Raw genomic sequence first — 57671 nt, forward strand, 5'->3', positions numbered from 1 at the left:
CTTGTTCCGGTGAATGTTGCTTCCCGCTTCGTCTTCATCGCCTTCCTGCCAGAAGGGGTCTTCGGGTGCGATAACGGAAACGCCGAGATTTTCCGGTATTTCGAAAATTCCATTGTCCGCGTCCCTCCCCCGGATAACGACGGAGAACGGCCTGCAGAGTTCATTGGTGTTCGGTATCCAGCGGTCGGGGATGCCGTACATATCCTGCTGAAACACGATGTCGCAGCTTATTCCGGCCACTTCCGGGGATAATTCCGAACCGAGTGTCGTCGCGGCCGCTTCCGCGCTTTCAGGTGAATCGCCAAGCTCGTTGAAGGAGCGGACGGTATAGGTGTATGAGGTCTCCGGCAGCAATGCATACGAATCCTGATACGTCGTCACGTTCGCTTCATTAATAACGATGTCTTCTTCGAGATCGTTCCGCTTTATTTTGAAACCATTTTCATTGTGTGAATTGTCGTTCCAGGCGAGACGTATCCGTTTGTGGGAAACGGCGGCCGCGCTTAAATCAGAAGGAGGAGCCGGGATTGTCTGGGGTGTTTTTATACTTTGGACAGATGTGGCGACGGCGCCTGCGCAATTGACGGAAAGGACCCTGTATGAATACTCCGTATTCGAAAGAATATTGGTGTCGGTAAAACGCCTTGTACTCACGCCGATTTCATCCGCTATTGTTGTAAAATCTTCATCGCCGGTCTTTCTTTCAATCCTGAAGTGGGTGATTTTGTCTTCACTCGAATATTCCCAATCAATGATGATATTGAAAACATCCGTTTCGGGCTCCGTCACTTCAAGGACGAGACCTGACGGACGCGGGGGAGGAACAATACCTTTAACGGTAAACAAAACCTTGTTGACGATATGTGCATATGTTTTCAGATCGTGATAGTAATTGCTTACCGGTAATTCGACAGATGCCCATCCCTGTACTCCGCAGACATGATCGAAAGAAAAAATGTATGCATTCGCGTTAAAATCATCGATAAATTTATTGACAACACGGTTGTTTTCATTCGTATCCGAAAGTCCATCTATTTTCAAGCAATGATCGGTGAGGGGAAAATAAATATTTTCATCATCCTTCATGAAAAGATATGTATTTTCAAGCTGTTCAATGGCGGGCTGATCATATGCTTCAAGACCGTATGCCCCCTGGACAAACAGCAGTTTTTCGTCTTCATTCGCATCAATGGTGAAAAGGTTTAGTAATTTTGAAATCGTCAGGTCGAGTTTGTATATTGGGGGATCGAACGGACTTATATTATCATCAATCAAACAGCTGTCTTTTGTAAATTTGCCGGGATCACAGAGGTATTCATACGGCAAAACGTAAGGTCCTTCCGTAATATTGTGATTGCCGTCAACTTTTGCGACGATTGTATTACGGTCTGCGGGAGGCCAGAAATGAACGGTACTGCCGATAAACGCCCAGTCAGCGTTAGCGGCAGGAGCGGAATCAGGGGTTAACGTCATTTCAAGTACGTAAGTTCCCGGGTTTCCTGAAAAGTTGTATACCAATACCCACCATGTACCGCTTGACGGAAAAGTAATATTTACCTTGTCGTCACCAGTATTTTTCCCATATGCACAATAATCAGTAACAACGCCGTTATTAATTACGGGTAAGGATTCATATTGAATATAAATATCGAAGTCAGTTACTCCTCCCGGACAAGTAACCGTTATTTCCAAATCATCGTAGATTTCATTATCGGGAACGACAATTTTATAAGGAATACTATCATGTCCATTTAATGATCCAGATATTTTTTGTACAATTTTTTGATTTATTTCAGGCAAATTTTCTTTATGCGGTATAAGGAAAAAGAAAAAGGAATAAATCTCTTTCTCGAGCTTTTCATTGTGTATTATGTCATCGTCATTGGTATCTCCAAACAATTTATAAATATGGTATTTGAAGTTGCCGTCATCTTTTTTAATATCATAGATTATTTGATTGTCTGACATGACATTGAAACCTGATTCATTTAAATTAATAAACTTTATATATTCTCCTCCGGTAGGATCAAGATCATTAAGCCGTATCACGTCTTTACCGCTGATGAATATCTTTGCAGTATAAATATCTTCGGGAAAAGTTTTTTTTCTTTCTAATAGTACTTTTATGGCAACCATACGTTCCAGATCGAGTTCCGAATTGTTAAATTCGATCATATAACGTGAATAATTCTCCTCACAATGATTTGTATAAAAATAATCAAGATAAGGTGAATAAAGAATATGGTTATGTAGTCCCGTACACTTTATAGGCCATATTATATCATTATCATAGATGGAAGAAAAAACGACGGTGTCATAACTTAAATAATCCCATAATGAATCATTGCTTGCATTGGGAAGCCCGAAACGTTTGAGTACATCGGAATCCAGCCTGAAATAAGGGTCTCTTCCGCCCTCTCCCTCGAAATATTTTAGAATATCCGTACTATATTCACATTCTTTTCCTGTGAGAAAATAGTATAATCCTTTTACCAATTCCTGTAATGTATATCCCGGATTCTCTTTCTTTCCGAATAATTCCACTATTTTACCTAAATTAATTATACTTTCATTCGGTAAATTCGATTGTTCGTAGCCCTGTTTATAATCCCTGTCATAATAATTCCCGTTATCAAGCAATTCATATAAAAGGCTTTCAGCGTCACATTTATTATTAAGACTAGAGATATATAATTTTAATTCATTGTTTTGCGAAAAACCAAGATTTATTCTTTGCGTATCAGAATAATACGAACTGCCATTTTCATTATAATTTTCATCCAGTAAAGCCTTGCAGAAATTTTCAAGGTAATCATTGATATTGAATCCGATGGTACCAAGTGTCAACACTTTGTTACCGGTAATTGTATAGATATCAAAATCGGCTTCGGTATAATCATAATTGCCTATTAACGGAATATCGACGCTTTTTATAAAATTACCGGGATAACAGGCATCAAGCGGATATGGGTCTTCCGTGTTTATGATGCCATCCCCGTCAAAATCATCCATCACATATTCACCGTTATTTTTTATAAAACCTATATGCCTCGTCCTTCGCTTTTCAGGGAAAATTTGCCTGTAATACATGTCAACATCATTTAATGTTGGTCCAAAAGGCTTTGTCCTTTCTGCCCGTGTAGTTATTCCTAGAAAGTAACAGGAGAAGAGAGAAACAAACAGCATGAAAACAGCAATTTGCTTAATAAATAAAGATTTTTTATTTTTCAATAATATTATTCCTTATAGAATTATAAAATTTGTCCTTCTTTATAGACGGAATTCTTCTATATTAGTAAAACGTACTACAAAATCGACACTCTCTTTTCTTTATTATAAAAATATATATATTCTTTCTGTCTTTTCTTATTCCGGCTTTTCAATGTTTACTATATTAACGCCATTTTTATAAAAATTAGTGTTAGTTTATCATATTTTATAATAAGCTGTCAATATAAAAATATATTTTTCTCTAAATATTTTTATTTGGATACTTGACTTTAATATATTATTATGATATGATCGCCCTTGTGCAAACATAGTTAAATGTATCTAAATGAGTCAAAATAAAAGATAACGATAATCGAAAAAGGTGATAATAAATAATTTATGAATTTGATATATTTATCTGCCTCTTAATACGTCTTTATAATCTTTGCTGAAAAAAAATTATAAAGGTCATAATGTTGTTAATGCAGATAAATAGTTGTCTTGTTTATAATTATAAATAGATATTCAAGAAAGCGGCAGAAAGTAATGAAAAAACACATATTATTTTTTTTATATATATTATCGGGCTATTTCCTGCATGGACAGCAAACAATTGATACATCTCTTTTCCAATATGAAAGAAAAATAGACAACCAGCATATAAAGGATGAATATAATGTAACATATGACTTTATAAACAGCGTATATGCGATAGATATAAACGAGTATGACAACAGCTATTATTATGCTTCCATAATCGATGACGGTTATAATGTGGGCTTTTATCTCGACGATACAGGACACGCGGATTGTTATGCATATAATTCTTCAAATGAAGAACGGTTTCTCGATTTTGCAGGAAAAGTCGCTTTGACCAAATCGGGAAGAATTTACGTTGTCGACAATATTAGTAACGAAATCTATTTCTGGAACAAAAACAGCCTTGGTTTCGAACCGGAGGGTAAAATAGATTTTGAGTTTTCATATATTCAAGACATTTGTTGCGGTGAAGACGATTGCCTGTATATTCTGGATATAAATGAAAAAAAAATATATAAATATTCAACCGCAATTGATACTTTCATAAATTTCCCGGATACAAAATTCTGTTATACGTCATATTATAATAAAAGCTCTTCAACATGGGGATATGCGTCCGGCATGGCTGTCAGTGACGGTTATATTTATATGATTTTCAATCATGCGGCAATTATAAAACTGGACGAAACAGGCAATCTTATCGACTATTTCGTTATCGACAGTACATCGCTCGGTTTATCTTCATATTCGACGAAGTTCGCGTCCGACACATGGCTTGAAAATATAAATATAGGGCCATATAAAAATATATATGTATTGGACACAGCAAATCAAAAAATCCATATATTCAATCCCGAACTTGAATATATTTGTTCCTGGCACGATCCTGAACATCCTGTCGGCACAGACGCAACCGATTTGTGTTTTGCGCCGGGGAGTTATAGCATGTATATTTCACATACATGGGGGGCATATGAATTTGTTTTACGGCCAGGGTTATGCGGCTTCAGTACTCAGGATTCATTTCTCTATCCGGATTGCGTGAACGAAAATTATAAGGGCTTGGCTATCGATATAAGTTTTTTGGGAGAAGGAAATGCGAAAATTAATATTACAGGTAATGACATAGCGATTACATTACTAAACAAATACTCATCCTTCTCAAATAAAGCTTCACATTTCAGGAGTTATTGGGACGGCAAGGATAATGATGGGAATATCGTGCCGTATGGAGCATATGAGATAGAGTTTATATTTAATGATTCATTAATATCGAGTGTATCTGTCGATGTTCTCAACTTTCAAGGTGTCGAGATACTTAATGATGAGTACACTGAAATAAGCAACTCGGAAACAATCGATTATAATTATAGAATTATTGAAAATGGATTTCTCACTATTTCTATTGTAAAACCAGGAGATTTTAATGATATTGAGTGGGAAAATGTTGTCAATAAAATTAAAATTATTCAAGGCGATTATACTGAAACGATAACAGATACAGACTTACCTGATGGTTATTACTGTGTCGCGTTTAAAATAGTGCCTCCTGCTTTAATTCTAAGAAATGCAAAGCCTGTGACGTCAGCCGCATATTTCAGTATAAATGATAACGATTTGGAGCTTAGTGATATAACGCTTCTCTCAGGCGGATTTAGCCCCCATAGTGTCACGGCAAACAAGATCAAATCTCAATTTAATCTCAGTGAAACATCCATGATAAGTGCTTATATATATGACGAGAAGAACAATCATATAATAACACTCATCGATAATGTTATCTTCTCCGATGGAACAAATGAAATCGAGTGGGACGGATATAATTCTCAAAACCAAATGGTGCCTGACGGCAATTATTGTTTCATGGTTCAGGCTGCATCAATCGGGATGCCTGGTTCTCCTGCACAAAAACAAAGTTCTTATTTTATTCTTGATGCATCACCTGTTGAAATTGAAATTACCGGTGAACAATCAATTTATTACATATCACCCGACGAACCGTCAAGTATTGGCGTGCAGGATTCATTGGATCTCACAATAAATTTTAATAAAGATGTAAATGTTTCAGCACGAATAGTAGACAAAAAAGAAAGAGAAATAAATGCAATAATTTCCGGCCTTAATGTTACATGCGGAAATGAATTGCAGCTGCAATGGGATGGAATGGATTATGAATACAATTATGCAGAAGACGGTAGATATGCCATTATCATCGAAGCAATAGATATATACGGAAGCTTTGGTGAATGCAAAATTCCGGTCATTGTTGACAACAACAAATCAGTAGATGAAATAAATAACGAAGGAATAACAGGTTATAATGAATATCAGGTTGATGATGATACGGATACTTTTATCGAAGATTTGAAAACAGTAAAAATCGATGGCGGCCATGTCATCGCATGGAATGATCTTGATAACGAAATTCATAACGTAATAATATATAACGATTCAGGTGTTCCAAAAAGCAAGCAAATAAGCATAATTCCGGATTCATATGGCTTCTCGCGTGAATATTTTATTTCAAAAACGCCGGATGGATTTGTCATTATATGGCTTGAGACTGATGTAAATTTCAACTTCGATATTTTAAAAGCACAACAATTTGATGATTCCGGTAAAGAAATAGGAGAAAAACTGGAATTAATAAGAATCGCAGACTCAAGTTATAAAGTTAAGGGTATAGCATGTACAGAAACAGATGACGGTTACGCATTATTATGGACGCATCAAGATGGAAATACACTTTTTGTGCAATTTTTTGATAAATATTTCAAAGCAATAAATAATCCGCATATAATTACAGAAAATACGACAGGATTTGTATCAGCCGAAACAACTGGAAGCGGAATTATGGCTTTATGGCAATCCGAGCAGGAAAATAACCCTGGTTACTACAAGACATATGTAAAAAAAATAGAACAAGACGATCCTCTATCCGAAAATTTGATTGAGATATATACCGGCGATAAAATAAAATCGAAATTGATAAAATCGAACGCGGGTTTTATTGTGGTGGGACCATTTACAGGTTCTTATATTACGGCGGTACAATTGGATAATGACGGGCATAAAACAGGAAAAGAAATTATTATAAACGATCAATTTTATAATCATAGCTACGATGAAAGCGGACCTGATGCCATAAAAATCGATGACGGTTTTATTGTCGCATGGTATACGTTAAACTGGCGTATTGCGGCAAGACGTATCGATGAAAGCTTTGCGCCTGTGGGTCGGGAAATAATTCTAAATACATCAACTATGGACACGTATAATCCTGTGTTATGTCCATCTGCGGATGGTTTTATTGCTGCATGGTTGCTTTCGAAAAAACCCGATCCGGATGGTAATAGATATTTTAGAGCTGTTTTTTCACGGCAATTCGATGTTTCTCATCCGGTTACAGGAGGAAATCTTTATGCAGAAATCCAGTATCCATTACATGACAGCCTCCCCACAGATGAAATTTTATATATACGGGGCATAATCGACGACGCGAATATAGACCGTTTCACTTTATCTTTGATAGATCAGGATAATATCGGTAAATATCTTATCACTCAATTTGACAGAAACATCGATGGAAATATATATTGTCTTGATACATGTTATTTAGTAAAAGGACATCGACATACACTGAGGCTTGAAGCATGGGACAAGGCCGGTAATTATAAAAATCACATGGTTGATTTCTATCCTCAACAAAGCAGCAACCATTATCTTCTTTCATATGATATACCTGATCCTTTTTGTTCAAAAACGAAACATCTTTACGTAAATTTCTCACTATTGCAACCTGCATTCGTTGAATTCACTATGATTAATTGCAGAAATGAAATAGTCGATACAGTTGACCTTGGTCTACTACCTGTTGATGATAATGAAGCATCTTTTTATACAGCAGATTTGGAAGAAGGGGCTTATCAACTATTAATTACTTTGAAAGCTTCCGATGATACATGGGTACAGGAAAGAATAAACGACTTCACCATCGACAACAGCATCCCTGAAATATTCCTGAATGATTTTACAGCCATATTGTCAAATCAAAACAATGTAGATATACAATTAAATATCCATGAACAAAATCTGGAGATGATGTCAATAGAATTAATTGATTCTGATTATAATACCATAAAGAAAGATGAATCAGAAAATATAATTGAATTATTTTCATTCAATCCTTCCGTTTTATCCGAAGGCAGGTATGACCTGATAATCTCTGCAATCGACAAGTCCGGCAACAATAATCAGCTCATTGAAAATATATATATTGACAGAACGCCGCCTCAAATCAATATCATGAGTCCAAATCACGCCGATATATTGTCAGGGGAAATCCATATAGAAGCAGATATCATCGAAGAAACAGAATTTCATGAGTATAATATTTATTATTCAATAGATTCCGGTGAGGAGAATTTACTTCTATCAGGGAATGAATCTTATATTAATACGGAATGGAATTCGGGAACGGTAATAAACGATACATTTGAACTTGAATTAAGATTTCTAGCGGCAGATAGTGCGGGCAATTATAATGAAGAAACGAGAAATGTAATTGTATGCAACCGCAAACCAAAAGTGAATATCGAATTCAATTGTATTAACTATACCGAAAGCATGCAATACTTCGTTAATAACGAAAACAGTATTGTTTTGAGTGCATCGACGGAATCCGAATATTCATCGATTACAAACATATATTTTTCCCATTCCAGTCCATATAATGATATGCAAGTATATATTGAACCGGTAACACTGCCGGCCGGTGTTCATGAATTTCACTATTATGCGGAAGACTCATTGGGTAATATAAGCGAAGAATCGATAGCAATCATTAACGTTGACACAGCACCGCCGGAATTGTCCCATACGATTATCAAAACACACTATGTAGCGGAAACAACGACCTTCATATCCTCTGAAAATATTATTATAGTCTATTGTAATGAGTCGGGATTTCCAAAATCAGGGATAGCACGTCTTGAATATAAAATAAATGATGATGAATGGATTTCACAGGAAGAACTATATAAGAATCAGTATCTATATATACAAGTCGAAGATGAAGGATTTGCTGAGATTACAATAATTTCGGAAGACAACGTTAATAATCAAACAGAAAAAAATCTCGGCACATTCTATATCGACAATACGGCGCCGGAAACACAAATGGATACAAATATTCAATTAACCGGCGGCCCGGAGATTTTCTCGGCACAAACAGGCTTGACATGTGAATGGTCGGCAAGCGATTCATCAAGCGGCGTTTATGAGACTGTCGTGACGATAAATGAGGAAGCTGTTTCAAACGGTGACTTGTCTTATACGTTTACCGCGGAAGGAATGTACACAATAGCATATTACAGTACCGATAATGCAGGCAACATAGAAGCAACAAATAATATTGTCATCGAAATAGAACAGGCTGAAATGGTATTGGGAGATGTAAATGGCGATGGTGCAATAAACATTATCGATGCCCTAAAGACGGCGCAGTACTATGTCGGTCTGGATCCTTCAAACTTCAATCCCGTTGCGGCTGATACCGATTGTAACGGCACTATAAATATAGTCGACGCCCTCATCATCGCCCGGTATTATGTCGGGAGTATATCAGTATTTTGCGATTAAAAAAAACCCCGCCCGGCGCTATCCGTTCAGTACACATGAACGCCCCTCGCTTCGCGCTTAGTAATATACAGTTGTGCCGCCGGCTTCCAGTGACCGAATAACACCTTCCGCGTTTGCGTCTAACGTATTATTGAGAAGATAAAGCTCGAGTAACCTTGTCAGTCCGGCCAGTGAAGAAATATCGCTGATAGTATTATCGGAAAGCCATAATCGTTCCAATGAGGGCAGCTTTGCAGTCGCGAACGCGGATACATCACTGATATTGTTGTTTGAAAGATGAAGGCTTTCCAGTCGAACCAGAGAGGCGGCGGCCAAAGGGGATAAATCGCTGATAGTATTACCCGACAAATCCAGTATATATAAGACAGCAAGGCCGGGAATGATTGAGATGTCGCTGATGTCGTTGTTCGAAAGAACCAGAGATTTTAATACCGTAAGACCGGAAAGGGGCGAAATATCGGTAATTTGATTATCTGCAAGCTCGAGAAATTCCATGGATGTAAAATGGGCAAGGGAAGCGACATCACTGACGGCATTATTGTTAAGGTATAACTCGGACATGGAAGCGATGGTTGAAAGAGACGAGATGTCGCTGATCCGGTTATTGCCGAGATGGAGGCTGCCGATTGAATCCCTGTTTCCTATCGGTGAAATATCACTTATCAGGTTGTTGTCCAAATGAAGAGCATATATACGACTTGAATTCCGGAAAGGCGGAAGATTGATTATGTTATTATTATCAAGATATATATAGACTAATGACGGCAGGCCCTCAAGAGGAGACAGATCGCTGATCCGGTTATTAAGTGCCTTGAATGTTTCCAATGAAATACAGTCTGCAAGAGCGGACAGGTCACTTACCCGGTTATCATCGATATAGATATCTGTCAATACACGCTTGCCCGCAAGAGCGGACAGGTCACTTATACGGTTATTCTTGATGCTAATAATCTCCAATGAATCGAGGTCGGCCAGAGCGGATAGATCACTGATCTGGTTGTTATTAAACCCAATCCTTGTTAATGCAGCCAATTCTGCTATTGGAGCAAGATCACTTATCAGATTATCGCTAAAAGATATATGAAGTAACGTGGTACAATCAGCCAGGGGGGACAGGTCGCTTATCCGGTTGTTATTAAAGCCTATATATTCTATTGCAGGAAGACCGGCCAGTGGAGACAGGTCGCTTACCTGGTTATCGTCAAGAAAAATATATGTCAGTGATGTCAGGTTTGCCAGGGCAGAGATATCACTGACCCGGCAATTCTGGATAAATATTTTTGTTAATGAGCGGCAGGCAGCCAGGGGCGAAATATCACTTACAGGATTATTGGTAATCCAGAGATCGGTTAATGAAGTCAAGCTTGCCAGGGGCGAGATATCGCTTATCTGGTGCCTGGTAAGCTCCAGATATGTTAATGAAGTAAAATGCTCCAGTCCCGTTAAATCATATATTTCACCGGTGCCGCCGATTGTGAGTCTTGTCAAATCCTTCACATCACTTGCGCGGATGTCTCCGTACGGCCTGCTTAAAACACTCCTGATCCGTTTTTCCAGATTCGGGTCATTGAATACAATTATCGGATCCTGGCTGGGGAATCGATCAATAAGACCGACATAAAATCGGGCAACCAGAAGCGCATCGATTATATTGATTGCCCCATCGTCGTTGACATCCGCCCAGTCGACGACAAAATTCTCAGGAATAAATCCCACATAGTATCGGGCTATTAAAAGGGCATCGATAATATTAACCGAGCCGTCATAATTGACATCACCTGAAAGCACTGTTGAATTAACAGCTTGAACTTGTATAACACTTGTGACACTGCTTTCTATATCTAAAATAGTAACAAATCCCGTTAATGTCTCCGCTGATGAAAAATAACTCCAGTCCACGGTGAGCGTGATTGCTTCTCCCTCTATTCCCGATGCAGGAGAAACCGATAACCAGTCGGAAGAGCCATGAAGCTCCCATCCTCCTGTTGAACAATCCAGAACCGTTGCAGTCGCAGCGGATTGCGGGTGTTCGATAACAAAATTGGTTTTGGATAGAACGACTCCGGTTGGTGCGGGTGTCTGAGATAAAAGATATACCGAACAAAGAATAAGAAGTACAATAAAAGAATATTTTTTCATAATTATTTACTCCTTTTTTATAGGATATCATAACATTAATAAATCCTGTTGTAAATCAAAAATTTATGCCGGGGCCTTTGATTTTTTTGATCATGGAATAATGATTATTGAAGTAATCAGACACGGATTGAATAGACATCGGTGTTAATCCGTGTGAATCCGTGTCTTTTTTTATACATGACCGGGGGAAGAGAATGACGGGCAAGGGAAATCGAAAAAGCGGCTGTTCGTTTTTGTTGTCGAGGTGACTGTATGAAGTAAAAAACGCGGGGCGATCTGTAGTTTATCAAAAAATATTATAACGGCAGCGGTGGCATCCGTCATCGTCCCGGATACAAGGCTTGTCAAAGAAGGCTGTTTCCCGGCAAACCTTTTGCATACTTGTATGAGAAAAGGGAATCTCTCATAAAGCGCACCAAAGGACACGGAGGAAAAAAAATTAAATTCTTTCTCTGTGATCTCCGCGGACTCTGTGAGAAATTTTCTTAATGCTAATCATACAGAAATCTTATAAAGTTTAAAAAAAGCCTGACGGCGCTTCCGCCCCGTCAGGCTTTCCGTTATAAGGTAGTTACCGTTACTTCGTCGCGTAATGCATCAGCCAGCAGTCGTCTTCATCCGCTTCATTATGAAGGTAGAGAACATGCACCTGACCGGGGTACTTGCTCGCACTTCCCCTGTCGAAATAGGTGATCCCTTCGAGTTCGCTGTCTCTTTTCCACCCGTCCCCGTAGTCGGGATCGTATTTGATATTGGCACGCCATTTGGCCGTCCCTTTTCTTCCCGTTATTTTGAAGATATAGAATCCCGTGTACGCGCTGTCTTCATCGCTTTTGTGGTCCAGGACATAGTAGAACAGTCCGTCGGGTCCGAACTCGCCGCCCTGGTTCCAGACACCGTTCCACCAGGACCCGTCGCTGTGCCCCAGACTTCCGAAGTCGAGACTGACGGAAAACAGATACGTAAGCGTTGCGCCCGCGTAGGGGATGCTGCTGTCATACACCTTGAGTACCTTATAGTCGTCGGTGGAATAAATCAGGCCGTTTACCGGATTGATCGCGACCCAGGCCGCCTTTGCCTGAATGTTTGTGGGAAAATACGCATAGGTTTGATACCGAAGCAGATAATCGTATACCACCACCACGGAGGCTTTACTCGAATCCTTTTTATAATGCGGGACGTAAAGACGTCCGTCATAATAGGCGAGATCCCCGAAATGGTTGTAGTCGTCGATTGCGGACGGGAGACTGCCCGCGCTGGTACTTCCATGAACATAGGTGATGTCGTTTTGATTGCACCGGTATATCCTCGTCCTGTTGCAGATATACCAGTAGGAACCATTGTTGGCTATCCCCTGTACTTCATTCACATTCACATCGCCGCCGAACTCGGAATCTTTCGGTTCGGATTTGATATAGTCCAGTTTCGACGGAATGGTGATTTTCTTCCGCACTTCCATTGAACTGACCCTGTTGTCCCAGTTCATGTCCCCGCTCATTGTTATGTTTTTCAGGTTCCAGAAATGGGACGGCGATGAGTTTTCCGTCAACAGCCTGTAATCCCCCTTGTAGTCGGCATAACGGTAAATGATCGCTTCCCTGTTCTCGGGCACATGGATACTCGATATGGAATCCGTGATCCGGGTGCCGTCGCTCCACGTCTCGTGCATCGTCTGCGCGGAATAATAATAGTACTCGACGGGGGTCCCCATCCCCGTGTTTTTGTACGCCTTTACGGGAACCAGGTTCAGCCGCGAGTCTTTTACATATTCCGTCGCGCCCTGCCCCCCTTCATCGACGGACTCGCCCGGCTTTGCGGGTATTCGGGCGCCCGTATCGTTCCGGGCAACATCCATATCGCAGCCCGAAATAAAAACAACGAGTGCCGTAATTGAAACAGTTAAAATAATCGATGCCTTTCTCATTGCTTCTTCCTCCTTTAAAAAAAGTAACCCTTCCGGTTATTTGTTGAGAATGAACTTGACCGCGTATCCGATGATCCGGATGGTATCCGCGCAATCGGCGATCGCATAATGGTCGATGATATGCCGGTAGTAATACCCCGCGTCGGTGAACATGTATCCCCGCGGCCAGTGGCTGCGCTGGAAAATATTGTAGAACTCCAGTCTTCCGTTGATAATCATATCGTTCCATGCCGACTGCCAGGCCAGGTCGTAATTACCGTTCCAGTCGGAACTGTGGCATCTGAACTTGACGTAGTCGTACCAGTAATTACACCGTCCCTCGTCACCCGGCGCGCCGGGTTCATGGGGATCGACGAGGACCACGGCGACCCGCGCGAAATCGTCGAAAAAGGGTTCGTTCTTCGCGATCATCCTGTAGGTTTTCGCGCCGCCCAGGCTTTTCCCGATCAAAAGACAGATAAGCTGCGATTTGGACACCCCGTAAGCGTTCACCATATCGTTCACCCTGTTCTTCGCGTCCCCGATGTCGTATCCGCCTGACAGCCAGTACTTCCGCCAGGCACTCCAGCCCGATACATTGTCCATGGCCGCGTAAAACGCCCGGTCGATTCTCTTTTCATTCGCCGCCCCGTCCCATACGAGGGCGACTATTTTCGTGGGGGTCGAGCCCCTTGTTCCGGAAACGATTTGGCTTTGTCCGCTGTCTTCCTCCGCAATTGAAGGCCCCTCGGTTTCGACCGCGGTATCCTTTTTTGCCGGACTGTCTTCCGTGACATCACAGCCGGCCGCCGCAAAAAACAGAACCAGCAGGGCACATAAAAAAGGACTCACCGTTTTGAACATCGTCACTTTCATCCTTGTTTCTCCTTCTATTGATAAAATTAAAAATACATACATAAAAACTATGACATAGTTTTATAGACCGATGTAAAACGTAACACACATTTATATCGTTCCGCCATATCTGGAAATGCGACAAATGATGCGACGGGGATCAGGACAATGCTTCGAAAAGCTGGGCCGTCGAATTGATATCGAGTTTTTTGTGGATTCTGCGAACGTATGTCCGCACGGAGTTGATCGAGACGTGCAGGTTCGCCGCGATCTCTTTATAAAGGAGTCCCTGTTTCAGCATGGCAATGACCCGTATTTCCTGGTCGGAAATGCCGAGACGGGTATAGACATGCCCTTTGACCGTCTGAAAGGATTCGTCGACCTGCTTTTGCAGCCTGTCTTTAATATGCCGGTCCACCCTTTTTTTCACTTCTTCCAGGTTCTTTTCACTCAATGCCCTGCGCATCCTGATAAGCGAGGCGATTTTGTATCGCAATTCATCGACGGAAAACGGCTTGATGATGTAATCCACCGCGCCGTCGGCGAGGCATTGGAGTTTGGTCTGGTGCGACGACTGGGCCGTCAGGAAAATAAAGGGGACGGAGCAATATGCGGTATTCTCGTTTATTTTTGTCCGGAAGGTCTGCCCGTCCATTTCGTCCATCATGATGTCCGAAATGATGATATCAGGGGGGCTTTCCATCCGGCCGATTTCCTCCAATCCCTCTTTCCCGTTTCGCGCGCAGGCGACATTGTATTCATTGTTCAGTTTTTGCACAAGAAACGAAAGCAGGTCTTCATTATCCTCGACAAGCAATACCGTTGGCCGCTCGCCGTTTGACCGGGAATCCCCGGTCACCGGTCTGTCTTCCGGCGCCCCCGCATCGCTGCCGGTTATCGCGCCGGTCGAAACCGTATCGGTTTCCTTTTTTTCATACGGCCGGAAACCGATGGCGATGCGTGTTCCCTCGTTCTCTTTACTTTCCAGTGAAATACCGGCGCCGATATCATCGCATATCTCCTTGACGATCGCCAGCCCCATGCCCAGTCCCTGAATATTACGTTTCTTGTGGGATATCTGGTAATAAGGCCTGAAGACATGTTCGATGACTTCGGCTGGAATACCGAGCCCGGTATCGGATACCTCGAGCACAATGGCACGAGATGTCCGGGAGAGGGAAATGGAAACCCTTCCCCCGGGGTTATTGTATTTTATCGAATTCTCGATGAGATTGTTAGCTATCCTGTCGAATGCAAACGGATCGATTTTCGTATAAAGGGCTTCAGGGGCCGCCGTAACCTCGAGACGAATACCCTTGCTGCCGGCGGAACGGCTGAAAAGGGAAACAGACTGTTTCAGCATGCCGGAGACATCGACAATCTGTTCGTGATTATAAAAAAATCTTCCGGATTCCAGTTTGTGGAGGTCCAGAAAATTGACGATATCCCTTTTCATTTTCTCGAGGCCCGTCCTGATAAGGGAAATCTCTTCCGGTCTTTCATATGATTTGTAAAACTCGGAAAAAACGTTCGAGACAATGGTGAGCGGGGTCTTAATTTCATGGGCGATATTGATAAAAAAGGTTTCCTTCTGTTCCTTCGCCTCCTTGAGCTGGCGCGTCCGTTCCTGGACTTTCTGTTCGAGTGAGTTTTTGAGTACCAGAAGCTCCCTGTGCTCTTTATTGAAATTGTTCGTCAGGCTCCAGGAAAAAGAGAATGTCATGACAATGAAAAACATCCGGATAATCATGGAAGGGACCATCTCGAGAGAGACGGCGAGTATCAGTGTATGGAACAAGAGCAGACCGGAAAGCAGAATATAACCGATCAGAATGATCAGTTCATTCCTGTCCCTGATATTTTTTTTGAGAACGAGTGAATGGAGGATGATGCCGATGTAGATCAGCATCGCCGCGGAAAGCATCGAGTAAAGCCCGCGGAGAAAACCGACATGCTTGATTATCCCGAAAAGCAGAATGAACGCGGTTCCTAAAACAAAAAGTACGGAAGAAAGAATAATCGATTTCTTCCCGGTTTTCTTCAGATCGAAAATGGTATGCGGAAGATAGATAAAAATCATCGCAAAAACAATACAGGTGCCTGAATAGACCAGATGAAAAAGGGAAAACCGGTAATACGGGGTATATTGATAGATGGAGTTCCAGTAGAGAAAGAAACTGTAACACAGGCAAAACAACGCGAACAACAAATTGCTCAAATCACGCCTCCTGCCGGAAAATATGAGGAGGTGGTATATTGCAAGTGCGATATAGATGCCGATAAAAAATAATGCCATATTCATACAAAAACCTGTTCCGTTTTAGTGTAAAAATATTAAAAAAATTATTATGCCATTGTAGTATGTGCCTGTAAAATACTTATTTTTTATTTAATTTACCTGTTTTTAATCAATAAAAACAAATGGTTGTCGGTACACCAATGAATGTATACAATGGTATAGCATACATTATTATCAATGAAAAGCAGGATAACCGGTTTTATCGCACCCGTTCAAGAACAGTCTTCGGGGTTATCTGATGAACCTTCCCGTTTCCCGATACGGCCTTTTTTGTCCAAACGGCATAGACGATATCCTTTTTGTTATCGCCTGCCAGATACCGTGCCTTTTGTTCAAGGGATGTCTCAATTGAGGCAATATCCGGCGAATCCGCCCATTTCACTTCTCCGATCAACAGACTTTTATTATCCAATGATTCCGCAACAATATCTATCTCGATCGGATTTTTATCGGGGGCCTTGCCCCACCACCGCGCCGCGACGTTCCATTCAATCCCTCCGATGTCGAGGCGGGGCACCGAGTCCCTGGCAATATCCTCCCAGACACCCCCGATATGATGGTTTATATCCTTTTGTATTTTCGAAAAAACCGGTTCGATCATATCCATTTCAAGCATTGATTTATACGGCTGTATATACTTGAAATAAAAGCGAAGAAAGGGGTCTGAGAGTTTGTAAAGCGTTTTTTTTGTGCTTTTTATGTTCTCTCCGAAAGGAAGCTCCCTTTTTATATAACCGAGATCGATAAGGTACGAAAGCGTCCGCGAGAGATGGCCTGCCGGTTTCATAAGCCGTCCCGCTATTTCCGAAAGGCGGTGACAGCCGTTTCCGATCAGGTATAACAGGGAATACGGCTGTGTCGTACTCCTCATATCGTCCAGCAAAAGCCTGACGGGCTCATTGTGGAGGATACCGTTTTTATCGAGTATCAACTCTTTTATTGCGGTATCCGTATCCTCATAATTTTTTGCCAGTTCCCAGTAACGGGGCACACCCCCGAAGACGGCGTATGTACCGACCGATTCTTCGGGATTTTTTCCCAGTGCTTCCGATATCCAGCCCGCTTTCAGGGGTTCGATATGGATGATCTGTTGCGCGCGGCCGTAAAGCGGTGATGTCGCCTTTAATGCAAATCCGTACATCATCCGCTGGGATGATCCGCAGAGGACGATATCGATTCTGTTTATTTTCGGCAGATCGAGAAAACGCTGAAGAATACTCGGAAGCTCCGGGCTGTTTTGCACCAAATAGGGAAACTCGTCGATAAAAAGGGTAACCCTTTCGCCGGCGAACCTGTCCAGGTTATCGAAAAGGGATCTCCAGTCGGGATATTCCACGGATGAAAAACCATGCACTACCTTACCGATCTCTCCGCTCAACGCCTTAATCTGTAAACGTTTATCGGACTGATCGGCAAGGAAATAAATATCACGCTCTTTGAGAATATGACGGATAAGCCTTGATTTGCCGCAGCGTCTTCTCCCGTACAAAATAACGCATTGTGCTTCCGGTGAAGCAAGCGCTTTCCCTATTCGTTTCAATTCTTTCTGTCTGTCGAGAAACGGAAGTTTCATTCGATTCCTTTCCTTATACAATGCATGTCAAACATTATGTTTCTCATACATAATGTTTGACATGCATAATAGTATATTATTGAAACATTATCAAGGGGAAATACCTTATTTTTCTTTTCCTTATATTACAATGAGTGCCTCCTACCACCCGAGATCGGTCCTGATCTGCGCGGCAAGCTGGTTTGCCATGAGTTCGTGCGTTTTTACCGAGGGGTGCCAGTCTTCCCCGTAACCGTTTGCGGCGTCCTGAACGGGAAACTCGATGAAGTGGATGCGCGAATCGCCGCCGGACGTGAGTGTATTGACGACCGAGCCGATATAATCCCTCGCACTCGCGAGTTTGTCGTCGGAAAGCATGGGACCGACCGCGCAGTAGATATGGGTCTGCGGATACTGCGTCCTGATTTTCCGCACGAAGTTCGTGTATGCGGTCGTGAACTGTGTCCTGTCGGGAATCCCGACGCTGTAATCGTTCGTACAAAGATTGACGACCGTCGCATGAGGTATCCATTCGCCGGGGTTCCAGAGGTTCGTCGTATCGTAGGGGAGAATCCGGTCATAAAGGGCCGGCATGACTTCGTCCGTGTCGCCTCCGTAATTGCGAATCACTCCCTTACCGGACCAGGCGACCGTGATCTGATCGGCGCCGAGAAGCCGCGCCGTCACAGAACCGTATGCGAGGTACGCGTTTTCGTTTTTCGTCGTGAAACTCTGGTACCGGTCAGTGCCCTCGTTCCCGTACCCGCAGGTGATCGAGTCGCCGATAAACTCGATTCGCCTTGATGATGCTTCAGGCGGCGGGAGAGGGGTTCCCGATCCGAACGAGAAACCCAGAAACTGCATGTCGCCGACCCAGGCTTCGGTCCTGCGGACGATCTCGACGGTATGCCGGCCCGATGAAAGCCCCGATGCAAGGAGTATCGGAGCCGACCCGTCCGTACCCGACGGAACATTAATCGGCGTGCGGACAATCCCGTCGATAATCACATTGATCCAGTTGTCTCCGGTCGATGCCAGTCCGACACTCGCCTCGGTCCCCTGAAAGCCGGCCTTTACGGTCGTCGCACTCCAGCCGAACTTCGGGCCGGAGGGATCGCCCGTGTTGAATCTGCCGATGAGAAGGGCGCCTGAATCCGGCGCCGCGGCCGGCACGGGTGTCGCCGGACATGGAAACTCCGAAATAAGACCGACGTAGTACTGTGCGACGAGCAGTGCATCCACGATATCGATGCCGCCGGAGCAATTGACATCCGCGTTCGCCGCTGAAAATCCCGACGGATCGAGCCCCACATAATGCCGGGCGACAAGCAGCGCATCGACGATATCGATGCTTCCGCTTGCATTGACGTCGCCTGAGGCCTGCGCATGTATGGAAAGCCCCGAAATGCAAAACAGGGTGCAAAGAAAAATTCGAAATAATACGGTATTCACTTTTTTATCTCCTTTTATCATTTTGTTTGATATCGTCGAACCGTGTGATTCAAACTCACATCATTGATAATAATTAACAGGATTGTGTAAAAATATCTTTGCATTTTTGCAGAAATAACGGGATTTTTGTCAATGTAGGGTATAATCGGCCGTTTTTCCGTCAACTGCCGCGGTATTGACGGGGAGTCATTCCTTCCGCCTGTTTGAAACACCTGTTGAACGTGGAGATGTCATTAAATCCGACCTCCAGCGCTATCTCCGTTATCCGGCGGTCGGTCTCTTTTAATAGACGTTTCGCTTCGGTGATTCTTATCCGGTTGATAATCTGCTTGCAGGAACGGCCGTACCGGTTTCTCATGAGTTCAGTAATATGTACTCTCGGAATGCCGGTTTCCCCGGAAATCATGCTGCCGGAAATCCGTGGGTCCGCATAATGTTCTTCGAGATATGCCAGGACACGGGCAAGTTCCTCATCGGCATAATTTCCGAGTGCCAGCTTTCTGTACGGTATTTCTTTCAGCGGAGGAGCAATATGTTTGTTTTTTGCGCTGATAATCCCCTTCTTTATTACGATTCCCGCAACCAGTGCCATGCCGTAAAGCATTGTTATGACGTTGAGAATGATATACGTAACAGGGTAGGATTTACGGAATTGAATTCTTTTTACCTCGAACACCTCCTTTCTTTCCGCCGGAGGATCGGTCCCCCTTTGAATGAACTGAAAATCCAATGCCGCCACTTTTCTGTACGTTTCCTTGAAACGTTTTCCCCCGGGGACATTCATCAGATCGAACCACCAATCCGGTGTAAAAAAATCGTCCCGATGTATTCGATACACGGATACATCGGGAGTAAACGAAAGCGTATATTCGTTGTGGCGCAGGTCGAGACCGCCGGATTTCTCCGGCTTCGAGACGCCTTGTTCGAAGGTTTTTATAAAAACGACAACATTACCCGCAGTCACGTTTTCCGTCTCAAGCAGCAGGTAATCGAAACCGGAGAGATCAAGGCAGGTGTTATCCCTTTTCAAGCGGATGAGAAGGCTGACATATGGATAAGGCTCATCATCCGGTTTTTCCCTTATGATAAAAGAAAGCGCAAGTCTTTCCGGTCCGATATGAAAATCTTCCACGGTGCTGTTCGGGCTTGTATAGGTTTCGGTGAGATTCCGGTACCTTGTATTCGGAAAAAGGATCAGCGTATTGTCAAAGATATACAGTATGGAAGGGGTCAAGAGAACGAGAGGTAATAATAGAAAAAACAGCCGCAAAATTACTGTTACCCGCACCGCGTCTTTTTTTTACTCCCTGAAATTTCAGCATCGCTTTTTCTTGAATAATATTAGAATTCCTTCTCCCATGCAAGTGCGTTTGCGATTGAACCTGATTCCGGTCGCCGCCAGAACATGGTGAAGGCAGCTTCCTTCATGTTCACCCTGCTGTGATGAACAAACCGGTTATTTAAGCACAAAACCCATGGTAATGGTAACGGTCGCGATATAGTTCGCCGTATAATCACCCACACTCTCCGACCAGAGCCGGTCGTCATTTTCCGATGTCCCTTTCGCACTCCCCCCGAAAAAGCGGAGGTTGAGAAAGGATTCAATACCGGCGGCAAGCGGGAATCCGGCGCGAAGGGACGCGTCGAGTATCGATCCCTCGAATTCGAAGTCGGCGCCGTTTATGATCGCCGATGAAGCGTATAGACCGGTCACATCGGCGGCAAGATAAAAACCTCCGGGGAAGATATACGTTCCGGTCAGGACCACTGCCGGTACCGGACCCAGATTCTGACTAACCGAAAGCCCCGTCCCGTCCCGGTCTTCGAAGATGATGGATGCATTCCTCATCTGGAGGGCCAGTCCCGCGCCGAGTGAAAAGGAGTCCGTTATCCGGAAGTCGTAGATATAACTCACCCGGTAAAAAGGAAATCCGTAAACGAGATCGAGATTCGTTCCGGCGGGGAACGTCACGTCATCGATGGTAATATCCTCGTACACCCGCGTTTTCGTCTCTATCCTGAACGGTTGATAGAGAAACCTGAACGTATGATGATCGAAGAGTGTCACGGATGCGGTAAATCGCTGAAAAGGGAAGAGAATTTCCTGACCGCCCCGGCTTATATAATCGAACTCGGTGGTTCCTTCGCCTATCTGAAGTGTGTGGTGAAAGAGTTTGATGAAACCCAGTTCATACTCGAGGCTGAACATATACCACGAATCGGTATTATTGAGAATGGTCTGGGCGCCTGCCGAAAAGGAGAATAGTACCAGAATACTCATAACCAATAAAGCTTTCATCATAATTCCTCCTTTTTGTTATCACATTCACTATAAGGTAATTAATTATTACCCTTAAGAACAGACGAAAAATAAAAAAAAAGATAATTGACTTAATGGACCGGCGCATATCATGCGGGAGGTAAGGGTCGGGGTTTATCGAAATTTACTGCTTTTTCTCTTTGATATCAAAAACAAGCCCTTCCCCGGGGGGGGCATCGATCACGACATGCCCTCCGTTCTCGAGTTTTCCGAAAAGAATCTCGTCGACGAGAGGGGTTTTGATCCTGTCCTGGATAACCTTTGCCATGGGACGCGCGCCGTAAGCCGGATCGTATCCCTCTTTTGCAAGATAGACTTCGGCATTATCGGTCAGCTCCAGGCTGATTTTCTTCGGTTCGAGCTGCGCCCTCAATTCATCGATGAACTTCCATACGATCTTTTTAATGGTGGCGGTATCGAGGTGCGAGAAGATGATGATATCGTCGAGACGGTTCCTGAACTCGGGCGCAAAATGATTTTCAATCGCCTGTTTCGGGCTCGACTTGAAAAAATCCTCCTCGCCGCCGGAAAATCCGATACTCTGCCTGCTCATCTCACGCGAACCGATGTTGGATGTCATGACGAGAAGGACATTCCTGAAATCCGCCTTTCTTCCCGTATTGTCGGTGAGGGTCGCGTGATCCATGATTTGAAGCAGGACATTGTAGATGTCCATATGCGCCTTTTCTATCTCATCGAGAAGAAGAACGCTGTTCGGGTGCCGCCGTATCGCATTGGTAAGGAGTCCCCCCTGTTCGAATCCAACATATCCGGCGGGAGAACCGATAAGACGGGACACCGTATGCTTTTCCATGTACTCACTCATGTCAAACCGTATCAGTTCGATGCCGAGAATACCGGCGATCTGTTTGCAGAGTTCGGTCTTTCCGACCCCGGTCGGCCCGCTGAAAAGAAAACAGCCGACCGGCTTTTCGGGATTTCCCAAACCGGCCCGGTTTCGTTTGATCGATGTCGAAAGCTTCCGCACGGCCTCTTCCTGACTGAATATCACGGCATTGAGTTTTGCCTCAAGGTCTTTCAGATGATCCTTTTCGGCAAGGGCGACGCTTTTGATCGGAACACGCGCTATCTTTGCCACCGTCTTCTCGATATCCAGATTGGTGATATGGGTGCGTTCGGGGTAATAGAGTGAAACATGGGCGCCGGACTCATCGATGACATCGATCGCCTTGTCCGGCAGATATTTCTCGTTGATATATTTCGCAGAAAGCTCCGCGGCTGCGGTCAGCGCGTTCCTTTTATACACGACATTATGAAAAACCTCATAACTCTTCTTCAATCCTTCCAGGATTTTCACCGTCTCTTCGATGGACGGCTCTGCAATCTCGATCTTCTGAAAGCGTCTGCTCAATGCCCTGTCCTTCTCGAAGTAGCTTTTATATTCTTCGAATGTCGTGGAGCCGATGCACTTGAGTCCGCCCATCGTTATCGCCGGCTTCAGAATATTCGACGCGTCGAGGCTTCCTCCGCTGACGGCGCCCGCGCCGACAATCGTGTGGATCTCGTCGATATACAGAATCACCTTCTCCTTTGACTGAAGGGCCTTTATCACTTCCTTGAGACGCTCTTCGAAATCCCCCCGGAACCGCGTTCCCGCTATCATGCCTCCCAGATCGAGTGCGTATATCTCGTACCCCTTGAGTTTATCCGGCACTTTATCTTCGACAATCGACTGTGCGAGTCCCTGTGTGATGGCCGTTTTGCCCACGCCGGCGTCCCCGACATGGACGGGATTGTTCTTTGTCCGTCTGCAAAGGATTTCGATCGTTCGTTCGAGTTCCTGTTTTCGGCCGACAAGAACATCGAATTTCCCGGCCCGTGCCATTTCAGTCCAGTTCTGCGCATAAAGCTCGAGGTAATCCTTCCCCTTTTTTCTTCCCGATTCATTTCCGAACCGCGGGGCGGCCCCCTGTTTTTCTTCTCCCCCTGCGTATTCTCCGTTTTCGAATCCGGGTTTTGAAATTCCATGGGAAATATACTTCAATATATCGAGACGGGAAATTCCCTGATTTTTAAGAAGTGAAAGAGCATGAGTATCCTCCTCCTCAAAAAGAGAAATAAGCACATCCCCGATCTCGACCTCTTTCTTTTCCGCCGATTTTGCATGAATGAATGCCCGGTGAAGGGTCCGCTGAAACGCGATTGTCTGAATCGGTTCATTTCCCTGTGTCTCGACCTTTTCCAATGTCATGAAGTACTCGTTGATTTTTCCGTCCAGTTCTTCAATATCGCCGCCGCTGCTTCTGATAATCGCCGTTCCTTCCTTGCTCGAAAGAATCGCCTTGAGAAGGTGCTCGATGCAGAGATACATATGCCCCTGTTTTTTGGCAAGTTCATAGGCGCGTTTGATCACATTTTCGAGATCCTGACTGATCATTCTTCCTCCATAACACACCGAAGCGGATAACCGGCACTCTCACTCATATCGTGAACAGTCGCGACTTTGGTTTCTGCTATTTCTTTCGTATAGATGCCGCAGATCCCGTATCCCCGTTTATGAACATCCATGGTAATCTGAATCGCTTCGGGTTCCGGTTTTCTGAACACCTCAACCAGCACACGGATGACGAAATCAAAGGTCGTATAATCATCATTAAGGAGAATCACCTTGAATTTGGGAGGTTCGGCCGTGCGTTCCTCATATTGAACCTCTTCTTTGTATTCGTGATCACTCAATGGTTATTTCATCCTCCGGTATCGATAAACCGTCGTCCCGCGATGATACGTTCCCGTTCTTCACGATATCGTATCCCATGAGGCGATCATCATTATTCTTCACCCCGGACAACTTCTTTGCTTGTGTTCATCTAAATTTTAACAACAAAATTTTATTAAATCAAGAGGGAAAACCACCCGGCTTTCTCCGCCGCCGTTTTATGTCCTCATATTTTCATGCCTGTACCGCTACGGTCTCTCCTACAGAGAGAAGGGACGACATCGCGTTGAAACCTTACGGAACATGAACCTGTCTCAGTTTTGTAATTTGTCCCTGCCGTCAATGAGTATCTCATTGCACGATTGACCGATCTCGAGGGTACAGGTAAGAATCCTTTCTTTTTGCAGTACCTTTTTACCCGCGATCAACGCAAAAAGCATCTCAAAAGCCGCACGTGCGAGTTCTTCGATAGGCTGCCGGATTGCCGTGATCCTGGGGGAGAGGTAGTTGAAAAAACTAAGAAAATCAAAACTTGCAAATCCTATCTGATCCGGAATGTCGAGGTTCAGTTCGCGCAATGCCATGATCGTGCAGAGAACAAGATCGCCCGCCCCGGCAATAATCGCTTCGGGCATATATCCGCTTCCGATCTGTTCGACAAGTATCGATTTGACGGAAGGTTTTTCATACGGTGTATGGATGACCTTGCACCGGTCGATGCCGGCCTTTGAAACCGCTTTCTGAAATCCTTCAATTCTTTCGATGACGTTTGTATATTTTTTCGGACCGCCCAGAAACAGAATCTTCCTGTAACCGCATCCGATCATGTGTTCGGTAAGCCTGAATGCCGCCTGGCTGTTATCGATATCCACATAATAATCGGGGATATACGGACTTTTTCCAACCATGACAAAGGGTATTTCCATCTGATAAAGATCGGAAAGCTGCTTTTCACCCAGCATTTCCGAGCCCGCGATGATTCCGTCGATACGCTTACCATTGAGCATCAATTCATAGGCCGATTCGATGTCGCCCTCGACCTTGGAAGTCGACAACAGGACGGTATAACCGACGGTCGCGGCCGCCTTTGTGATGACGGAGAGAAGCATCGGCCAGTAACCATTTGAAAGATAGAAACCCGCTTCGTGGGGAATGATCACCCCGATATTTCCCGTCCGCTTCGAGGCAAGGCTCTGGGCAATCGCATTCGGTTGATAATTGAGCTTTTTGATAAGCTGCTTTATCCGCTCTCTGGTTTTTTTACCGACACCGGGCAGATCATTGATAACCCTCGATACCGTCCCTTTGGATACATTTGCCCGATGGGCGATATCCTTTATGGTAAGTTTTTTCTGTTTGCTTGAATTCATTATTGCCGTTTACCGCCTCTTACCGGGAGTCAATACACACCCGTTGGTTCGAATAATTCGCATTAATAGTATCACATTCCCGTTTTTTGTCAAGATTGTTTCATTGCCGGTCATGTGCCCTGTATAAGCGGGCGGCTTTCTCCGAAAAACAAAAAACACCTCGTAATCGACGGGCGAATGCCGCCAGATGATCTCACAATACAAGCAGCTCGGGTTTTGCTATTTCATAACCCTGGGCATAGTCCACGCCGATCTGTTTCAATCGCTTGAGTGTTTCCTCATCCTCGACATATTCCGCAATCGTCTTCAGTCCCATGACATGCCCGATATCATTCATCGTTCTTACCAGCACCAGATCGAGGGAATTCTTTGAAATTTCCTTGACGAACGCGCCCTCGATCTTGAGAAAATCGACGGGAAGAAGTTTCAGGTAGTTAAAGGATGAAAACCCGCTTCCAAAATCGTCAAGCGAGAAAAAACAACCGATTTTCTTCAGTTCCTTGATGAATCGTTTGACCTGCGCGAAGTTTGAAATAGCGTACGTTTCCGTGATTTCAAAACATATCATATAGGGGGGAATATCGTATTCTATCAGTTTGTCCATAACGAAATCGAGAAACTTCGTATCGTTCAACGTTGTTCCGTTGAGATTTATATTATATTTCGCATATGCTTTATCAGGCGTTTCATAATAATCGATGATGTATGATGAAAACAGTTTTTCGATGACCCATCGATCGATATCGGGCATAAGATTGTATCTTTCCGCGATTGCGATAAAAATCGAGGGGGGAATAATCCTTCCTTCCTCATCGATCATGCGTATGAATATTTCAAAATGATCGTTTTCCGGAAGGCCGTAACCGATCGGGCGTATCACCTGTTTATAAAGGCAGAACCTGTTTTCCTTCAGGGCTCGTGTAATATGGGGAAGGAAATAGATCTCGCTGTGGTACTTGATGAACTCCTCGTCCTCGGTATGATAGACATGCACCTGGTTTTTCCCTTTCTTTTTTGCCAGGTGGCACGCGATATTCGCCGCCGTCAATATCTTCGAGATATCATGCGTGAATGAATCAAAATGGACAAATCCGATACCCAGACTTATCTTGAAATGTTCGCCCTTCCACTCGAAAGAAAAATCCGCCACTTTTTTCAAAATCGTATCGACGATCTCCCGGGCGCGGTGAAAGGGGCATAACGGAAGCAGCAGTCCGAACTGGTCCCCGCCGAGCCGCGAGAGGATATCGGTCTGCCGCACGATTCCCTTTAAAAGGGCACCGATATCGCGTAAAAGCTCGTCTCCCGCAACCGACCCGCAAGAATCGTTGATCACCCTGAAGTTGTCGATATCCAGAAAACATATAACATTCTCTTTTTTCTCATGTTTCAGCGAATCCATCACCTCGGCCAGAAAATCTTCGAACTTTATGCGGTTATAAAGGCCGGTAAGCATATCGTGTGTACTCTGATACGATATCTGCCGCGACATCCGCTGCGTCTCGCTTACATTGTGTATAACAATGACGACGCCGATAATTCTGCCGTCAAAATCGCGAATGGGAGAAATCGATTCGGTGATTTCATATTCCTGCATGTCGCGGCTTTTGAGGAGAATCAAACCCGAAAGCTTGAATCCTCGATCCCTTCCCATGACTATCTCCACCGGATCGGAAATCCGACACTCACTCAGCCGATACACGACATTGAACACCTTCTTCAGCGGCATTCCGATCGCTTCTTTCTGGGGCCATCCGGTCAAATCTTCCGCCACGGGGTTAATGTAGGTGATGATTCCCTTCGTATTGGTCGTGATGACACCGTCGCCGATTGATTCAAGGGTCACAAGGGCCTGCCCCTTTTCAACGATAAGGGCGTCTTCGGTTTTTTTTCTCTTCTCTATTTCATCCTTGAGCTTTTTGTTCGTCTTCTTGAGATCGTCGGTACGTTTATCGACGGTCACCGCCAACTCCCTGGCGTGTTTTTCCACCTGAGCGACCAGCATCGCCCCCTTGAGCGAACCGGCGAATTGATTGGAAAAATTCTCGTAGATCACGGGATTGTCGGGGCCGTATTCGAAAACGATGAATCCGAGATTCTCTTCCCTGAAACAAAGCGCCAGCACAATGAACGTGGCTTTTTCTTTCTGTTTCCTTAACGTTCCGGGAACAAGCAGGCGTGAAGGAAAAGAAGCTTTTTTACCGGAGAACACGACTTCCTTGCCGTCGCGATACGACATTATCACTTTCGAGAACGCTCGGCCGCTGTTATGCGATTTATCGTAGAGCGCGATCGAACACATGTCGATGCCGAGATAGGAAAGCCAATCCATAACTATTTTTTTCAGATTATCGAGGTCGAAATAGGCGATCATTTCCTCGTTGATTCTGTACATATCGACCAGTTCTTCACCGAGTTTGTTTTTCTCCGCCTCCTCGACACGGAAAGCGACGCGCCCTATAACCTCGAAAGCGAACGCATGAAGCCGGCGTAAAAACCGTTTTTCCTCTTCAGCACGTGTTAAAAAAAACTCCGCCCACTCGCAGAGTGTTCCGACGATCCGGTACCACCCCTGAACGGGCCGGCCGCGGACGGCGGCTTCGAGGATTATCTTTTCCAGTCCCGGCAGAAACAGGTCATACTTTTTTTCCCCGACATCATGAGTCAGTGCCGTGCAAAGTACATCGGCCCATTCCGCAAAAAGCCCGGTATCGCCGGCTGAGAGAAACCGATTCTTCATCGCTTCGACCAGCCGTTCGGTGCATTGAGACCTGCCGCTCAGGCGCCGTTTTCTCCCGGCTTTTTTGCCCGCCGAATGCTCCCGCAAATCGGCATACTCCTCCCTCTGTAAAAAACATCCGCAGGATTGCCGAATGACGAGTTCGGTCGAAAGGAGCGTCACCGGCGGCGCGTCCCCGCCTCGCATAACTTCAACAAGGCGTTCGACCGCCAGCTCCCCCATCCTCGCAAGCGGCTGGCGGACGGTAGTCAAAGGCGGATCCATATTACGGGCTTTCACGATATCGTCGAATCCTGCGAGTATAACGTCATCGGGAATTCTCATTCCCCTTCGCTTGAGTTCCTCGGCCGCGCAGATGATCATGCTGTCATTCGCGCCGATAAGCGCGTCGAATTTCACCTTTCGTTTATCGACAAGCAGTTTCGCCGCCTCCGCCCCCGAATGGCCCAAAAAATCACCCGGCACCACAAGATCGGGTTCATAGGGGATATTGTACGCTTCAAGCGTCTCCCTGTAGATGCCGAATCTCAGGACCGCTTCGGGATTGTTTTTCGTGCCGCGGATATATGCGATACGGCGGGCTCCGTGCGTTTCGATGACGTGTTTCATGAGATCGCGCATCCCGTTCTCGTTGTCCACGATGATTGACGGCACACCTTCAATGGCGACGCCGACACTTGTCATGGGGAGAGGTGCGAATTTCGAATAGAATGCGAGAAGTTCAGCGGGCGAGACGTGGTTGCCGAGCGAACCGGAAATGCCGATAATCCCGTCGACATTCTCGGGACCGACGAGTTCATATATGACATTCCTCTGCTTCCTGTAGAAATGCGGCGAATCGAGACTGTTCCCCACGAAGCAAACGAGGCGGACTCCGGCCATTTCTACATAACGGCGGACTCCGGTAAAAATAGCGTACTGGTAATCATCGAAAAAACTGACCAGCAGCAGGGCAATCGTCTTACCCGAACGAGACGTATCGGCATGTATGCTCTTTTTTCGAGTCATAAATCGTTTTTTCCATCCTAATCCAATACAAGGAGTTTGGGTTTTGCTATACCGTAACCCTGGGCGTAATTGACGCCGATTTCCCTTATCTTTTCCAAAACGATATCGTTCTCGACGTATTCGGCGACGGTCTGCAGACCCATCATGTGACCGAGATTATTGATGGTCTTGACCAGAACAAAATCCCTTGGATCGTTCGCGATTTCTTTCACGAAAGAACCGTCTATTTTGAGATAATCGACCGGAAAATGTTTCAAATAACTGAACGAAGTCCAGCCGCTTCCGAAATCATCCAGCGAGAACGAACACCCCATTTCTTTCAATTCTTTCATGAATTCAGTCACTTTCGCAAGATTGAGAATCGCCGCGTTTTCGGTAATCTCGAAACAAATGCAAAAAGGGGGAACTTTATATTTTTCGAATTGCTCGATGACGAAACCGAGAAACTTGTCGTCGTTCAATGTCAGCCCCGAGAGATTGATACTGTATTTCATCATCGAATCCTTTAGATCCGACCAGTGCTTTAATTTGTAGGAAGAAAAAAGCTTTGTGATAACCCAACGGTCGATCTGGGGCATGATGTTGTACCGTTCGGCCGAGGGGATGAACCGCTGCGGGAAGATGATATTTCCGTTTTCATCCTTCATGCGGATCAAAATCTCCGAATGATGCCGGTCTCCGTTGAGTTTTTTTCCGATCGGGAGAATCTGCTGATGATATAAACAAAACCGCCCCTCTTCGAGCGCCCTCGAAATCTGCGGTAAAAAAAACAATTCGCTGTGATATCTGACAAGATCCTCGTCTTCATAACTATAGACATGGATCCTGTTCCCTCCGTTCTTTTTTGCAAGACAGCAGGCGACATTCGCCGAACTCATAATATCGGCAACGTCGTCGCTTGACATATTGATCGTGACAATCCCGATGCTGACCGTAATTTTAAAGGTTTCTCCCTTCCATATAAACGAAAAATCCTTGATGTTCCTTCTCAACGCGTCCGTAATGAGTTTAGCCCGGTGCAGCGGACATGAGTCCAGAATCAACCCGAATTGATCGCCGCCGAGTCTGGCAAGAATGTCCGAATGACGGATACCCTGTTTGAAAATAGCCGTTATCCGGCGCAACAATTCATCGCCGGCGATGTCGCCGAGTGAATCATTGATAATCCTGAAACTGTCGATATCAAGAAAACAAAAAATATGTTCGTTCTTCTTTTTTCTGGCATGCTCGAGCAATTCGGCCATCACTTCATTGAACTTGACGCGGTTATAGAGACCGGTCAGCCTGTCATGAGTCGTATGATAATCGATAAGGCGGGACATCTTGTGCGCTTCACTCACATTATGTATGACGATCACCACCCCGTAATTGCTGTTGTCCGTTCGTATCGGGGCGATCGATTCCTTAATGGTAAACTCCCTCCCGTCCTTGCTTTTGAGCAGAATGGAACCCGATAGCTTCAACCCCCTGTCCTCGCTCAACACAATTTCCACTTTGTCCTTTAAAAAGTCATCCGACATGTTATACGTCACGTTAAGTACCTTTTTCAGCGGATTCCCCAATGCGTCTTCATGCTTCCATCCGGTAAGGACTTCAGCGATCGGATTCATGTAGGTGATGATCCCCTCGGTATTGGTGGTGATGACGCCGTCGGCGATCGACGCCAGGGTGACGAGCGCCAGTTCTTTCTGCTTACTTAACGCCTCCTCTGTTTTTAGCCGTTCCTTCATCTCTATCTTGAGTTTTTTATTCGCGTCCCGCAGGGTTACCGTTTTTTCCTTGACCTTTGTTTCCAGTATATCGGCCTCCATACGGGCGGCTTTAAGCAACGCCGATCCCTTGAGCGTACTTCCGATTTCACTCGCCAGTGTTTCATAGATAATTCCGTCAATCGGTCCGGGTTCGAAGAGGACAAACCCGAGTTGTTCTTCCCGGAAATAAAGAGGCAATACAACGGCGGTATATCTCGTCCGGGCGTTTCTCATACCCCCCGGCACAAGGTGAACGGAAGAAAACTTCCGCAGCCCCCTCTCGAAGACAATAGACGATTCATGCTGATAAGAAAACAAAAGTCTCGAAAAACCGCCGGGATTCGAATTGTTTTGATATACCGAAAGGAAACAGCTTCGAATCCCCAGATTGGGAAGCTGGGCTTCGAGATTTTCTTTCAGGTGGTCTTCATCGAATGTCGTTATCAATTCCCTGTTGAGCTGATGGATGACCCTGTTCGCTTCATCGTTTTTCACCCGAAGGAAAACCTGATGGTTCTCCGACAAAAGGCCGAGAAAAACCAGTGTTTTCCTCCAGAGGGCTTCGAGAATGCATTCACGATCCCGTCCGTTCACACCTTTTTTAAATCGTGTAAAAAGCATTGAAAATACCGGATGCCAGGCCTGCACCCGGATGCCCCTCGCCGTCGAATCCGCGATTATTTTTTCGATTTCATCAAGGAAAGACTCTCCCGCGAACCCTTCCTTTTCACAGATTAAAGCGTCATATATGCGTTCCGCCCATTCCCTCAGTACATTTTTTTCCTTCATACCGTTTAACGAGTTTTGCATTATATCGGCAAGCTCCATGATAAGTCTGCGGGGAGCGGCGTCCTCCATACTTTCATCATTGCCGGAAGGAAGGGTATAATATTTTTTTTCCAGGCTTCTGTAAATACGGCATCCACACGAAGGGCGAATCACAAGCCTGGTCGGGAACACAATACGATCGGGCACATCCCTGCCGGACAGTTTCTGGAGAATGATCGCCACCGCCTGCCTTCCCAATTCGTCATAAGGTTGCCGCACGGTCGTCAACGCCGGGACGACGCCGCACGCTTCATCGATATCGTCGAAACCCGCGACGGCAACATCATCCGGAATTTTTATATTCCTCTCCCCGAGTGCCTTCATGGCACTCAGGGCCATATAATCATTCGCCGCAACAAGCGCATCGAAAGCCGCCTTTCGTTCGTCCAGAAGACGCACCACCGCCTTTCGTCCCGCCGCACGGTCAAAATCCCCCTCGACCACAATATCGGGATCAAAAGGAATCCGGTACTCTTTCAGTACCTGTTTATAAAGCTGGAAACGCAGATCTGCATCGGAGTTGCCTCGCGGACCGGAAATAAACGCGATCCGCTTTCTCCCGTGAACCTCTATGATATGCGACAACAACTCTCGCATCCCTTTGGCATTGTCGACCAGAATGGAGGGAATATCGCGAAGGGGAACACCGATACTCACGATGGGTATATCGGGTAGCCCTTTATAGAAACTCCGGAGTTCCTCCAAACCGATATAATTGCCGATCGATCCGGAAATTGCGATAAATCCGTCCACATTATCTTCGTTTACCAGATCATAGAGAATATTGCGTTGCGTATGAAACAATTCAGGGGAGTTGAGCGAACCGCCGGGAAAACAAATCAGATTCACGCCTTCTTCTTCACAGGCTTTTACCACCGCCGTCCAGATGTTTTCCTCATAATCCTCGAACAGATTATCAAGAAGCATGCCAATGACGGGGGACCCCGGCACATCCCCTCGTTTTACTCCGGATACACCCATATCACCCCCGGCTCCTCTTTTTTTATATTTCGATTCTCCTTAACTATAATCCACCACGATGTCTCTTTGCAAATTTATATCCCCACGGATGATGAATGTTTTCGGTGAAACGGCATCGACCGGCTCCACACCTCATCATATACCGGCCAACTCCGTCGAAAAAGATATCATCCCGGTGACAAGAGACGGGAATAACGAAACATCATGAAAAATACGGCTGAACAATACGTACGTTTTAATCGGCCGTATAACAATTCGAATGCCGGACAGGCAAAGGTCGCGATATTGCCCTGCTATTACCGGTATACCGCCGTTAACGGCATTTCTCAACGGTTTAATTTCACAGCCTGTGCTGTCTGAACGGTTCCGGCTTTGATATAAAATAACCCTGAGCGTAATTGACGCCGATTTCCAGCAATTTCTCGAGTATATACTTGGTTTCGACATACTCGGCGATCGTCTCCAACCCCATAACATGGCCTATATGGTTAATCGTTTTCACGAGCTCATAATCGAGGGGGTTTTTATCGATTCCCTTGACGAAAGACCCGTCGATTTTCAGAAAATCCAGGGGAAGTTGTTTCAAATAGTTGAACGATGTCCAGCCCGCCCCGAAATCGTCAAGCGAGAAACAACAGCCGATTCGTTTCATTTTCTTCATGAAATTTATTACGCGCGAAAGATTATAGATCGCCTGTCGTTCCGTAATTTCAAAACAGATCATAAAGGGAGGAATGTCGTATAAATCGAACTGCTGAAAAACAAAATCGAGGAAACTCTCGTCATTGAGGGTCGCCCCGGATAAATTAATCGTATACTTCCCCCTTGTATGATACACCGTTGCATTATAATCTATTTTATAGGAAGAAAAGAGTTTTCGGATTGCCCACCGGTCTATGATCGGCATGACATTGTATCGTTCGGCGGTCGAGATAAAGGTTTCGGGCGCGAGAATCTGACCGTTTTCGTCTATCATCCTTATGAGTACTTCGTAATGCTCTCCGTAGGTGATTGTCTTCCCGATCGGTTTTATTGTCTGCGTATAAAGGCAGAACCTGTCGTCCTCGAGCGCCTTTGTTATATGGGAAAGATAATAGATTTCACTCCTGTATTGAATCAGTTCCTTGTCCTCGGGTGTGTGAACATGTATCCTGTTGCCTCCTTTTTTCTTTGCCAGAGAACACGAGACATTCGCCTGGCTGAAGAGATTCGTCGTGCTGTCGCTGTATCTGACAATGGGGACGAGTCCGACGCTTATCGTCACCGCGTAATCCCTCTCCTGCCAGGTAAACTTCTCTTTGCTCACCATTTTGCAGAGATCCTTCGCAATCCCTTCCGCGGTGGCGACGGGACAACAGGAGAATAATACGCCGAACTGATCCGCGCCGAGCCGGGCAAGGGCATCGGAACTGCGGATTCCTTTTTTGAGAATATTGCTGACATGGCGCAGGAGTTCGTCTCCCGCGACCGAGCCGCACGTTTCATTGACTATCTTGAAATTATCAATATCGATGAAACAGAAAATATGTTCCGTTTCTTCCTTTTTTGACAGCATAATATGCTCGTTAAGCAATTCCTCGAATTTTGATCTGTTATAAAATCCGGTAAGCGCGTCATGCGTGCTTTGATAGACGATCTGCTGCGACATCAACTGTATTTCACTGACATTATGGATGGTGATGACGACACCGATGGTTTTATTTTCGCTATTCCGTATCGGTGATATGGTTTCCCGGATTGAAAACACCCTTCCGTCTTTACTCGTGAGAATGATCGAACCTGAGAGTTTGATACTCCGGTTTTCATTGAAAACGACCTCGGTCGGATCATTGATAATACCGTCGCCGAGATTGTACGTGACATTCAACACCTTTTGAAGGGAAAGCCCCACGGCCTGACTGATTTCCCAGCCCGTCAGTTTTTCAGCCACAGGATTCAGATAGGTAATGATCCCCTGATTGTCCGTGGTAATAACGCCATCCCCTATCGATTCAAGGGTGACAATGGCCCTCTCTTTTTCCAGACAAAGCTCCTGTTGCACCTTTACCTTTTCAGCGATCTCCTCTTTGAGCTGCCGGTTGGCATCATCGAGATCGTATATCCTGTTTTCGATCTCTTCCATCAGTTTCCCCGCCTGATTCTCCACCTTCTCGAACAGATGCGCCCCCTCGAGTGTCCCCGATATTTGCATGGACAGGCTTTGATACAGCATCCCGTTCATGGGGCCTATCGTAAAAAGAACAAACCCAAGATGAGTATTCTTGAAATAAAGCGGCAGTAAAATGAAATTGTTGTTTCCGTCGAACAGATCGATTGAATCAGGCGCCAGTTGATTCGAAACGAACCTGCCGCTTCCGTTCTCCTTGGAATCGAGCAATCTCTCTTGATTATATGCAAAAAACAGTTTTGCATAATGTGTATCGGTATGCTGCCTGTCATAGAGGGACAGGCAGCAACGCTCGATTCCCAGACCGGGAAGACACTGGTACAGGACACTTTTAAGGGTTTCAAAGCAAAAGGCCGTGGCAAGCTCCTGGTTTATATGCTGAAGTTCCACGGCTTCCTTTTCGCTGCACAATCTTAAGAAAGCATGACTCCTTCCGCCGAGTTCTCCGATAAGAACAAGCGATTCTTTCCAGAGTCGTTCAATATAGTGCCTGTTTTTTTCCGGAAAAGAGAATGAAGATGCTTTCTGAAAGAAAGAGATGACAACCGGATACCAGAAAAGGGTATCGATTCCCATCTCCGATGATTCCAGGACGCTCGATTCGAGCATATGTAAAAATATCTTTTCACTTTGACCGTTCAGTTCCTTGAGAAGCGATGCGGAGAGTTGTTTCGCCCACTCGAAACCCTTGATCGCGTCCTGAAAACCGGTGAAATTTTTCTCCATTTCATCGACCAGAAGAGAAAGAAGTTCACCGTTTTCCACCACATATTTCTCGCTCAACCCGATCGATACAGGGGTAAAATCCGATAAAGAGGAAACCGATTTTGCGTTCCCGACACAATTGCACGAACGACGGACGACAAGTCTGGTCGTGAGTTCAGCTTTGACGGGCACATTCTCTCCCCTGAGAATTGAAATCATCATTTTCACCGCCTTGCACCCGAGGTTGAAAAGGGGCTGATGTACCGTAGTCAGGGGAGGATTATTGAACCGGCCTTCTTCGATATCATCGAATCCCATGACCACGATATCCTGGGGAACGCGAATTCCCCTGTTTTTCATTTCTTTTATCGAACCGATCGCCATATAATCATTTGCCGCGATAAGGGCGTCAAACTCGACCTTTTTATCGTCGAGAAGCTCCGATACGGCCCGCTGTCCCGAATATTTCTTGAAATCGCCGCAAGCGACGAGACGGGGATCAAAGGCAATCCCGAGATCCGTCAGTATTCTCTTGAACGCGCGGAAGCGCTCCTCGGCTTCAGGATTCTTGACTGGCCCCCGTATAAAGGCGATCCGCTTCCTGCCGTGCACCTTGACCAGGTGAGTGACACCTTCAAGCATTCCCGTAACATTATCGACCAGAATGCTCGTACACCCGTCGACAAGCATACCGATACTCACAATCGGAAGCGTATTATATTTCCTGTAAAAGCTGCTTACGCCTTCCGTCCCGACGTAGTTCCCCAGAGAACCCGAAATGCCGATAATTCCATGAAGACGTTCCGGACTTACCAGATCATAGATACTGTTTCGCTGGGACATGAAGCCGTTCGGATCACCCAATGTACCGCCTGCATAACAGATTAATTGTATGTGTTCCTCTTTTGCGGCAGCAACGGCTCCGGTCCATACACCTTCCTCATATCTGCCCCAAAAATGTCCAAGAAATAGGCCTATTTTATAACTACCGCCGCCACTCACATTCATCCTGTTTTCCTATCCTTACATACCATTCCACACCACGTACGATTACCCCACACCCGCCGTAAAAAGATTTTTTACACACTGTCATGGATTATTTTTTATTAATCGTCATCTGACATATTGAAAACGTGGAATCACCCATAGATCAACCATTTCTTTTATGTAATATAAATATAATAAAAGGATACCCATAACTCAAATTTATTTCCATGATTTTATAAAAAAAGACGATTAAACTCTATATATCATTACCCTGACCGAATATTTTTTCATAGATGATTATCTGATTTCTTCCGTTCTGTTTGGCATAATACATCGCCCTGTCCGCCCGAAAGATTATCGCTTCATTGTCTTTATCTGTCGGATGATATTCCGATACCCCGATCGAGAGGGTGACTTTGAATGCCCGTCCGTCATCCGTTTTGAACTCTATTTTATTCAATTCCTGCGCAAGCCTGATAGCCGGTCCAAGGGCATTATATGCGTTCGTGTTCGGCAAAATGACGATAAACTCCTCGCCGCCGAACCTGCCGGGAATATCGTGATCGCGGAGGATACCCTTTCTTTGCAGCAAATCCCCTACCGTCTTCAGCACCCTGTCCCCGACAAGATGCCCATATGTGTCGTTTACCCTTTTAAAATGATCCAGGTCGATCATCATGATGGAAAAAATTCCAAAGTGATCGGCAATCTCTTCATCGAAGTTTTCCCTGACGGAGGGTTCATCCTCTACCACTGCCTTCTCTGCTTCTCCGCTTTGATGATAAACGACCGCTTTGTCTTCCTTCTTTTTCCTCTTCTTTCGTTCCTGGCGGCCTTTATAATCCATCAGCACATCACTGCCGCCGCCCAGCCGCTGAAGATTGCGGATCGTCCTGTTTCTTTCCTTTTCCAGAAACTCAAAAAGGGCTCTCCGGTTGTAAAGGTTGGTAAGGTTATCGATTTTATTTTTTCGGGCGAGCTCCTTGTTGAGTTCTTCGATATCGTCTTTCTGTTTTTTAAGCATTTCACTATAGACGACTTCCATGAACGCGTGCTTTATATAATCCGAGAGTCTGTATGAAAGCATCGCCTTATCGAAGAGAATTACCATAAACAGATTGAACTGTATCGCCTGGGTAAGATTATCCGCTTTTTCGAAAAAGAGGTAGCAAGGTTTGTTCCCGTTCATAAAAGCGGGATCCTCGGCACATCGCGGTTCGGTAAAAAGATAGAGAAAATTGTTAAACGTAGCTTTATCAATCGATTTAAAGTAAGCGCGCAATTTTTCCTCGTTTTCCTCAAAAAAATTACCCTCGATAGCAATAAAAATATCGGAAGGGCCGGCATTGTCCAATTGTTGCTTGTTTGATCCGGCGAGAAAAGTAGAAAAGCTGATTATATCGGTATAATACGGGGCCCGTTCTTTGATCCTCTCGAGCAAGGGCGAGAATCTGTCGAGACAGTCATTAATAATCAACAGATATTTGTCTTTCATCTTCATCAAGACCCAATAATCTGGATAAAACCTCTCTATGTAATACTATAGTTCAAAAACGGCATATTGCAAGGATTTATCGCCAAAAAAGGGTGGCGGGCCGATCGGGATAACAATGCCGATAACGCCATGAATTCCCCTGAAAAACAGAACTCGGGGTGTATGAACCATTATTATGTGTCACTTTATCATCAAGATTATACCCGTTTTTTTCGAAATTAAAAGAGTCAATGACAACAACACCATTCAAGACAGATTATAACAATACCGGACTAAAGGCCGAACAACCGGGATCGCTTATTACCGAACTTGCGACACTTCTTGAGACCTATTTCAACCGCAACTGGTTTTTCATCCTCATCGAGGATATTCCGGTCGATATCGACTCGATTATGGAGATGAGCCGTCTCCTCTCGATACAGACCGAACCGGATGAGGCAAAGATACGGGAATTGGTACATGGCCTGGATCAATTCATACAATCACTCAGGAGATATGTTATTCCGTTCCTGAGACAGAAGCTGAGAATCTCTTACCTTATCCCGCATGCCATGATCAAGGATAAAAATAATCTTCTGGTGTACCGGCTTATCGCCTCTGTTTTTCCCGACAATGTCAACCGCCTCGCTTTGTTGACGGATATGTTGAAAGAATATTGCCGATAGGCGGCAAATTCTTGCCTTTTCCTCATTGAACTTTCCGCAGTAACATATTACACTCATTTCCATGGCAAAACAGAAAGAGAAACCGTCAGCGGATAAAAAAAAAAGAATGGCAACACGCGCATCCGGTAAAAAACAAATAAAAAAGACGTACGGGAAAAAACGGAAGATTTCATATCTGACTGAAACCGAATTACGCACGTTTCATGGCTTCGTCCGGACCCTTATCGACAACCTCGAACAGGTGATCAGGGGGAAACGGCCGGTTCTCGAGTACCTCGTCACGGCCCTTATCGCCGGAGGCCACGTTCTCATCGAAGATGTCCCCGGTCTTGGAAAAACGACCCTCGCAAAGACCCTTGCCCACCTCATTTCGTTATCCGAACGTGGGAACCCCGTTGTTTTCAAACGTATCCAGTTTACACCGGACCTCCTCCCTTATGATATTACGGGGGTTGATATTTACGACCAGAAAAACAACGCATTCGTTTTTTCTCCGGGCCCGGCCTTCGCGAACATTCTTCTGGCCGACGAGATCAATAGAACAACGCCCAAGGTACAGTCCGCCCTCCTTGAAGTAATGGCGGAAAACCAGATAACCGTTGGAAACAGAACACACTCGATGGATCCGTTCTTTTTTGTCATAGCCACCCAGAATCCCGTTGAGACCGAAGGCACCTATCCCCTCCCGCTCGCACAAATAGACCGGTTTCTTATGAAGCTTCACATCGGCTACCCCGACGAGGAAGTTGAAATAAACATCGTCAAGGACGATCCCGCCTTTAATATCATGCCGCATATCACCCCGGTTTGCGGTAAAGAGGATATTCTTTTGATACGTAATGCCGTTAACAACATCTATTGCGACGAAAGACTCATACGGGCGGCGGTAAACATTTCAGCCGCCACAAGAAAACACAGGGGAATCGAACTCGGTGCATCTCCACGGGCAAGTCTCATGCTTGTCAAGGCGGCCCGTGCCTATGCTCTCGTCAAAGGGAGAAGTTACATTATCGATCAGGATCTGGTTGATCTGGCACCCCTTGTCATCTCACACCGGCTCAGAATGAAAGCCCTGAAACTCGAACCCGAAGCCCTTATAAGGGAACTGACACTCGATGCGCTTCAGAAACTCTCGTATTAATGTTTTCGCGATTCACTTCACTTTATACCGATATCATGATACCATTGTAATGAAACCATATGAATGATATCAGTAAACTGATAAAAAAGGTTATTCCTTTGACAGGGCGCGGCCTGTTTTTTTTTCTCCTCTCCGGCGCGATATTAATCGCCGGCATACTGAGGGCCGATCTGGCCGCACTTTTCTGGGGATGCGGATTTTATCTGCTTGCCCTCTATTCTTTGGTCGGAAATCACCTCTCGAAATCAATCGCACGGCGTTTTTTAAAGACACATCTCAATCCGGCAACCTTCACTCTCTCCTCAAACGGTATTTTCCCGAAAACGGAAACATGGGCCGAAATCAAGGCAGAAATGCCCTCGTTCTTTATACCCGGATTCACCGTCAGGGCAAATATCGCGCTTCACTGGCAGGACCGTATCCCTTTGCTGATATCCGCGTTCCTGACCCCGGGAATCAACAAGGAAACAATCGGGTTTACGCCGGTTTATCGGGGAATCTATAAAAGCAGTACATATGATTTTATTTTTCAGGACTTACTCGGCTTCACCTTATCAACGTTTTCGCTTCCTCTGGAGGAATATATCAAGGTCTATCCGGCCGTTATAAAGCGGGATGAACTCATGATAAAAATCGCAGGTGAAGCGACGACCGATGCACGAAAAATAAAAAAAACAAGCGATGAATTACTCGAAATAAAAAAATATTATCCGGGCGATGACGTGCGCAGACTAAACTGGAAGGTGTTCGCCCATACGGGCGAGCTTTTTATAAGAAAAGGAGAGGAAACACCTCCGCCTGATGTGCGGCTTCTCTTTATCCTTGATCCGACACGAACCCCTCTTCTCAGCCTTCTGCCGGAAGCCGATTATCTCGACAGCCTTATCGAAGTAATCGGTTCCATCATGATCGCAGCCTGTGACAATGGCAACCCCGTCAATCTCGCGATACCGGGACACAAGCGGATCGAGGTCTTTTCATCGAAACAAAAAAAGGATCTCCTCTCTTTATTTGCCGGTATATGGTGGAAAGATGAAGAGAAAAACATCATCCTTCCTTCAAAAAAGGACATGCATGCGCTGATTTTTACCTCACCCGGATCGACGTCACTCCCGCATATACTCGGGACAATCAAGGAAAGGGGATGGGGAGTAAGCCTGTATTTCAAACATTGTTACTTTCCCGACAATGGGGAAAGGTCATTCGACATCAAACGGCTACTTTTCATTCGCGACGGTGACACGGGCAACCGGACGGGTGGCGAAACGGCCGGGAATATTTTTCAAAAGACCCTTACCGCGGAGATCGACCGGTACAAAAGGACTCCATGGAGATTGAAATATGTTTCGGAAATTTAGGCTATTATCGGTTTCGATACCGGACCTCATTATATTCATACTCCGTAATATCGCCCTGCTGGGCCTTCTTCTTCACGCGTATCTCCATTTCAAGGATGTACTCAACCCCGTCTACCTCATCGTCGCTTTCTGTCTGGCAATCATTTTCGCCCTCTGGATGGAAAAAATAAAGCTGCGGTTCCTCCCCGCTCTTGTGACGGCGATACTCCTCATCATTATAGTCCGTTTTATTTTCTTTTTTATTTTCACCCTCCTCTCCCCCTTTGACACGGGTATAGAAAAGGACTTTATATTCTTCCTGTTTGACAAGGATTTCTTTCCCGCGCTCATTCCCTCCTTTATCGCCTGGCTGTTTAACTTTCTGGCGCTTCGGAAAAAGGGATTTGTCCCTGTTGAAACGGGTTTAAACTCACTTCTTCTTGTCATCGTCTTTTTTACCCAGGCACACTTCAACGTTACCTTTTATCACCCCACTTTTTTCGGGCTTTTTCTCGCATCGTTTATCCTTGTCGAGATAGCTGTCCTTGTTCTCTCGCAGCTTGATGACAATCACCGAGCGTCGTCAGGGGCAAAAAAGGGAAAAAACCGTCTTCCTGTGGTTTTTTCATACTTCTGGGTATTGATACCTCTCTTTCTCCTTCTTCTTTTTTACCTCTTTTTATTGAACAGGTACAATGAAGAATCGACAAGAAACAAGGGGGGTCTTATGGAATCGACCTTATTCAGGTTCGACTTCTCAAAATACGTAAAGCTTCAAAGCGAAATCAAGCTGAGTGACGATCTTGTCCTCCTCTTCCGGAAGAACGGCCCCGCGGAACGGCTCCTGCTTCGACGATTCGTCCTTTCGGACTATAAACCGGAGAGCGGTTTCTACCAGTCCCCGAAAAAAGGGGTCGACGACATTCCCGCGGTGGTCCCCGATATACCGACATTACTTGACGATCCGGGCTATAAAGCAAGAGAACCGGTCGAGCAGGAATATTTTTTTATCAACTTCGACCCCACTTCCCTTATCGCCATGAATTACCCCGTAAAGATAATCCCATTGAAAAACTGGGACGGCTCGTCATTTTTACGCATTTACAGGGTCGAATCGAAAGTTTCGCAGCTCGATCCCCAGGAAGATCTTTACCGTGGAAATCCCCTCTCGAGTTTCCCGCCGGAAGCCTACGCTTTTTATACAAATTACGGCGACGACGATATCATCAGGACGTACGCGGAAGAGATTACCTCGGAAGCCGGAGATTATCTCGGGAAGGTTCTCGCGATCAGGGATCGTTTAAAGAACGAGTATAAATATTCACTCAAACCCGGTATCGCACCAGACGGGAATCAACTCCACCACTTTCTTTTTAACAGTAAAAAAGGCTACTGCTCGTACTTTGCATTCGCCATGGCACTCATGTGCAGAAGCATCGGAATACCGGCGAGGGTGGCCGTGGGATTTTTCGCCAACCCGGAGTGGGAAGTCCTCAACTTTTATGAAATAAAAGCAAACCAGGCCCATGCCTGGGTGGAAGTCTTTTTTGAGGATTACGGCTGGATGGAATTCGACCCCACATCGACCACCATTGCGCCGGGAGAAGATATCAGTTTCATGTTCGGATTTCAGTTCGACGACCGGCTAAAAAACCTTATTTCGGAAATCCTCGAAAACCAGGACAAGCTGGTCGAAATCGAGGGGGGGCATGAGGTTTCATCGCAAAGCGCATTCCGTTTCCCGGAACTCGTTATCGCCATAACGAGCTGGCTTTTGAGGTACTGGTTTTTCACCCTTCCGTCTCTCTTGCTGCTTATCATTCTGCTTCTCAAATATTCACCGTATCTATTTTTTATCGCATCGAAATCCCGACGGAAAAAGGTCAAATATCTTTTTCTTCACACACTCGGGATTCTTTACGGGCTGCGGATGGTACGAGAAACGGACGAATCCCTCCTCGAATACTCGGAACGGCTCGATCGTACCTTTTTCGACGATTTAGCGGTATTGTCCGCCTGGACGGGAAGTTATCTCAAAGCGGTATTCGGCAATGAGTTTCACGATATCGATTACACAAACGCACTGGAACGCTATCGCGCGTTTAAAACCCTCTTCAACGCGAAGGTATCACTTTTCATACGATTACTCGGCATCCTCAATCCCGTTAACAGCATCAGGAGGAAAATCTGATGAAGACCGCCGCTTTGCGGAGATCCGGGAAAACCCGCGCCTTCATATTTATGATCCTTTGCAGCTTCATGCTGATTCAAACCGGCGCGCTGTCGCAGGAGTCAAAGGACAGCGATTGGTACTATGAAGAAGCGGAAAAAGCGATTTCAGAAGAACACTATGAATACGCGGTCACATTGTTACAGGAAGCGAAAAGGCTGTTCCCCGATACACCCCAATTTCACCTCGAATTGGGGGATCTTTACTACGAAAAAAAATTTTACAACCTCGCCCTCGATGAATATCTCGGGGCGGAGACGATCGATCCATACGACTACGATACCCTCGACCAGATTCAGCGTTGTTACGGGTACCTCAACCGGGAACAGAAATCGATCGAATACCTCGAGAAAATACTCGAGCTTTTCCCCCTCGACGAGTACTCCTCGAGTGTCGATACGGTTGACGATCTCGGCTGGATGTACTTCAAAACCCATCAACTCGAAAAAGGAGAAAAGCTTTTACTCGAAACGCTTCAGTCGAGGGATGATTATGAGGTAAACCGGGGATTGACGATGACCCTCGGCACCATTTATTCGGGAATTTACGATTACGAACAATCGAAAAAATACTACCTCGAAGCCATTGATGAAGCGGAGGAAGACGGAGATTATCATTTCTCCTCGGTAGCGTATTACAACCTTTCCCTTCTCGAACACAGCTTCTTCAATTTCAATTCGGCACTCCTCTATACCAACCGGTCGATCGAAAGCCAGGACAGGGCGACCGGCCATCTCGCAAAAGGCGAACTCTTCCAGTCCCAGATGAACTTCGATAAGGCATTATCGGAATATGAGGCGGGAATGGCAAAAGACGAAACGCCTTTGACAAAGATAAATATAGCGATTCTGCATAGAATCTTCGGCGATCTGGAAACCGCCCTGGCATACGCGAACGATGTTTTCAACCTGAAAGATCAGTCATGGATGCTCAACTTCGGTACGGATCTGATACGCCATTCCGAAGAACTCCATGAAATTCTTGCTGATATCTATACAAGTCTTGCCGCCAGGGAGATGCGTATTCCGCGAGCGGGACTCTACGAACAGGCCGTTTCGTTTATCAGCTACATCCGGTATGGTTTGCTGGCATACTATCACCGGCAGCAGTGCAGAATGGCCTGCCTCACGGTGGGAAAGGAATACCTCAGGGAAAAAAATCTCAAGGATGCCTACTGGCAGTTCTATCAGGCAAACAAAGATTACCCCGACATCGCCCTGAAATATCTCAGGCTGGCCCGCGATATTGAAACGGCGGTTGCTCCCCATGCGGAAGCGTATTATCTTCTCGAAGAGGGAATCCTCCTTAAAAACGCCCGCATCATCCGTGAAGTCCTTGATAAATTCGATCCCTTCTGGGAAAAAGAGGAAATCGCAGAAGCTCTCTCCGCCCTGGTTCCCCTGCTGCCGGAAGGAAGCGAAGAACGAAGGGCATCAATCAACAGGCTTTATGGGATTAATCCGGGGGCACTTCTCCAGAACGGATTCGGTCTTCCCCTTGAAGTCGAATTGAACTTATCGGGAATGGTCCGGACGGCTTCCGAATCGATTATCGCGCTGCTCAAAAGGGCGGGCTCGGAAATCTCACAGGGGAAAGGCCGTTCCGGATACGGATTCAGGTATCGGCTCGAAATAGCCTGGGACGCAGAAGATGATCCCGCATGCCGTCTCATTGACGGTGAAAAGGACGAGACGATTATCGACGAACGCTTCACACTCCCCCCGGGGACGCCGGACCGGAAGGCGGCCGTCCTGCTTGAAAAGCTGCTTCTCGGCTATATATATAAGGTTGAGTGACGAAGGGCATCAATGGGGAGAGCAAAGAATGAGTCGATATCAAACGGTCTTGAGACAATCCCGATAAACGCCGGGAACATGTGCGTGTAAGAGTATTCTACATGACATATCAAAAATAATCACACACAAATCTTCCAATCCCGGTACCCACTTATCATATTTCAAGAAAACCCAGTGACGGGCCGTCGCCCACGGCGAAAAGCTTGAGGCGATTTTCTTCATCGAAAATATACACGATATATATCCATTCCCGAAGACGCGTTTCATACGCCGCGTCGTATGTCCCCCCTTCGAGATATTCGAGCGACTCTGCTTCGACAGCCTTATCCGATGTCACGGCCTTTTTTCGTATGTCGTAAATGAACCGAATCATACGGCCGTTTTCGACCATGAATTGCCGCTCTGCCTTGTACGCGTTTTTCACTTTTTCGAAGGAATCCCCGTACCCGATACCCCTTGACGTTGCATAATAGTCTTTCGGTTTTTTTTCTTCATTACCGAGTATAATCGCCGATACCCTGCCCTCATCGTAACAAAAAGAAAAAGGGTAAGATGAAATGCCGTCTCCCGATGAACCGGCCTTCAAATCACCCCCAAAGCGTCTGATAATCTCCGATCTCTCCATTCCCAGCCGCAATGTCAGGTTCTCTTCGATCAACCTTACCTCGAGTTCATCGTCATACATTCCGGTCGTCTCAGGGCTTAAAAGCGATCTGGTGATCCCGCAGCCGGCAAGCAGCAGGAACACAAGGCATACGGCGCCGTAATATCTGATCATAGCGTTATCTTCCTTTTCGCCTTCCGGGTGACCGGCGGACCGGTCATCGTGAGGCTATCACTATTTTTGTTTTTCATCAATATACGGCCACGCTTTTCCTTCTTCCCTTCTGGGCTAAATCCGGTTTTTCGATTATATTTTAGTGATGGCACGAGAAGCGGACAGCAATACATCATACAGAAAGGACAAAACGGCATGAAAAAAAGGCTTATAATTGTGGGCGGCGTTGCCGGCGGCTCATCGTGCGCCGTACGCTCGCGCAGGCTTTCCGAGGAAGCGGAAATTATTCTTTTCGAACAGGGCTCCCATGTCTCGTTTGCAAGCTGCGGTCTTCCCTACTACGTCGGTGACATTATAAAGGAAAGGGACAGGTTGATCGTCACAAAACCCAGCCTCTTCAAAAAGCGGTTCAACATCGATGTCAGGCTGCATCATCGTGTTGTTTCCATAGAGAGTGAGAAAAAGGAAGTCGAAGTCGAGGATCGCGAGGCGGGGACAAGGTACCGTGAATCATATGACGAGCTTCTCCTTTCACCGGGGGCGTCCCCCCTTGTTCCCGATATCGATGGCATCGATGCAAAGGCGATATTCACCGTCAAAACCATCGAAGATACCGACGCGATACACTCGTGGATCGACGGACACAATGTTGCCAGAGCGGCCGTGATCGGCGGCGGATTTATCGGGCTTGAAATGGCGGAAAATCTACACGAACGAAAGATAGCGGTGACGTTGATCGAGATGCTCGATCAACTCATGCCCCAGATCGATCCCGAAATGGCGGCCGTCATTCACCGGCATCTGAACGATCAAGGGGTCTCGCTTCGTTTGGGAAACCGGGTAACCGGATTCATTCATAATGACGACAATACACTCACCGTCGTCTGCGCCTCCGGCGCCAGGATCACGGTGGATATGGTGATTCTTTCGATCGGCGTCAAACCCGAAACACAACTCGCCCGCGGCGCGGGGTGCGAGATCGGGGAATCGGGGGGTATTTCGGTGAACGGCCATATGCAGACCTCCGTCCCCCATATCTGGGCCGTCGGCGATGCGGTCGAGGTCACCAATATCACAACGGGCAGACCGGCGCTGCTTCCCCTAGCCGGTCCCGCGAACCGCCAGGGCAGGCTGGTCGCAGATTGCATATTCGGCAAGCCCCCGATGCCCGAATTTCGCGGCGTTCAGGGAACGTTCGTCTGCGGCATCGCCGGACTCACCATTGCCGCAACCGGGTTGAGTGAGAATCAGATAAAAAAAATGTACGGAGACTCCCCCCCGTTTTCCTTTGAGAAGATCCACCTCAATCCCGCGAATCACGCGGAATACTATCCCGGAGCCGAATACATGCTTATAAAGCTTCTTTTTTCCCCCGACGACGGGAAAATACTCGGCGCCCAGGCGATCGGGGGAACTGGAACGGAAAAACGGATCGACGTGATCAGTATGGCGATACAAAAAGGGGGGACCGTGTACGATCTCGAGCAGGCCGAACTCTGTTACGCTCCCCAGTACGGCGCGGCCAGGGACCCCGTTAATATCGCGGGAATGATCGCCGCCAACATTCTCCGCGGATACGTCGGGATTGTTCATTGGGACGATTATCCCGACCGGAACGTATTCCTCCTCGATGTCAGGACACGTCGGGAATATGAGGCGGCGCATCTGGAAAACGCGGTCAATATCAATGTGAATGTTTTAAGGGAAGAGACGGCTTCGCTGCCCCGGGACAGGGACATCTGGGTGTATTGCCTGAGCGGTCAGCGGTCTTACTACGCAGCACGCCAGCTTCTCCAGCAGGGATTCATGGCCAAAAATATGAACGGCGGTTATTATCTCTACGGTCTGTACAGGGAAATGAACATGACGGGAGACGCTCACGACAAAGAGGACCTCCCGGCATAACCGATATGATTCGGGCGGTGTTCTATTCGTCAAGCCGCCCGGTCTGCGTTTCGATAAATGCACAGAACGCCGAATACTTCTCGTAAAGCCTTTCGTATTGCCGGTTTCTGTCCGGATCGGGGACATATTCCTTCTCGAAACCACTTTCCATGGCCGCCTGGGCGGTTTCGATGTCCTTGTGAATCCCCGCCGCGACAGCGGCAAACATCGCCGCACCGAGAGCGCAGGCCTGCTCCGATGCCGCTACTTTTATCTTTTTGCCGAGCACGTCCGCGACAACCTGCATGATAAACGGCGATTTTTTTGCTACCCCGCCAAGGGCGATCACTTCCTTTATTTCTATTCCTTCTTCATGAAAACGGTCCACGATTTTTTTTGCACCGAAGGCGGTACTTTCAACGAGTGCCCGGAAAATTCGCGGAGCGTCGCTTCCGAGATTGAGTCCGGCAATCGCGCCTTTGACCAGCTGATTGGCATACGGCGTCCTCCTCCCGTTCATCCAGTCGATCGCGATAATCGATTCATCGACAGGAAGTGCCGCCGCCTGCCGTGAAAGCTCCGGAATGATCCGGTCCTCCGCCTTCCCGGTTATGTTTTCCCTTTTCCTTTCATCCGTATCGGCCTTGCCGATAACATGCAGAAGCGGCCATGCGAGAAGTTGTTGAAACCATGCATAAATGTCGCCGAAGGCGCTTTGTCCCGCTTCCATTCCCATCATACCGGGAACGATTGAACCATCCACCTGGCCGCAGATTCCCCTGATGAGTTTGTCGCCGATATCGTCAAGCGGGGCGATCAACATGTCACAGGTCGAAGTTCCCATCACCTTGCTCAGCACATACGGTCTTATTCCGCCCCCGACAGCGCCCATGTGGGCGTCGAACGCACCGACACCCACGGCCACCTCGCGGCCGCCTATCCCGAGCCGCTTCGCCCACACAGGTGAAAGGCTTCCCGCTTTTTCACAACTCGTGTACGTATCCCGATACAACCTTCCCCTTATTTCGTCAAGAAGGGGATCGAGTTTTACAAGAAAGTCCCGATGGGGTAGACCGTGAAAGGATTCGTGCCACATTGCCTTATGCCCGGCCGCGCACCTGCTGCGTTTGACCGACGCCGCGTCGCTGCACCCGGTCAATAACGCGGGTATCCAGTCGCAATGTTCGATCCAGGAACAGGCGGCTTCCCTGACGGACGAATCGGTTCTGATGACATGCAGCAATTTCGCCCAGAACCATTCGGAGGAATAGACACCCCCCGAATATTTCGTGTAATCGGTTCCCCCCCATGTTTTTGCCAGATGATTGATCTCATCCGCCTCTTTCACGGCGGAATGGTCCTTCCAGAGCACGAACATCGCGTTCGGATTGTCGTTGAATTCGGACCTCAGGGCAAGCGGCATTCCCCGTCTGTCGACGGCGCAGGGGGTGGAACCGGTCGTATCCACGGAAATACCCGCGACGTTTCTTGCCGCTTCTTTCGGGGCTTTTTTCAGACACCCGGTGACAACCTCCTCCAATCCCTCAATATAATCCAGGGGATGCTGCCTGAACCGGTTGTTGACGGGATCACAATAGAGGCCCGATTTCCACAGCCGGTAATGATAAATATGCGTTGAGATTTCACTCCCGTCCGATGCGTCGACGAGCAGGGCTCGGACGGAATCCGTTCCAAAATCGATTCCGATAACATATCCTTTTTCTTTCATACCTGGTACCGCTTCCTTCTTTCATACTATTGATCGAAACAGTAACGCCTGTCTTTTTTCCGGCCGCTTTTCATTCCGAAGTAAAGACCGGTCCGCACATCGGCGTCCATACGATAACGTTATCGTTACCGCAGATATGCAATCACATCGTATTCACCCCGGCCTGATTTGTCAAGCGATCAGCGGTCTTTCAACTGCTGCCGTATGAACTCGCGGACATCCTCCGTCTCGAATCCGGAGCCGTCTTCATGCGAGGCGTCCCTGATCGGCTTGTCGAACTGCTCTTCGGTAATGGAAAAATGCTCCATAATGAGCCCGGCATCGACCCCGGATAATTCCGATACCTGTCTGAAGGTATCCCGACCCTTGATATCGTCCGGATTGAACGCGCCTTGTTCGCCGGTCGTTTCTTCCAGTGTTTTCAACGTCCATTCGAAACCGCCGGTTATCGTCGCCGCCCCGATAACGGCCGCGAAGATAAGAAAGGAGGCCGTTGTAACGGTAAAGGGAGAGACTCTGCTTTTTTTGGGCCCTTCGATAAACAGTGTATTTTCGACCGGACAAACGTTCACGCATTCCGAACAGGCGATGCATTCGGAAGAGTCGACTGTAACCGTCTCCTCGACCTTGATATTGACCGGACAGGCCTTGTTGCACGCGTGGCAATGAATACAGGTCGTGTCGTTTCTCCTGATCCGGAAAAGACCGATCCTGTTGATCAGTCCCAGGAAGGCCCCCATGGGACAAAGGTATTTGCAGAAAAAACGGTCCACGAAGAAGGAACCGGCCAGGCTAACCGCCAGCACTGCGAATCCTATTGAAAACTCGGTGAAAAGATCGGAAGAGAAGAGGTGGTGGTAGGTTGCCCACGGATCGTATGGCCGTATTGCGAGTTCCCCCAGGATTGCCGATAGAACGACAAATACGACCAGAACAATATACTTGATGTACCGCGCCGGTTTGTCGAGTACGGCCGGAACTTCGAGACGTTTTTTGAAGATCTTTTTACCAGCCCTCCCGAACAACTCCTGCAATGTACCGAGGGGGCAGAGGCTGCCGCAGAACGACCGGCGGAAGAGGACCGCCACAATGAGGGTGGCGAAAAGCAGGATAAAACTGCTCCATGCGATCTTGCTCAACATCGCGCCCGTGGTAATGAGGGTGATGGCCGATTCGATCCCCCCGAAAGGACAGAATGCGTCCACACCCGCCGGGGTCCACCCTTTCCCGTACTGATGCAGTAAACCGAGGGTTGTCGATGTCGCCAGCACGAGCAATAAAACGACGATGCGGACGACGCGGCGTCCTTTTTGCAGTTGTCTGATTTTTTTCATGGGCGATACTCCTTAATAAAGCATATTAACCATAAAATATACTTTTTTTCGCGATACGGAAAGCGTATGGCGAACAAAGTATACGGCATCGGCAATGACGGGTTTCCATACAAAATCCCGGTCTTCCCTTTGATTTAAACCGACATGACGATTTCCCTGAACATCCGGCATGTGGAGACGATGTCGTTTCCATGGGCGAAAAGGTCACCGCCTATGAGAAACGCCACATCCGTTCCGTAAAAATCTTTCATCATATCAAGCGACGAAAGTCCCATACCGCCCCCCGGTACCGGAAAGATCTTCCTGATTCCCGTCATATCTCTCACGCAGCCGTCCCTGACACCCCCGCATGAGGCCTTGCTGAATGTGAACCTTCCCCCGAAATTCGGAAAAATAGCCGCGTCCGAGCCCGCGAGACGGGGAAGTTCTCCAAAAAGAACCGCCGGAGAAATCCCCGACATGCCGTTCGTGACAAAACTTCCTTGAAATGCCGGGTGGTAGATGAGGGGAAGGTCCAGATCATCGCTTGAAGCGATCCGTTTCACGGCGTCGTAGCCCGCGAGCCCGGGCGAGATCAGAAAAGCACCGGCCCCCACCCTTTTCGCGAATACGGCCCGCTCGAATAGTTCGTCACATCCGGAGGTGATATTCGGCGCGTAGATTGCAGCACCGCCCGTACGGGCATTTGCCTTATGTATCGCTTCCGCACACCTGGAAGCGCGTTCCTTGAAAGGGGCGAACACCTGATTCGAGAGGCCGTGATCGTCCTTGATGATATCGATGCCCCCGTATGCGAACCGGTAGGCGCGATGCGCGAGTTCGCGCGCCGGCAGCCCGAGTGGTTTGATGGCGGTGCAGAGAAGCGGGCGATCGTACGCGCCGCAGCGTTTCCGCAGACCGTCTATCCCGAAACGGGGTCCCTTGAAAAACCCAAGCATATGCGGCGACAGGTCGATCCGTTCGACCCGTATACCGGGTTTCAGGCTTGAATTACCGAACAGGACATTCAAAAATTGCGGGAAATCGGGTCCCGCTGTTTCATCGAGAAAACTGATAACGGCATCGTAACACCGGCGCCCGGCTTTCCGTAATGATTCGACCCTTCCGATCACCTCCCGTCCGATGTTTTCTTTCCGCACATATTGGAGGGGAAACTCGATTGTCTGCTCGATACATAAAGCCTCCGCCATCACCTCGGCTTCACCTTCACGGCAAAAAAGGCGGTAGGTAACGGTAAATCTATCTTTTACCGGTTCCTTCATTACAGCGCCTCGGAAGGCGAACCCTTGGGTGTATCGGGGAGCACACCGGCCGAGATTTCCGATTCAGGTATGTCAAGGGGTCTGCCGACAAGGGTTTCCACGGCCCGTATGACGGCGGACGCGTCCAGCCCGTGTTCCTTCATGAGATACGCCCGCCCCCCGCCGTGTGAAAAGGTATCGCGGATTCCGCACGCGAGAAGCCTTTTAACGGTACCGCATTCCACCATACGCTCTGCGACCAGGGTAGCGAGGCCCCCGTTCGTCAGGTGATTCTCGACGGTCACCACCCCGTACGACGCACCGGCAATCGCTTCGGTCACTATCGGACTTTTACAGGGCTTGAAGGTCGACATATGGATGTGGGCGGCCGCCACACCCCGCTTTTCGAGCGCGGGGATCACCCGCATCACCTCTTCCGTGCAGATTCCGGAAGAAAAAACGGCCACATCAGCCCCCTTCCGCAAAACCCGAGGTTTGTCGCAGACAAAAGGTTTATCGGCATCGAACAGCCGGGGAATATCCCCCCTGATCATCCGCACGTACACGGGCCCGTTTACCGCGATGGCGGCATCGAGAACGCTTTCGACCTCGGTCGCGTCTCCGCACTCAAAGACGGTCATGTTGGGCAGAAGCCGCATCACGGCGATATCCTCGATCGCCTGGTGGGTCGCGCCGCCTGGCGTGGTGATGCCGGGAAGAAAGCCGAAAAGCTTCACCGGCAGATTCGGGTAGGCGACGGACATTGCGATCTGGTCGCAGGCGCGGCGGTAGAGGAACACGGCAAAGGTATGGACAAAGGGGATATAACCCTCCCGCGCGAGCCCCCCGGCGACGCTTACCATGTTCTGCTCCGCGATCCCGGCCGAAATAAACCGGTCCGGATAGGCGTCCCTGAACAGATCCACTTCCGTCGAGGAGGTGAGGTCGGCCGAGAGGACGAGTACTTCGGGTTTGTCTTTGGCCCATTCGACAAGATGACGGGCGTGAACACGGCTGCATCGTTCCATGGCACCTTCCTTTAACCGGATTCCCGTTCGATTTCCGTTTCATACGATTGAAGCGCATCGGCGAGGGACTGTCTCTCTTCATCCGTATGAAACCGGATATAGTGGAACTTCGGTTCCCGTTGTCTGAGTACCTCGATGCCCTGCCACGGTACTGTCTGCGCCAGTACGACGAGGGGACGTTCCCCTTTCCATTCGGAAGCGGCGGCGGCAAGGCGGACGACGTCATGGCCGGGACAGGAGACGACTTCCGCCCCAAACGCCTCGAGCCGCCTGTCCAGGGGATCGATTCCCATAACCGAATCGATCTTCCCGTCGCACTGGTAACTGTTCACATCGACATACATACCGATGTTCGTCAAACCGTGGTACGCGGCGAATTCGACCGCCTCCCAGGTTTGTCCGATCTGGAACTCGCCGTCGGACATAAAAACCCAGACCTTGCCGGACTCCCCTTTCTTTTTCCTGGCAAGCGCGATGCCCGCGGCCTGGCTGATGCCCTGCCCGAGCGAACCGGTCATCACCTCCATGCCGGGCGAATGCTCGGCGCCGATCATCTCGACTGACGATCCGTCTTTATTGAAATCACGAAGCCCCGCTTCGTGCATTCTTCCCGTTTCGATCAACGCCGCATAGAGGGCGAGTGCGTAATGGGCGGGAGAAAGGATGAAGCGGTCGTGTTCGGCGTCCCGCGGGCCGTTGTAAAGGGCGCCTGTCGTGTAATCCCGATTATTCGGCCCGGGAACCCCGCGAAACGCTCCTGGAAGCAGCGGGGAACCGGGTGCGGGGAGACGCATGACCTTTGTGTACATGACGGCGAGGATTTCCGCCGACGAACACGCCTGGCTCAAATACCCGCCGCCCGCTTCGAGCGTATGAAAAAGCACCCGGTAACGGATTCCCCTCGCAACACATTTTGCAATACCGATCCATGACGCTTCGTTCCCGACGGTTCGCATGACTTCTCCTTCTGTTGGCCCGATCTCATCGAAAGGCTTTTCACCCCGTTAACCGCAACGTGCGGCGACAACAGGCTTCACATGCCCGACCGATATATCATTGTTACTACATGGTTCGCCGCCGGTCAAATCCTTTTTCAAGGCAGTACCCGCACTCCGAATCCTTTTCATTTCACGGGATACCTTCTCGATTTTTCCCATTCTTGACCCGTTTTTTTATGTATGATACCTTTTTATCATGAAACCTGCAATCGCCGCCTTCCTGATTCTTTGTATCGCCTCTTTCACCGCTTCGTCCGGGGATACATCCACACCCGGGCTGCGGATAAACACGGAAATGCACACATCGACCGTTCACAAGATCGATCGCGACGCGGCGGGGAAATACCTTCTCAGCTGTTCTTCGGATAAAACCGCCCGCCTGTGGGATGCGGCCGGCGGAGCCTTGATCCGTGTTTTCAGACCCCCGATCGCACCGGGAAACGAAGGAAAATTGTATGCGTGCGCGCTTTCGCCCGACGGGTCGACCGCCGTGACCGGCGGCTGGACCGGAAAGAATGTGGCGGGTGAATACTGCCTGTATGTATTCAATACGGCGACGGGTGAGATGACGGGGAGGATCGGCGGGCTCGATCATGTCGTCTTTGATTGCGAGTTTTCACCGGACGGCGCATGGCTTTCCGTCTGTCTCGGCGGGGGTAAGGGTATCGCCGTCGTTTCCGCCGAAACATGGAAAATATCCCGTATCCTCGAAAATTACGGTGAAGCGGGTTACAACGCTTGTTTTTCAAAAGACATGAGGCTGGCTTCGGTATGCGACGACGGAACGATAAGGCTTTACGACGATTCGTATCGGTTGATCGCCCGGCGCGAAGGGGCGGGCAGGGAACCGTATGGCATCGACTTCTCACCCGACGGCGCCCGGTGCGCGATCGGCTACGTCGGCTTGAAAAAACTCGAAGTCCTTTCATCGGAATCCCTCGCCCCGCTGTACGAACCGCCGGCCGGCGGCCTGTCGCAGGGTTCCGATCTCTCCTGCGTCTGCTGGTCCGCTGACGGAACCTTCCTTGCCGCCGGAGGCAGACACCGGACCGACGAAGGGCGGTACTGGCGATACCCCGTCCGTATGTACAAAAACGGGGGCAAAGGGGCATACGAGGATTATCCCGTATGCAGGAACACGATTTTCGACCTCAAACCATTACCCGGTAATTCCGTCGCGTACTGCAGCGGGTTTCCCGAAATCGGGAGAATCGGTTGCGACGGCAAGCCGTATTTCCACCGGGAAGCCGAGATCCCGGATTTCGGCAACTATCAATCCCGGTACCTGAGGTTTTCACCCGACGCCTCGACGGTGTCATTCAAACCGCAAGGCCCGGCCACATTTACCTTTTCGATCGGGATGAGAGAACTGAGACGTGAAACTTCATCTTTTCCCCTCGCGGTAACGGACAGGGAAGGTCTCGCCGTGACGCACTGGCTCGACGACGTCTCGCCGTGCATCAACGGGAAAAAATGCGGGTTCCTGGTTAAAAACGAACGATCGAGAAGCGCCGCCGTATCGAAGGACGGCAAACGGTGCGTTCTGGGTACGAGTCAACATCTTTATTGCGCCGATGAAAAAGGAACTTTACTCTGGAAAGCCCCCCTTCCCGATCACGGATGGGCGGTCAATATCGCTGACGAAAAAAAAATATGTGTCGTCGCCTGCGGCAACGGCACCCTTCAATGGTACGGTCTCGACAGCGGGAACCTCCTGCTTACCCTTTTCGTTCACGGCGACGGCAAACGATGGATCCTCTTCAGTCCGTCCGGCTATTACGATTGTTCGGCCGGCGCCCAGGATCTTATCGGATGGCATGTCGAAAACGGTATCGACCGCGCGGCGGACTTTTTCCCGGCAGGCCGGTTTTCGTCCCGTTTCTACCGGCCCGATGTCATCCCTTTCCTTCTCGAGGAAAAGAACGAAACGGAATCCCTGAAAGCGGCGGACGGTATCGCCGTCGAAGCGGCGGACGGTATCGCCGGCGGTAAGACGGCGAAAAAAGAAATATTCGAAATCCTCCCCCCCGTTGTCAGTATCGTCAAACCCGCCCCGTTTACGGAAACCGCCGAGAAATCGGTTTCCCTCGTCGTCTCGGTCCGTACACCGTCAAACCAGCCGGTAACGCAACTGAAAATATTGCGGGGGGGCAGACCTTATGAAACAAAAAACCTGAAAAATTTCATCGCGCCCGAAGGAAAGGAAATCCCGCTTTCCTGCGAACTCGTACCGGGACCGAACGATATCACGGTCTGCGCGCGAAACGCTTTCGGATGGAGTGAACCGGTTTGTATCAGCATCACCAAAACCGGTACATCCGGTCATGATTCCCTGATGCCGAAACTATATCTGCTTTCCGTTGGTGTTTCGGCGTATGAAGACCCCCAGCTGCGTCTTGGATTCGCGGCAAAGGACGCGGCGGACTTCTCAAAGGCGATGGCCGTACAGAAAAAACGGCTCTACGGCGAAGTGACCGTCACCCTGCTTACCGATGAAAAGGCGACGAAAGACAATATTCTGGACGGCCTCGACTGGATTCAGAAGGAAACAACCTCCCGCGACATCGCGATGATTTTCTTTGCCGGCCACGGCATCAATGACAATACGGGAAACCTCTATTATCTCCCCGTGGAGGCGGATCTTCAAAAGATAAAACGGACCTGCCTCCCCTCGAACGATATCGCCACAACCATACAATCGATAGCCGGCAAGGTGGTCTACTTTATGGACACATGTCATTCGGGGCTCATCAGTGTCACCGGACGGAGGGGCATTCTCCACCTCGACACGAACAAGGAGGTCATGGAACTCATTCACGCGGAAAACGGCGCCGTTGTTTTCTGTTCCTCATCAGGCAACCAGTACTCTTTGGAAAACGAAGGATGGGGGA

Annotated in this window: 30 protein-coding genes (1 of these 30 running past the window's edge); 8 read left to right on the forward strand and 22 right to left on the reverse strand. The window is 47.3% G+C overall.

Annotated features, from left to right (window positions below):
* Window positions 1-3012: fibronectin type III domain-containing protein (locus JW881_15935; GenBank protein ID MBN1699009.1), on the reverse strand; the 3012-nt coding region annotated here is incomplete at its 3' end.
* A 744-nt stretch (window positions 3013-3756) separates the two neighbouring features.
* On the opposite strand from JW881_15935, the gene JW881_15940 reads away from it, so the two are divergent.
* Complete coding sequence (locus JW881_15940; protein ID MBN1699010.1) at window positions 3757-9390, forward strand: hypothetical protein; 5634 nt, start codon at window positions 3757-3759, stop codon at window positions 9388-9390.
* A gap of 57 nt (window positions 9391-9447) precedes the next feature.
* On the opposite strand, the gene JW881_15945 is transcribed toward JW881_15940, so the two are convergent.
* From JW881_15945 to JW881_16015, 15 genes are all read right to left on the reverse strand, one after another.
* A complete protein-coding gene (locus JW881_15945; GenBank protein MBN1699011.1) occupies window positions 9448-11529 on the reverse strand; it encodes a leucine-rich repeat domain-containing protein in 2082 nt (693 codons plus the stop codon).
* 577 nt (window positions 11530-12106) lie between these two features.
* A complete protein-coding gene (locus JW881_15950; protein ID MBN1699012.1) occupies window positions 12107-13453 on the reverse strand; it encodes a hypothetical protein in 1347 nt (448 codons plus the stop codon).
* A gap of 36 nt (window positions 13454-13489) precedes the next feature.
* Window positions 13490-14308: a hypothetical protein gene (locus JW881_15955; GenBank protein ID MBN1699013.1), complete on the reverse strand. Its 819-nt coding sequence runs from the start codon at window positions 14306-14308 to the stop codon at window positions 13490-13492.
* Window positions 14309-14447: 139 nt separating this feature from the next.
* Window positions 14448-16589 carry a response regulator gene (locus JW881_15960; protein MBN1699014.1) on the reverse strand — a complete coding sequence of 714 codons (2142 nt, stop codon included), beginning with the start codon at window positions 16587-16589 and terminating at the stop codon, window positions 14448-14450.
* Window positions 16590-16785: 196 nt separating this feature from the next.
* Window positions 16786-18159: an ATP-binding protein gene (locus JW881_15965; protein MBN1699015.1), complete on the reverse strand. Its 1374-nt coding sequence runs from the start codon at window positions 18157-18159 to the stop codon at window positions 16786-16788.
* Between the two features lie 141 nt (window positions 18160-18300).
* Window positions 18301-19590: a hypothetical protein gene (locus JW881_15970; protein MBN1699016.1), complete on the reverse strand. Its 1290-nt coding sequence runs from the start codon at window positions 19588-19590 to the stop codon at window positions 18301-18303.
* A gap of 160 nt (window positions 19591-19750) precedes the next feature.
* Window positions 19751-20722: a helix-turn-helix transcriptional regulator gene (locus JW881_15975; GenBank protein ID MBN1699017.1), complete on the reverse strand. Its 972-nt coding sequence runs from the start codon at window positions 20720-20722 to the stop codon at window positions 19751-19753.
* 324 nt (window positions 20723-21046) lie between these two features.
* Window positions 21047-21889, reverse strand: a complete 843-nt coding sequence (locus JW881_15980; GenBank protein ID MBN1699018.1) for a hypothetical protein — start codon at window positions 21887-21889, stop codon at window positions 21047-21049.
* Window positions 21890-22034: 145 nt separating this feature from the next.
* Entirely contained in the window at window positions 22035-24308 is a 2274-nt protein-coding gene (gene clpA, locus JW881_15985) for an ATP-dependent Clp protease ATP-binding subunit ClpA (protein ID MBN1699019.1), read from the reverse strand.
* On the reverse strand, window positions 24305-24607 hold the full coding sequence (locus JW881_15990; protein MBN1699020.1) for an ATP-dependent Clp protease adaptor ClpS: 303 nt from the start codon (window positions 24605-24607) through the stop codon (window positions 24305-24307). Before JW881_15990 ends, clpA begins: the two co-directional genes overlap by 4 nt.
* Before the next feature lie 294 nt (window positions 24608-24901).
* Window positions 24902-25957, reverse strand: coding sequence for a LacI family DNA-binding transcriptional regulator (locus tag JW881_15995; protein ID MBN1699021.1), 1056 nt, complete (start codon window positions 25955-25957; stop codon window positions 24902-24904).
* 193 nt (window positions 25958-26150) lie between these two features.
* A complete protein-coding gene (locus JW881_16000) occupies window positions 26151-29705 on the reverse strand; it encodes an EAL domain-containing protein (GenBank protein ID MBN1699022.1) in 3555 nt (1184 codons plus the stop codon).
* A 17-nt stretch (window positions 29706-29722) separates the two neighbouring features.
* Window positions 29723-33265 (reverse strand): EAL domain-containing protein, encoded by a 3543-nt coding sequence (locus tag JW881_16005; protein ID MBN1699023.1) that lies wholly within the window; start codon window positions 33263-33265, stop codon window positions 29723-29725.
* A gap of 340 nt (window positions 33266-33605) precedes the next feature.
* Complete coding sequence (locus tag JW881_16010) at window positions 33606-37145, reverse strand: EAL domain-containing protein (GenBank protein ID MBN1699024.1); 3540 nt, start codon at window positions 37143-37145, stop codon at window positions 33606-33608.
* A gap of 235 nt (window positions 37146-37380) precedes the next feature.
* Complete coding sequence (locus JW881_16015; protein ID MBN1699025.1) at window positions 37381-38625, reverse strand: GGDEF domain-containing protein; 1245 nt, start codon at window positions 38623-38625, stop codon at window positions 37381-37383.
* Between the two features lie 224 nt (window positions 38626-38849).
* On the opposite strand from JW881_16015, the gene JW881_16020 reads away from it, so the two are divergent.
* From JW881_16020 to JW881_16040, 5 genes are all read left to right on the forward strand, one after another.
* Entirely contained in the window at window positions 38850-39284 is a 435-nt protein-coding gene (locus tag JW881_16020; protein ID MBN1699026.1) for a hypothetical protein, read from the forward strand.
* A gap of 106 nt (window positions 39285-39390) precedes the next feature.
* Window positions 39391-40425, forward strand: coding sequence for an AAA family ATPase (locus JW881_16025; protein MBN1699027.1), 1035 nt, complete (start codon window positions 39391-39393; stop codon window positions 40423-40425).
* A gap of 59 nt (window positions 40426-40484) precedes the next feature.
* Window positions 40485-41783: a DUF58 domain-containing protein gene (locus tag JW881_16030; protein ID MBN1699028.1), complete on the forward strand. Its 1299-nt coding sequence runs from the start codon at window positions 40485-40487 to the stop codon at window positions 41781-41783.
* The gene (locus tag JW881_16035; GenBank protein MBN1699029.1) at window positions 41767-43953 is read left to right on the forward strand and encodes a transglutaminase domain-containing protein; all 2187 of its coding nucleotides are present in this window, start codon (window positions 41767-41769) and stop codon (window positions 43951-43953) included. The genes JW881_16030 and JW881_16035 overlap by 17 nt, the downstream gene beginning before the upstream one ends.
* Window positions 43953-45788 (forward strand): hypothetical protein, encoded by a 1836-nt coding sequence (locus JW881_16040; GenBank protein ID MBN1699030.1) that lies wholly within the window; start codon window positions 43953-43955, stop codon window positions 45786-45788. Before JW881_16035 ends, JW881_16040 begins: the two co-directional genes overlap by 1 nt.
* A 154-nt stretch (window positions 45789-45942) precedes the next feature.
* On the opposite strand, the gene JW881_16045 is transcribed toward JW881_16040, so the two are convergent.
* Window positions 45943-46566 (reverse strand): hypothetical protein, encoded by a 624-nt coding sequence (locus JW881_16045; GenBank protein ID MBN1699031.1) that lies wholly within the window; start codon window positions 46564-46566, stop codon window positions 45943-45945.
* Between the two features lie 195 nt (window positions 46567-46761).
* Between JW881_16045 and JW881_16050 the strand changes: the two genes are divergently transcribed.
* Window positions 46762-48471, forward strand: coding sequence for an FAD-dependent oxidoreductase (locus tag JW881_16050; GenBank protein ID MBN1699032.1), 1710 nt, complete (start codon window positions 46762-46764; stop codon window positions 48469-48471).
* Between the two features lie 22 nt (window positions 48472-48493).
* On the opposite strand, the gene JW881_16055 is transcribed toward JW881_16050, so the two are convergent.
* The 5 genes from JW881_16055 to JW881_16075 all read right to left on the reverse strand — a co-directional run bounded on the left by JW881_16055 (window position 48494) and on the right by JW881_16075 (window position 54738).
* Window positions 48494-50179, reverse strand: coding sequence for a ribulokinase (locus JW881_16055; protein ID MBN1699033.1), 1686 nt, complete (start codon window positions 50177-50179; stop codon window positions 48494-48496).
* A gap of 179 nt (window positions 50180-50358) precedes the next feature.
* Window positions 50359-51513, reverse strand: coding sequence for a 4Fe-4S binding protein (locus JW881_16060; protein MBN1699034.1), 1155 nt, complete (start codon window positions 51511-51513; stop codon window positions 50359-50361).
* Window positions 51514-51647: 134 nt separating this feature from the next.
* On the reverse strand, window positions 51648-52775 hold the full coding sequence (locus tag JW881_16065; GenBank protein ID MBN1699035.1) for a ribulose 1,5-bisphosphate carboxylase large subunit: 1128 nt from the start codon (window positions 52773-52775) through the stop codon (window positions 51648-51650).
* Window positions 52775-53782 carry a transketolase gene (locus JW881_16070; protein ID MBN1699036.1) on the reverse strand — a complete coding sequence of 336 codons (1008 nt, stop codon included), beginning with the start codon at window positions 53780-53782 and terminating at the stop codon, window positions 52775-52777. The genes JW881_16065 and JW881_16070 overlap by 1 nt, the downstream gene beginning before the upstream one ends.
* 11 nt (window positions 53783-53793) lie before the next feature.
* Window positions 53794-54738 (reverse strand): transketolase, encoded by a 945-nt coding sequence (locus JW881_16075; GenBank protein MBN1699037.1) that lies wholly within the window; start codon window positions 54736-54738, stop codon window positions 53794-53796.
* A gap of 238 nt (window positions 54739-54976) precedes the next feature.
* On the opposite strand from JW881_16075, the gene JW881_16080 reads away from it, so the two are divergent.
* A protein-coding gene (locus JW881_16080) for a caspase family protein (GenBank protein ID MBN1699038.1) crosses the window boundary here: on the forward strand, window positions 54977-57671 show its 5' portion. It continues 197 nt past the right edge of the window; only the first 2695 of its 2892 coding nucleotides appear in the window; the start codon lies at window positions 54977-54979; the stop codon falls past the right edge of the window.

The organism is Spirochaetales bacterium, assembly GCA_016930085.1.
GTDB lineage: Bacteria > Spirochaetota > Spirochaetia > SZUA-6 > JAFGRV01 > JAFGHO01.

Coding starts and splice junctions, on each gene's coding strand:
- JW881_16000 (MBN1699022.1), bottom strand. CDS start 29,705: ATGACTCGAAAAAAGAGCATACATGCCGATACGTCTCGTTCGGGTAAG.
- JW881_16050 (MBN1699032.1), top strand. CDS start 46,762: ATGAAAAAAAGGCTTATAATTGTGGGCGGCGTTGCCGGCGGCTCATCG.
- JW881_15945 (MBN1699011.1), bottom strand. CDS start 11,529: ATGAAAAAATATTCTTTTATTGTACTTCTTATTCTTTGTTCGGTATAT.
- JW881_16020 (MBN1699026.1), top strand. CDS start 38,850: ATGACAACAACACCATTCAAGACAGATTATAACAATACCGGACTAAAG.
- JW881_15980 (MBN1699018.1), bottom strand. CDS start 21,889: ATGAAAGCTTTATTGGTTATGAGTATTCTGGTACTATTCTCCTTTTCG.
- JW881_16045 (MBN1699031.1), bottom strand. CDS start 46,566: ATGATCAGATATTACGGCGCCGTATGCCTTGTGTTCCTGCTGCTTGCC.
- JW881_16015 (MBN1699025.1), bottom strand. CDS start 38,625: ATGAAGATGAAAGACAAATATCTGTTGATTATTAATGACTGTCTCGAC.
- JW881_16055 (MBN1699033.1), bottom strand. CDS start 50,179: ATGAAAGAAAAAGGATATGTTATCGGAATCGATTTTGGAACGGATTCC.
- JW881_16025 (MBN1699027.1), top strand. CDS start 39,391: ATGGCAACACGCGCATCCGGTAAAAAACAAATAAAAAAGACGTACGGG.
- clpA (MBN1699019.1), bottom strand. CDS start 24,308: ATGATCAGTCAGGATCTCGAAAATGTGATCAAACGCGCCTATGAACTT.
- JW881_16040 (MBN1699030.1), top strand. CDS start 43,953: ATGAAGACCGCCGCTTTGCGGAGATCCGGGAAAACCCGCGCCTTCATA.
- JW881_16065 (MBN1699035.1), bottom strand. CDS start 52,775: ATGAAGGAACCGGTAAAAGATAGATTTACCGTTACCTACCGCCTTTTT.
- JW881_16010 (MBN1699024.1), bottom strand. CDS start 37,145: ATGAATGTGAGTGGCGGCGGTAGTTATAAAATAGGCCTATTTCTTGGA.
- JW881_16075 (MBN1699037.1), bottom strand. CDS start 54,738: ATGCGAACCGTCGGGAACGAAGCGTCATGGATCGGTATTGCAAAATGT.
- JW881_15995 (MBN1699021.1), bottom strand. CDS start 25,957: ATGAATTCAAGCAAACAGAAAAAACTTACCATAAAGGATATCGCCCAT.
- JW881_16035 (MBN1699029.1), top strand. CDS start 41,767: ATGTTTCGGAAATTTAGGCTATTATCGGTTTCGATACCGGACCTCATT.
- JW881_15940 (MBN1699010.1), top strand. CDS start 3,757: ATGAAAAAACACATATTATTTTTTTTATATATATTATCGGGCTATTTC.
- JW881_15955 (MBN1699013.1), bottom strand. CDS start 14,308: ATGAAAGTGACGATGTTCAAAACGGTGAGTCCTTTTTTATGTGCCCTG.
- JW881_16005 (MBN1699023.1), bottom strand. CDS start 33,265: ATGGGTGTATCCGGAGTAAAACGAGGGGATGTGCCGGGGTCCCCCGTC.
- JW881_16070 (MBN1699036.1), bottom strand. CDS start 53,782: ATGGAACGATGCAGCCGTGTTCACGCCCGTCATCTTGTCGAATGGGCC.
- JW881_16030 (MBN1699028.1), top strand. CDS start 40,485: ATGAATGATATCAGTAAACTGATAAAAAAGGTTATTCCTTTGACAGGG.
- JW881_15950 (MBN1699012.1), bottom strand. CDS start 13,453: ATGAGAAAGGCATCGATTATTTTAACTGTTTCAATTACGGCACTCGTT.
- JW881_15960 (MBN1699014.1), bottom strand. CDS start 16,589: ATGAATATGGCATTATTTTTTATCGGCATCTATATCGCACTTGCAATA.
- JW881_16060 (MBN1699034.1), bottom strand. CDS start 51,513: ATGAAAAAAATCAGACAACTGCAAAAAGGACGCCGCGTCGTCCGCATC.
- JW881_15965 (MBN1699015.1), bottom strand. CDS start 18,159: ATGAAACTTCCGTTTCTCGACAGACAGAAAGAATTGAAACGAATAGGG.